The following is a 57,671-nucleotide window of genomic DNA, read 5'->3' on the forward strand; positions in this document are numbered from 1 at the left end:
TCACCCGTCCGCCGCTAGCTTCACTCCGAAGAGATCAACTCGCTCGACTTGCATGTGTTAGGCATGCCGCCAGCGTTCGTCCTGAGCCAGGATCAAACTCTCAATAAAAAGTTTAATCTGTTGCTCAAATTACTTTGAGTCTTTAAATATTTTAAAAACTCTCAAAAGAATTGCTGGATTTATTTTAACTATATTCTGTTCAATTTTCAAAGACCATATTTGTTTGCCGCATCAAGCGACTTCCTTATCTTATCACTAACTCAACCTTATGTCAACAACTTTTTTCAAAGTTTTTTTCACACAATTTCGTTAGCAACGACATTTATCTTATCACCCATATGAACAACTGTCAACACTTTGTTTTTGTGTTTTTGTTTGTTCGTCATCAGCGACGAGATTTATCTTACCATCTCATATATTACTTATTTAAGTTATTTAGCTTCATTTAATGAAATTATATTTAAATTACTTAGTTTTACTTTATATTTCTAACTATATCTATTATTGATACACCTGGATAAGAGTATTAGTTAGTATACCCTTATTATTCTAATTTCTTGCTAAATGCACTGTATCTCCTAAGATATATATAATATTGAGATCCTTTATTGCTTTATTACTTCAACGTATTTATATGATTATCTTATTAAAAAACAAAAATGGAATCCCGTATTTCATAGGATTCCACTTCTATTTATAATCTATTCTTCTTTTTCAGCTTCTTCTAATAATTTATCTAAACTATTATCTTTTACCTCTACAGCAACTTCACTTCCAGCAATAGCATCTATTGTAAGTTGTTCATCTTTTTCTTCTTCCCCAGTGCTAGAGATTTTTGCAATAGCAACTATTGTCTCTTCATCACCAGTTCTCATTAATCTTACTCCCATTGTAGCTCTGCTTGTTACTGATATATCTGATACATTAATTCTTATAGCAACACCACTTGTATTTATAAGCATTAATTCATCTTCTGCTTTACATACTGTTGCTCCGATAACTTTACCAGTCTTTTCGCTTATCTTATATGTTATAAGTCCAACTCCACCTCTATTTTGTCTCTTATACTCAGTTAATGGAGTTCTCTTACCATATCCATTTTCACTTATTACTAATAATTCTTCTTCATCAGAAGCTATATCCATACAAACTGCCACATCTTCATCTCTTAAGTTCATAGACTTAACACCTGATGCAGTTCTTCCCATTGGTCTTACATCTGTTTCATTAAACTTAATTGCATTACCATCTTGAGAAACTATTATTATATCTGCATCTCCTCTTGTTACCTTAACCTTAAGAAGTTCATCACCTTCTCTTAAGTTAATAGCTATAAGTCCACTTTTTCTTAAATTCTTAAATTCAGATAATGGAGTCTTCTTAACAAGACCTTTCTTAGTAGCCATGAATAGATATCCTTCAACTATATTATCTCTAACAGTTAATACAGTTTCGATTCTTTCATCTTGCTCAATTTGTATAAGATTTATTATGTTGGTACCCTTAGCAGTTCTTCCTGCATCAGGTATCTCATATGCTCTCTTCTTATATACTCTACCTCTATTAGTAAAGAATAGTACATCTGAGTGAGTTGATGTAACAAGTACATGTTCTACAAAGTCATCTTCTTTAGTAGACATTGCTTGTATTCCTCTTCCCCCTCTTCTTTGAGCTGAATAAGTATCAGCAGATATTCTCTTAATATATCCAGTGTGAGTTAGAGTAATAACTGTTTCTTCTTCTTGAATTAAGTCCTCAATATCAATGTCATTAACTACTTTTTCTATTTGAGTTCTTCTTTCATCACTATATCTAGCTTTGATTTCTAATAATTCATCTTTAATTACGCTTAGTAATTTTTCTTCACTAGCAAGGATTGAATTTAAGTAATCTATAAGCTCCATTAATTCAGCATACTCTTCTTCGATTTTATCTCTTTCTAAGCCAGTTAATCTTCTTAATCTCATTTCTAAGATTGCTAAAGCTTGCTTTTCTGATAATCCAAATCTTTCGATTAAAGTATTCTTAGCTATTTCACCAGTTTTAGATCCTCTTATTATGCTTATAACTTCGTCAATGTTATCTAATGCTATTCTTAAACCTTCAAGGATATGTGCTCTAGCTTCTGCTTTATTAAGTTCAAATATAGTTCTTCTTGTTACAACTTCTTTTTGGAAGTTTATATAATGACTTAATATTTGATGTAGGTTTAATACTTGTGGTTCATTATTAACTAATGCTAACATTATTACTCCAAAAGTATCTTGCATCTTAGTATGCTTGAATAATAGGTTTAGAACTACATTGGGATTTGCATCTTTCTTTAGTTCTATAACTATTCTCATACCTTCTCTATCAGATTCATCTCTTAAGTCAGATATTCCAACAATCTTTTTATCTTTAACTAAATCAGCAATACTTTCTATTAATCTAGCTTTGTTAACTTGGTATGGAAGTTCTGTAACTATTATTCTATGTCTTCCATTCTCTTCTTCAATATCAGTTTTAGATCTTACAATTACCTTACCTTTACCTGTTTCATAAGCGGCTCTTATTCCTGATTTACCCATGATTATTCCACCAGTTGGGAAATCAGGTCCTTTGATACATGTCATAAGTTCTAATCCAGTAGTTTCTGGATTATCTATTAGCATTATAGTTCCATCAATAATTTCTCCTAAGTTATGAGGAGGAATGTTAGTTGCCATACCAACAGCTATACCTGATGACCCATTAACTAAAAGGTTTGGGTATCTTGAAGGTAATACTACTGGCTCTTGTTCTTCACCATCAAAGTTTGGCATAAAATCTACAGTGTTCTTATTTATATCTCTAAGCATTTCCACTGCTATCTTATTCATCTTTGCTTCTGTATATCTCATCGCCGCCGCACTATCTCCATCTACAGAACCAAAGTTACCGTGTCCATCTACTAGCATATATCTCATTGAGAAATCTTGAGCCATTCTTACTAATGCATCGTATACTGATGTATCTCCATGTGGATGGTACTTTCCTAGAACTTCACCAACAATTCTGGCACATTTTCTGTATCCCTTTTGTGGTTCTAATCCTAATTCTTGCATTGAATATAGGATTCTTCTATGAACTGGCTTAAGACCATCTCTTACATCTGGAAGTGCACGACCAACGATTACGCTCATAGCATAATCGATGTAGCACTTTTTCATTTCTTTATTTATATCTACATGTATAAATTTTCCCTCGTTTAAGTTCATGTACTCACCTCATCATAGTACTAAATGTAGTACTAAACATCTAAATTGCTTACTTTCTTAGCATTTTTTTGTATAAACTCTCTTCTTGGCTCAACTTTATCACCCATTAAGATTGTAAATATCTCATCTGCTGCGATTGCATCTTCTACAGTAGCTTTTAAAAGTATTCTGTGTTCTGGATCCATAGTTGTTTCCCATAATTGGTTTGCATTCATTTCTCCAAGACCTTTATATCTTTGTATATTGGTTGAGTTATCTTTACCACCAACATCAGCTAATATACTTTCAAGCTCTTGGTCTGAATAAGCGTAAAATTCCTTTTTACCCTTACTAACCTTATAAAGTGGAGGTTGTGCTATATATACATGCCCGCCATCTATTAATGGTCTCATATATCTAAAGAAGAATGTTAATAATAACGTTCTTATATGAGCACCATCGACATCGGCATCGGTCATGATTATTATTCTATTATATCTTAACTTTTCTTCATCAAAGTCTTTCCCTATACCTGCACCAAATGCTGTAACCATAGATCTTATTGAATCAGCATTAAGTATTCTATCTAATCTTTGTTTTTCAACGTTTAGTATTTTACCTCTTAAAGGTAATATCGCTTGGAATCTTCTGTTTCTACCTTGTTTTGCAGATCCTCCCGCTGAATCCCCTTCGACTATATAGATTTCACACTCTGCAGGATCCTTAGATGAACAGTCTGCAAGTTTACCAGGAAGTGTTGATCTTTCAAGTACTGACTTTCTCGTAAGCTCTCTAGCCTTTCTTGCTGCATCTCTTGCTCTTGCAGCCATTAAAGCTTTATCTATTATAATCTTACCTACTCCTGGATTTTCTTCTAAGAATGTACTTACACCCTCTCCAACTATTGAATCAACAATTCCTCTTACTTCAGAATTTCCAAGTTTAGTTTTTGTTTGCCCTTCAAATTGTGGTTCAGATATCTTTACAGAAACAACTGCAGTAAGACCTTCTCTAGCATCATCTCCAGAAAGATTTTTATCATTTTCTTTTATATGTCCAAACTTCTTAGCATAATCATTTATAGCTCTAGTTAACGCTGTCTTAAATCCTGCTAAGTGAGTTCCACCTTCAATTGTATCTATATTATTGGCAAAAGAATATAAGTTTTCATTATATCCATCATTGTATTGAAGTGAAATTTCTGCAATAATACCATCTTTTTCGCCTTCAACATAAATAGGTTCTGGATGTAATACTTCTTTATTTCTGTTTAAGTAAGAAACAAATTCTTTAATACCACCTTCATAGTGATAGAATTCCTCTTGCCCATTTTCTCTTTTATCTATTAAACTTATAGCTATCCCTTTATTTAAAAATGCTAATTCTCTTAATCTATGTGCTAATATATCAAAATCATATTCTGTTTCTTCGAAGATTTCTCGATCTGGTTTAAAAATAACCTTTGTTCCATGCAATGATTCATCCGCTTCACCGATCTCCGTTAAATCACATAAAATATTTCCTCTAGAATATTTTTGTTGCCACACCTTACCTTCTCTAGTAACAGTAACCTCACAATACTCTGATAAAGCATTAACTACAGAAGCACCAACACCGTGAAGACCACCAGATACCTTGTATCCTCCACCTCCAAATTTACCACCTGCATGTAGTACTGTCATTATAACTTCTACTGTAGATTTACCCATCTTTGGATGTATTCCAACTGGCATACCTCTACCGTCATCTACTACAGTTATTGAATTATCTTCGTTTATAGTTACCTCTATGTTCTTACAAAAACCTGCTAAGGCTTCATCAATACTGTTATCTACTATTTCATATACTAAGTGATGAAGACCTCTAGAACTAGTACTTCCAATGTACATCCCAGGTCTTTTTCTAACAGCTTCTAAACCTTCTAAGACCTGTATCTGACTTTCATCATAACTTTGTTTATTTTCTTCCAACATAAACTCCTCCTAAAATACTATTTTTTATTACGTGCGAAGGCTAAATATTGGACCTAAGTATTATAATCAATATTTGTTCTCTTTGTTAAAGTAGAAGATGATATAGGTGATAAATACACCTTACTCATTTTATTAACTTCTGCGATCACAAAAGATTTTGGTGCATCTTTCGTGATTCTTTCAACAAATCCATCTTCTTCAGCCATTCTTAAAAAAGATATTGTATCTGAACTATACATAGATGTCTCGATATCAAAAATACCAATCACATCTTTTATTGGTACAACTACGTTTTCTCCTAAATGTAAAAACATAATAGTTCCTCCTCCTAGTTTAGGATTGCACCATCCTTTACTTTAAAAACTTTAGATTTATCATCTAAGTATTCATACAAGTCTTCTATCCCCGTGCAAGTAATTATGGTTTGAATTTCCCCAATGGTACTTAATATATATCTCTTTCTACTAAAATCTAGCTCAGATAGTACATCATCAAGTAATAAAACCGGATATTCACCTGTTAATTCTTTAATTATTTTTAAAGATGAAAATTTTATAGTTAATACAGCAGTTCTTTGCTGTCCTTGTGAACCATAGCTTTTAGTATCAATATCATTTATGAAAACCATAAAATCATCTCTATGTGGTCCAACTGATGTAAGTCCTTTATCTATATCTTTTTTTCTATTTCTCTCAAGCTGAGAATAAAAACTCTCTTTGATATCTTCTAAATTTCTAATAGTACTTACATACTTAAATTCTATATTTTCTTTCCCAGATGTTATATCATTATGTATCTGTTTTGAATATTGGTTCAATTTGTTTATATAATTAATTCTTTGTATAACTATATTATATCCAAATTCAACCAATTGCATATCATATATATCTAAAATATCTTTATTTATAGATCTATTTTTTAATACAGTGTTTCTTTCATTAAGAACTTTGTTATATTGAACTAGGTTATAATAATACTTAGAATCTAGCTGACATAACTCCATATCTATAAATTTTCTTCTAACTCCAGGAGAATCTTTAATTATTTTTAAGTCTTCTGGTGAAAACATAACAACATTAAAGCTTCCAAATAGTTCTCCTATTTTGCTTATTTTGATCTTATTTATCCTTATAGCCTTTTTTCCGTCTTTAAGGATGCTTATATCAATTCGCTTATCTAATCTCTCTTTTCCTACAGTTACGCTTAAAAATGCGTTTTCTGACTTCCAATTGATTAATTCCTTATCTCTAGATGTTCTATGAGACTTTGCAAAGGCGCAATAATAAATACCCTCAAGGATATTAGTTTTCCCTTGGGCATTATCTCCCATAAAAACATTGACATTAGGTCCTAAATCTATATTTAAAGCTTCATAATTTCTATAATTAAGCATTTGTAATTTTTTTATAAACATTTTTAAACACCCATAATTATAACATATTAGAGCTATAAAAGTGATAAAATAGGAATTTATTGATAATTAGACCACTTTATAGGCTTCTCCATTAAACTCTACTACGTCACCTACATATAATTTTTTTCCTCTTTGTGTACATACTTCTCCATTAACAGAAACCATTTCATCTAAAATATACATTTTAGCTTCTGATCCTAGTGATGCAGCTCCACAAAATTTTAAGAATGAATCTAATTTTATAAATTCTGTACTAATTTTGACTTCTACCATTTCCATTTCCCTGTATTAATATGCATTTTTTATACAGGTTCCTCCTATCTAACTAGTCTAACTGGTAAGACTAAATATTTAGCATTATTAGTTTCATTTCCTCTAATAACACATGGGCTAACTGCAGATGACATTTCTAAAATTACATTTTCATCTTCCATACTCTTTAATACATCTAAAATATATCTTGAGTTAAATGCAATTTCTATACCTTCACCTTGCAGATTTATTGCAACTTCCTCCCTAACTTTTCCCAATTGAGAATTAGAGCTGATAATAACACTTTCATCTTGTATGTCTAATTTTATTAAATTACTATTTCCATCCTTAGCCATTAAAGATGCTCTTTCTAATCCATTTTGGAATTCTTGTTTATTAATATTTACAAGTAATTTATATTCTGGTGGTAATAAAGATGCATAATTAACAAATTTACCATCTAATAATCTTGAAATTATCTTAGTATTGTTTAAATTAAATAATATATGATTATTAGTAAATGTTATTTGTACTATATCTTCATTATCTTCAAGTATTTTAGCAACTTCATTAAATGTTTTACCAGGAATAACTACTTCGATATTATCATCAATATCTAATAACTCAGTTCTTACTGCTAATCTATAACCATCTAAGGCAACTAAATTAAGATGTTTGTCTTTAACTTCGAAAAGTATACCTTGTAATATTGGTCTTGCTTCATCTTGAGCAATAGCAAATGATGTTCCTTTTATCATATTTTTTAATATATTTTGAGGAACTTCAACTGTTATCTCTTCGTTTATTGTTGGTAATGCTGGATAATCAGCTTGATTCATAAATACAACATTAAATAAAGACTTTTCACATGCTATTTGTATTCTATCATTTTCAACTACTTCAATTTTTACATCTGAATTAGGTAGTTTTCTAATAATTTCAGAAAAAATCTTAGCATCTATTACTATCTTTCCTTCTTGTAATACATCGGCTTCAACTTTAGTTTCTATACTTACATCCATATCAGATCCAATAAGTGTTAAACCAGCTTTAGTAGCTTCAATGTAAATACCTTCTAATACAGGCATAGTAGTTTTACCTGTTATAGCTTTAGTTACTATAGAAATACCTTCCTGTAATTTTTGTTTAGAACAGATGATGTTCATATATATACCTCCTTAGTTATTCACAAGCATTTATAGATAAATATATAGATAAATATAAAATTTATATAATAATAATAGTAGTAGGGGCTGTTGATATGTGGATAAGTACCTCAACCCTACATTTTTCAATAATTTTAAGAAAAAAAATACTGTGGATAAGTAATTAATTATTTTACTACGTTATCCACATTGTTAACATCCAAAAGTGCATTGGGATTTTATCCACAGCCTATTCACTAGTTGTTATGTACAGTTGTTAATTATTTTTGTGTTAGCTTCTTTGTTATATCATTTATAGTGTGTTGTAGGCTTTCATCATTATTCAAGCTTTCGGAGATTTTTTCATATGCATGAATAACTGTAGTATGGTCACGTCCTCCGAATTCTTCACCTATTTTAGGTAAAGACATGTCAGTTAATTTTCTACTTAAATACATTGCAATTTGTCTTGGGTATGCAACATTTCTAGTTCTTCTTTGAGATTTTAAATCCTCTACTCTAAGATTAAAATAAGCAGCAACTACATCTTGTATTATGTCGATTGTTATATTCTTATTTTGCTTATTAGATATAATATCTTTTAAAGCTTCACTTGCTAGATCTACAGTAATATCTCTATTAGTTAATGAAGAGTAAGCAACTATTCTTATTAGTGCTCCTTCTAATTCTCTAATATTAGATTTTATTTTAGTAGCTATATACACCATTACTTCATTAGGAACATCTAATTTTTCTACATCTGCTTTTTTCTTTAAGATAGCCATACGTGTTTCAAAATCTGGCGCTTGGATATCTGCTATTAGCCCCCATTCGAATCTAGATCTTAATCTATCTTCTAATGTAGGAATCTCTTTTGGTGGTCTATCAGATGATAGAATTATTTGTTTATTTGCTTCATGCAATGTGTTAAATGTATGGAAGAATTCCTCTTGAGTTCTTTCTTTACCTGCAATGAATTGAATATCATCTATTAAAAGTACATCTACATTTCTATATTTGTTTCTGAATTCCTCATTTTTATCATCTTTAATTGCATTGATAAGTTCGTTCGTAAATTTTTCAGATGATACGTAAACAACTTTTGCATTTGAGTTATTTTGAAGTATATAGTGTCCTATTGCGTGCATCAAGTGAGTTTTTCCAAGCCCAACTCCTCCATAAATAAATAAAGGGTTGTATGCTTTAGCTGGAGATTCAGCAACAGCTAATGATGCAGCATGAGCAAATCTATTACTATTACCAATGACAAAAGAATCAAAAGTATATTTTGGGTTTAAAGTACTAGACATTTCATCATTCACTGTAACAGACATAGTGTCTCTATTATTTGAAGCTTTTTTCTTTTCAGGAGTTTCTTCTACATCCTGAAGTTCAGAAGCAATTAAAAATTCAATTTTATATAGTTTTGAGCAAGCAGCTTCAATTGAATTTATAACTAAATCTTTATATCTTTTCTCTAATATATCCTGAGTGAAGGAATTAGGAACACTGATTTTTATAGTGTTTGAAGATATAGATATAGGCTCGCAACTTTTTATCCAAGTATTAAAGCTAACCTCAGACATTTCACTTTTTATTATATTTAAGGTTTTTTCCCATAATCCTTTTAACTCAGTCTCCATTTTCTTTCCTCCAAAAATAAATTTTAAAAAAGTTATTAACAATATAGTAACATAGTTATTAACACTAAAGTCATTATGTTAATAACTTGATAAAAAATATTAACATGTAGATAATTATGTATATAAGTATAACACAAAAAAATTATCCACAAGTATGTTATATGTAAATATAAACAATATTAACAATGAATAAATGGGATAAATATGATAATAATATATACGTAATGTGCGATTATTCAGAAAAAATGAACAAGTTATACACAAATTAATCCACAGCTGTGGATAAGTCGTGTTATTCACAAACTTATTCACACTTAATTCTATAATATCATATGTAAATGTAAATTATCAATAAGTTATCCACAAAAAATAAACTGTGAATAATTTTATTAACAGTTTTTACTCTTTAATTAGAATTTAATTCATATTGACAGTAAAAAGGTAAATCTATATAATATATTAAGTAAATCTCAAATTTTAAAAGTGGTAAAAAGTTTTTACTATATAAAATTTCACTCAAAGGGGGTGTATTTGAATGTTCATGACTTACCAACCAAAAAAGAGACAAAGAAAAAAAGAACATGGATTCAGAAAGAGAATGAGCACTGCTTCTGGTAGAACAGTTCTTAAGAGAAGAAGACAAAAAGGAAGAAAAAAATTAACAGCATAAGGGCCGCATTTAGTGGCCTTTTTTCTGCAAATAGCGGAAAATAAGGAGTTTTGTTATACCGATGATATATAAAATTAGAAAGAATGCAGAATTTAGACTTGTCTACAGAAGAGGTAAATCTTACGCTAACAATCTTCTAGTTCTATATGTTTTTAATAATAGAAAGAATTCGTCTAAAGATGGAGCCTTATATAATAAGGTAGGAATTTCTGTTAGTAAAAAAGTTGGAAATAGTGTTGTTAGAAGCAGAAGCAAAAGATTAATATACGAAAGCTATAGATTAAATTGTGATGATTTAAAACAAGGGTTTGATTTTGTATTTGTTGCTAGGACATCTATTAAAGATAAAAAATATAAAGATGTTGAAAATGCTATGATAAGCTTATTTAATAAGGCAGGACTACGTTAAAATGAAAAAATTAATTTTAAAGTTAATTTATTTATATAGAAAATATTATTCTCCAACTAGGCCGGCTTGTTGTATTTTTGTACCGACTTGTTCACAATATGCTGAGGAAGCTATAAAAAAGTACGGGGTAGGTAAGGGAGTGTATTTAAGTATAAAGAGGATTTTACGTTGTAATCCTTTTAACAAACATGGGGGATATGATCCAGTTAAATGAGGAGGTTATTAGAAAATGTGGGATGCGATAGTTAACGCAATGGTAAAACTATTTAATGGACTACATCAATTTATAGTAGGTTTAGGTGTACCAGCAGAAAGAGAAGGTCTTTCTTATATTTTAGCAATTTTAATTTTTACAGTAATAATTAGATTATTAATTTTACCGTTAAATATTAAGTCAACAAAATCGAATGCAAGAATGCAAGAGATTCAACCAGAAATGAAAAAGCTTCAAGCTAAGTATAAAAATGATCCACAAAAGTTACAATTAGAAACTTCAAAATTAATGAAAGAAAATAATGTAAGTATGTTTGGTGGTTGTTTACCAACATTATTACCACTACCAATATTATTTGCTTTATATCGTGTATTCTATAGTATTACACCAACACCAGGTGCAGATTTATCTTTCTTATGGATAAATAACGTATTCGCACCAAGTGGATTTAATATGACTGGTATAATATTAGCTATATTAGCAGCATTAAGCACATATATTCCATCTTTACTTTTAAGTAAATCAATGCCATCTCCTGAAGAAGGCGGAATGAATATGAGCACAATGAACATAATGATGTCTGGTATGATGGGATTCATGTCAATTAACTTCCAACCAATATTAGTTTTCTATTGGATAGCAGGTGGAGTAATTCAATTAATTCAAACTTATTTCTTAAATTACTTACCAGCTATGAAGAAGCAAAAAGCTAAAGAAGCAGCTGCTTTGGCATCAAAACCAAATAAAACTACAATAACAACAAAGAAAAAGAAAAAATAGTTTAATCTTATTAGGCGGGTGAATAGGGTATGAAAATTATAGAAATGACAGGTAAAACTGTTGATGAGGCTTTAAAAAATGCTTTAAAGGAATTAAATCTAACAGAAGATAAGGTTGAGTTCGAGGTACTTGAAGAAGGTAGCAAGGGACTATTTAATTTAATAGGAACTAAGCCTGCTAAAATTAGAGTTACAGTTAAAAGAGATCCGGCCTTAGAAGGGAAAAACTTCTTAACAAATGTTTTAAGTTCCATGGGAGTTTCAGCAGATATTGAAGTTAAGGAAGAAAAAGATACTATCTTCATTAATTTATCTGGATCTAAGATGGGATTAGTAATAGGGTATAGAGGAGAAACTTTAGATTCTTTACAATATCTAGTTTCTCTAGTAGTGAATAAAAGTCACGATGTTCCTTATAAGAAAGTTGTGCTTGATACTGAAAATTATAGAAGTAAAAGAGAAGAAACTTTAAAAAGAGTAGCACAAAAAACAGCATATAAAGTTAAAAAGACTGGTAGACCTTATAAGCTAGAACCAATGAATCCTTATGAAAGAAGAATTATTCACTCAGCCTTACAAAGCTATAATGATATAAACACATATAGCGAGGGAGAAGAACCTTTTAGAAGAATAGTTGTTAGTCTTAAAAGATAGAAAAAAAGTGTTGCAAAATCATATTTTGCAACACTTTTTTTAAGTTAATGGTTAAAAGTGAACAGTGAAAAGTTAAAGTAAAAACTGCTATGTAGTTTTTTATTATTTCACGGAAATTTTACCAATAATTATTAGCTCTTAATTATTAAGTATTAACTGTTAGAAGTTTTGACTTATATAAAATAGTCTTGTAAAATGAATATTATTGAAATTAGGGTATAATAATTATAAGAAATGACAAGTGACAACTTAATGATTAAAGTCAGATTTTGCTAACTTTATAGAATAAATATATTTTTAGGAATTGCGGAGCAGTTTTATCAATAACTTGACATTATTAATTTTTAACTTGTCACTATATAAAGCGGAGGATATTAAATGAAGGATTTTGATACAATTTGTGCCATTGCAACGGCATTAGGTGAAGGCGGAATTGCAATAATAAGAGTATCTGGTGATAAAGCTTTAGACATTGTTTCAAAGATTTTTAAAGCTCATAGCGGTCAAGATATTAAAAGTATGAAATCTTACACTATGAAATATGGACACATTTATGATATAGATAATGAAGAATTAATTGATGAAGTTATTATTAGCTTTATGAAGGGGCCTAAGAGTTTTACAGCTGAGGATACAGTAGAAATAAACTGTCACGGAGGAGTTGTTTCAACTAATAAGGTATTAGAATCTGTTATAAAGGCTGGAGCAAGATTAGCAGAACCTGGAGAATTCACAAAGAGAGCATTTTTAAATGGTAGAATAGATTTATCTCAAGCTGAGGCTGTTATGGATATTATAAAAGCTAAAACAGATCTTGCAATGAAATCAGCTTTAATGCAAAGTACAGGTCATCTATCAACTCAAATTAATAAGCAAAGAGAATATATGTTAAATATATTAGCTTTAGTTGAATTTGCTGTTGATTTTACTGAAGATGATGAAGATGTTGATCCAAGTATACCTATTAAAGTAGCAGAAAGCTTAGAGAAGAGCATAGGTGAAATGAATGTACTACTAAGAGGTGCTGATGAAGGAAAGCTTATAAGAGAAGGTTTAAGCCTTGCTATAGTAGGTAAACCTAACGTTGGTAAATCATCATTATTAAATGCCCTTTTAAGAGAGAAGAGAGCTATAGTAACTGATATAGCTGGTACAACTAGAGATGTAATTGAGGAATATATTAATTTAGATGGTATTCCTGTTAAGGTAATTGATACAGCTGGAATAAGGGAAACTGAAGATGTTGTTGAAAAAATCGGTGTAGAGAGATCTAAGGAGAAGCTTGAAGAAGCAGATTTAGTATTATTGGTGTTAGATACTTCAAGAGAGCTAGATCAAGAAGATAAAGACATAATTGAATCAGTAAAAGATAAAAAATGCATATTAATATTAAATAAAATAGATTTAGAGTGGAAAATTGAAGAGGATATTTTAGGTAGCTTTGAAAATGTAATTAAAATCTCTGCAAAAGAAGAAATTGGATTAGATGAATTAAAGCAGACTATAAAGGATTTATTCTTCAATGGAAAAATAGATACAGAAAGTTTAATAATTTCTAATTCACGTCATAAGCAGGCTTTATATAGAGCTTTAGAGAATGCTGAAAATGCTTTAGTTAGAGTTAAAAATAATGAGTACTTAGATTTAATATCTATTTATGTTACAGCATCATTAAGAGCTTTAGGTGAAATTACAGGTAGTGAATTAGAAGAAGATTTAGTAAATAAGATATTTAGTGATTTCTGCGTAGGAAAGTAGGGAAGTAAAGATGAGATATAGTGCAGGAGAATATGACGTAATAGTAGTTGGTGCAGGGCATGCAGGTTGTGAAGCAGGTCTTGCTTCAGCAAGAATGGGTTTAAAGACATTAGTATGTACTTTAAATTTAGATGCAGTTGGCTTAATGCCTTGTAATCCTAATATAGGTGGAACTGCAAAAGGGCACCTTGTAAGAGAAGTTGACGCTTTAGGTGGAGAAATGGGTGTTAACATAGATGAGACTTTTATTCAATCAAGAATGTTAAACACATCAAAGGGACCAGCAGTTCATTCACTTAGAGCTCAAGCTGATAGAAAAAAATATCAGGATAGAATGAAAAGAACTTTAGAAAATCAAGAGAACCTTGAATTAAGACAATTAGAGGTTCTAGACATAGAAGTTGAAGATGGGAAAGTAGTTGGAGTATTAACTAAGAATGGAGCTTTTTATAAATGTAAGGCTCTTATACTTACAACAGGTACATATTTAAGAGCAAGAATTATTATTGGAGACGTTTCTTATAATAGTGGGCCAAATGGATTAGCAGCAGCTAATGAATTAACAGCTGCATTAAATAGAATAGGTATAAAGACAAGAAGATTTAAAACTGGAACTCCTGCTAGAATTAATAGAAGATCTGTAGATTTTTCAAAAATGATAGAACAACCAGGAGATGAGAAGATAGTACCATTCTCATTTATGAATGACAAAATAGAAAAAGAGCAAATGTCTTGTTGGCTAACTTATACTAACGAAGAAACTCACAACATAATAAAAGAAAATATAGATAGATCTCCTATGTATAATGGTAGTATCGAGGGGGTAGGGCCTAGATATTGTCCATCTATAGAAGATAAGGTTATGAAGTTCCCAGACAAGAACAGACATCAAATATTCATTGAGCCAGAAGGTGAAGATACTCTTGAGATGTATGTTGGAGGAATGTCATCATCTTTACCAGAAGATGTTCAAATTAAAATGTATAGAACATTAGCTGGATTAGAAAATGTTGAGTTTTTAAGAACTGCTTATGCAATTGAATATGATTCAATAGATTCAACTGAGCTTAAGCCAACATTAGAGTTTAAAGAAATTGAAGGGCTTTATTCAGCAGGGCAGTTAAATGGAAGTTCAGGTTATGAAGAAGCTGCAGCACAAGGATTAGTTGCTGGTATAAATGCAGCATTAAAAGTTCAAGGTAAAGAGCCAATGATACTAACACGTTCAGATGCGTATGCAGGAGTTCTAATAGACGATTTAGTTACAAAGGGTACAAATGAGCCTTATAGAATGATGACTTCTAGAGCGGAATATAGACTACTTTTAAGACAGGATAATGCAGATTTTAGATTAACTGAGATTGGAAGAAAAGTTGGATTAGTTTCTGATGAAAGATATAATAGATTTTTAGATAGAAAAGCTAAAATTGAAAGTGAAGTTGAAAGATTAAAAAATCTTCAAATAACTAATAAGAGAGAAAACAATGAATTCTTAGTATCACTTAATACTGCAGAGCTTAAAAAGCCAATAAGTATGTATGAACTTATAAAGAGACCTGAAGTAGACTACTTTGTTTTAGCACCTTTAGATCCAGAAAGACCAGAATATACTGATGATATTGGGGAGCAAGTAAATATTATTGCAAAATATGAAGGATATATAACAAGTCAACTAGAGCAAGTAAATCAATTTAGAAAATTTGAAAAGAAGATATTACCTGAGGATATTGATTATACAGATGTAAAAGGATTAAGAATAGAAGCAATTCAGAAGTTAAGTGCTATAAGACCAATTAGCATAGGGCAAGCATCAAGAATTTCAGGTGTTTCTCCAGCGGATATATCAGTATTGTTAATATATTTAGAGAATCAAGCTAGAAGAGAGAAACAGGAGGGCTAAAATGGAATTTTTTGATTTAATGTCGACAGCTGCAAAAGATGTAGGAATAGAATTAACAGAAGAACAATATGAAAAGTTTATTAAGTATATGAGACTTGTACAGGAATGGAATGAGAAAATAAACCTAACAGCAATAACTGAAGATAATGAATTTGTTAAGAAGCATTTTATAGATTGTATAAAAGCATTTAAATCTAATGCCATAAAGGAAGCAAAGACTTTAATTGATGTTGGAACAGGGGCTGGGTTCCCTGGGCTTCCAATAGCAATATTAAGTCCAGATACTAAGGTAACATTATTAGATTCACTTAATAAGAGAATTAACTTTTTAAATACAGTAGTAAGAGAATTAGAATTAAAGAATGTAACTACAATTCATTCAAGAGCTGAAGATGGAGCTAGAAACCCTGGGTTAAGAGAACAATTCGATGTTGCCACATCTAGAGCTGTAGCTAATATGGCTGTATTATCTGAGTTTTGTATGCCTTTTGTTAAGAAAAATGGTTACTTTGTTGCTTTAAAAGGGCCATCTATAGAAGAAGAGCTAGAAGGTGGAGCTAATGCTATTAAAGTTTTAGGTGGAGAGCTAAAAAATATTATAGAGGTTGAAGTTGAAGGTACTGATTTAAATCATAATATAGTTGAAGTTTTTAAGATAAATAAGTGTCCTAAAACATACCCTAGAAAAGCTGGAACTATTAATAAAAAACCTATAAAATAGCAGAAAAGTATATATTTTTATTGGAATTTATGGCATAATTAAACTTTGTAGAGAGTAAATTGTATATTTATGTAGAAATATAGATTAATATAGTTTAATTTGTATTACGAAAATCTCATATATTAGAAGGAATTGATTAATAAATACAGAAATGTTAAAATATGGGATAAAATGTTGAGTAACTAAATATAAGGGATGGTCGCAAAAATGAGTAAACAGATAATAAATATAAATGTAGATGAGATATTTCCAAATACATATCAGCCAAGAAGATATTTCAATGAAGATGCTTTACAAGAATTATCTGCATCTATAAAGGAACATGGAATTATTCAGCCAATAACAGTTAGAAAAAGAGGAGAAAAATTCGAACTAGTTGCTGGTGAAAGAAGATGGAGAGCTGCAAGAATAGCAGAGTTAAGTCATGTTCCATGCAACATAATAGAAATTACTGATACTGAATCAGCTGAAATTGCTTTATTAGAAAACTTACAAAGAGAAGATTTAAACTTTATGGAGGTTGCTGAAGCTTATTATAATCTAATTAATGATCATAAATTTACTCAAGAAGAACTAGCAAAGAGAATGGGAAAAAACCAATCTACAATAGCTAATAAGTTAAGATTATTAAAATTAAGTCAAAAAGTTAGATTAATATGTTTAGAGAATAATTTAACTGAAAGACATGCTAGAGCATTACTAGCATTACCAAGTGAAGAATTGCAATTAAAAGTTTTAGATAAAGTAATAAAAAATGGTCTTAATGTTAAGAAGACTGAAGAGCTAATTAACTCCGAATTACTAGAAAAAGCAGCAGAAGAAAGAAAAAGCAAAAGAAGAGGAGTTATGCCTGGAAAACTATATGTAAATACTATAAAACAAGTATTTAATAAGTTTGATATACCAGCTGATTATAAGTTAAAAGAATTAGAGGATAGTATAGAGATTACAGTATCTATTCCTAAAAATAAATAGATTTTAAAAGCAGTACAAAAATTGTACTGCTTTTATTGTTTTTGCACAGATATGAATTTTATTTTTTATTACATAATTGAAAGATAAATGTAATGAACATAGATATGAGATAAATTTTTACTAGTTTATAATTAAGTCATACTTTGATAAGAGGAGTTGACTTTTATGAAGAAATTAATGGAAGTTATTAAGGTTATATTTTTAGTTACATTTGTAGGATATGATGAAGAAAAATTTCATTTAGCATAAGAAAAATGTTTCATGTGAAACATTTTTTTTATTTAACATAAATTTTTATTATGACTCCCTTTAATTATAGAAAAAAAGCAGATATAATAGAAAGAAAGGGAGGGGGTGGAGTCCTTAGGTGGACAAAACTTATGAAGAAAATATGTATATTTAACCAAAAAGGTGGAGTTGGTAAGACAACTACTAATATAAATTTATGTGCTTATTTAGCAATGGAAGGGTACAAAGTTTTAACAATAGATATAGATCCTCAAGGAAATACTACTAGTGGATTAGGATTAGATAAGAGAAATTTAGAGTTTTCAATGTACGATGTATTAACTGCTAATGTATCTTTAAATGATGTAATACTTAAAAGTGAATTAATACAGAATTTATATATCGCTCCAGCAACAATGGAATTAGCAGGTGCTGAAGTTGAGGTTATAAATAGAAGTGATAGAGAAACTATACTTTTAAATGAAATAACTAAAGTACAAGATGACTTCGATTTCATATTTATAGACTGTCCTCCATCATTAGGAGTATTAACTATTAATGCACTTACTGCAGTTGATTCTGTACTTATTCCAATCCAATGTGAATTCTATGCATTAGAAGGTGTTGGACAATTAATAAATACAATACAACTTGTGAAAAAGTCATTAAATAAGTCATTAGATATTGAAGGGGTAGTAATGACTATGTATGATTATAGAACGAATTTAAGTAATGAAGTCTATGATGAAGTTAAAAAATTCTTTAATGAAAAGGTATTTAAAACAACTATTTCAAGAAATATTAGATTAGCTGAGGCTCCAAGCTTTGGACTTCCGGTAATGTTATATGATGAAAAATGTAAGGGTGCAGACGCATATAAAGCTTTAACAAAAGAATTTTTAAGCAGACAATAGGAAGGTGAAATATCATGAGCAAAAAATTTGGATTAGGTAAGGGGTTAAATGCTCTTATTCCAGAAGATACAAATTTAGGTCCTTCAATTAGTAAAAATGAGAAAGAAACTTCAGATAAAAATTTAATTGATATAAATCTTATAAAGAGTAATTCAGATCAACCAAGAAAAAGTTTTGATGATGAAAAAATTATAGAGTTATCTGAGTCAATAAAGCATCATGGAATTGTTCAACCAATTATTCTAAGAAAAGAAGAAGAAAACTATGTTATTGTAGCAGGAGAACGTAGATGGAGAGCAGCTAAGATGGCTGGGCTTAAGAAAGTACCTTCTATAATAATGGACTTAACAGATAAACAAGTATTAGAAATATCTTTAATAGAAAACATACAAAGACAAGATTTAAATTCAATTGAAGAAGCGATGGCATATAAAAAGTTAATTGCAGATTTTGATTTAACACAGGAAGAATTAAGTAAGAGAATAGGAAAATCACGTGTTGCTATAACTAATACAATTAGATTATTAAACTTAGGTGAGGATGTTCAACAGTATTTAATTGAAGGTGTAATATCAGAAGGTCATGGTAGAGCTTTACTAGGTATTTCAGATAAAAAATTACAGTACGAATTAGCACAAAAAGTTATTGATGATAAATTATCTGTAAGAGAGTTAGAAAATCTTATAAAACGTATAAAGAAGGATGATGATAATTCTTCAAAAAAGAAGACAGAAGATGAATTAACAAATCCGTACTATAAAGATATAAAAGAAAGATTACAACATTATTTTGGAACAAAGGTTAATTTAACCAATAAAAACAATAAAGGAAAAATAGAAATAGAATATTATTCCGAAGAAGATTTACAAAGAATTTTAGAAATAATTAAATTATAATGTTTCACATGAAACATTGGAGGGACGGATTAAGGTGAGTAATATACTAAATATAATTAACGAGTACTCAGGAATTATAGTAATTGGGTTAGCTATTATTACATTACTATTATTGATAACTACAATAATATTATTAGTTTCAGTTAATAAGGTAGAGAAGAAATATAGAAAAATGATGAGAGGAATGAATAATAAAAACTTAGAAGAAGTTATAAATTCTAATTTAGATAATATTGATGTTGCTCTTAACAATTCTAAAGAAGCTCTTGCAAGTTGTGGAAAGATAGCTGAAGACTTAAAATTATGTGTAAATAAAGTTGCTATAATGAGATATAAGGCTTTTGCAGATGTAGGAAGTGATTTAAGCTTCTCTATAGCTATATTAGATTCTTATAATGATGGAGTTATTATAACTGGTATATATTCTAGACATGATAGTACTACATATGCAAAACCTATAGATAAGGGTATTTCTAGATATGACTTATCAGAAGAAGAATTACATGTATTAAATGAAGCAATAAATAAGTAGAAGTATAAAAGGATAGTAAAATTTAATTTACTATCCTTTTTTTATTTGCTTTTTATTTAAATTATTAGATGAGAATCTATCATTAGAAGAGAAATCTATTGATATCTTATCTAAACATTTTTTTATACCATCTGTAATACAGTCTGCTAATGACATAACAGTAAATAATCGAGTGTTTTGAAGAACTATAAATTCTAAGTTTCCTGATATATTAACAACTCCTGTAATACTAAGGTCTCCAACAGCTGGCAAGTCTTTATTAAGTGCTAATCCAGGAGTAATAGGTTTTTCTTCAATAAATATTTTACCAACATTTTGTATATTGCCTAAAGATGAATCTATAGCTATTATATAGGGATTGATAAAATATTTTTCTATTTTCTCTAAGACTGTAACTAAATTCTTTGAATGAACTGGAGTTTCTAAAGAACCGTATACATATATATTATTTTTATGTTCAAGTTTTAACTTGTAACCAATTAATGGACCAAGAGAATCACCAGTAGATCTATCGGTTCCAATACATAAAAAAATAATTGGACGTTTATCTGATAGAGGAGTCTTCAGTTTTGAATATAAGTAATCTCTAAACTTATTTACTGTAGTTGGGGACATTGAATCTTCACAAAAATACTTTTCCATAAAACACTCTCCTTAAGTGAGAATCAAAATTTAATATGTTACTATTCGAATTTACTCATTCCACAATAGGAGAAGGAGTTTCCTTATTAAGGAGTTTTGACACATTTTATAGAAAATATTCAAAGGTAAGCTAGCTTTTTGTGAAGAGTAGAGAGAAAGGAAGAAGGAATTGATTTAAAGTTCAATCACTTTGGTGAAAGGTTCGCTTGTGCAAAGGGGAAAGGTCAGCTGAAGCTGAAGGGAAAATGTCACTGACATGACGGGGAAAGTATTGCCTTTGGCAATAGTACAATATATCTACTTTAGTACTTTTCTCTTTAACTTTAGTTAATCTTTACCTGCTACGATAGTAGCATTTTCCCTTTGACGAAGTTAACCTTTCACCTGCGGGCCTTAGCTCGCACTTTATTTATAAAGTTTGTTTATTTTATTTAAAGAATCAACGGTATATTTTATTTCTTCTAAAGTATTAAAATATCCAAGGCTTAGTCTTACAGTTCCATTAGGATATGTTCCGATAGTTTTATGTGCTAATGGAGCACAGTGAAGTCCACTTCTATTACTAATTCCGTAGTCAGAATCTAGTATAAATGAAAGTTCGCTAACATCTAAGTTTGAATTTGTAATAGATACGCAAGATGTTCCGTTAGCAGGATTTAAGTCTCCATATATAGTAAAGTTATTCATATTAGAAATTTCATTAATTAAATAAGATCTTAAGTATGCGTTATGTTCATAAATAGTATTAAGACCTTCTTTTTCAATAAATTTTATACCTTCATATAAGCCTATTATACCTGGAATATTTAATGTACCAGATTCAAACTTATCAGGTAGGAAGTCAGGTTGAACTAATGAATGAGAAAGGCTACCTGTACCACCTAAGATATATGGATTACAAATTTCATTAAGTTTATCATCTATAATAAATCCACCAATACCTTGAGGGCCAAGTAAACTTTTATGGCCAGTAAAGGCTAAAGCATTAAGATTAAAATTTTTAAAATCTACTTCTATTACTCCTGCACTTTGAGCAGAATCTAATATAAAAAATATATTATGTTTTTTGCATAACTCTCCTATCTTTTGTATAGGTTGAATAGAGCCAGTAATATTAGAAGCATGAGTTAGTATTATTAACTTTGTATTATTTCTTATTGCTTTAGCAATTAAATCTACATCAATTATTCCGTTTGATTTTGCAGAAACTATTTCTAAGTCAATACCTATGGTTTCCTTTAAGTTATATAAAGGTCTTATAACAGAATTATGCTCCATGGAGGAAGTTATTACATGATCTCCTGGTTTCAATATTCCATTAATTAATGTATTAAGTGATGATGTTATATTGTTAGTGAAAATTACATTCTCAATCTTATGGAAATTAAAAAAATTAGCTATTGTTTCTCTAGCTAAAAATAAATATCTATTTGATTCTAATGCATTAGAGTGGTTAGCACGTCCAGGATTTCCACCTATGTTAGTTAAATAATTATAAATTGAATCAGAAACTGTTTTGGGTTTTGGAAATGATGTACTTGCATTATCTAAATATACATTCATAGTGCTTACTCCTTACTAAAATTAGTCTTATAAATATGATAAAATAAATAGGGAAAAATGCAAGGATATATTACAAGATTTTGAAATTAGCTAGATATTAAAGTAATATATTTATTATAACGACAAAGTAGGTATAATATAATTATTAAGATAATTTTAGGAGGACAAAATGAAGTATTACATAATAGTTTTTAAGAATACTCATACGGCTATGAGTGGAGAAAAAAAGTTAAAGGAAATAGGAATGAATTTTAGAATAATGCCAACTCCAACTACAATAACTCAAAGCTGTGGAATTTGTATAAGGTTAGAGGATGAAGATAGCATTAATAGGGTAATTAATGAGGAAGTTATAGAATTTAAAGCAATATATAAAAGAGATAGTAACGGATATGAATTAGTAAAGTAAATAGAGGAGGCGTAAAGGTTGAATAACATTTTATCTCTTGCTAAGATAGTTACAACTGAGGACGGTAAGCTTGCGTGGAATTGGGAAAATTTTACTAAGGATCCAGAGATTCTAAATGGTTGGCTAGAAACATCTTTCAATATGATTTTGAGAATTGTTATCATTCTTGTAGCTATAAATTTAATTATAAAAATAGGAAATAAAATAATTAATAAATTTGTAGATAAGCAAGTAAAAAGTAAATTGAGCTTTTCGTTAGATCCACAAAAGGCAATAACTATAGGTGAAGTATTAAAAAGTGTACTAAAGTATACTGTTTATTTAGTTGGTGTTGCACTTATGTTTTATGATGTGTTTGCAAAAATACCAGTTGCATTAGCGAGTGCTGGAGGTTTTGCTATAGGTCTTGGAGCTCAAAGTTTAGTTAAGGATTTAATTAATGGATTTTTTCTTTTATTTGAAGACCAATATGGGGTAGGGGATCATGTTACTATTTCTAATTTTAGTGGTATAGTTGAGAGTATGGGAATTAGGACAACAGTTTTAAGAGATTTTACAGGAGACTTACATCTTATTCCTAATGGATCTATTTTAGAGGTAACAAATCACTCAAGAGGTGATATAAGATTTATAGTTGATGTTGATATAGCTTATGAGGAAAACATAGACCAAGCTACTAATTTAATAAAGTCTGTCAATGAAGCTTTTGAAGAAAAGCATAAAGATAAGCTAAGAGGACATATTGAAGTGCTAGGAGTTATTTCATTAAACCCATCAGGAATAACTATTAGAGTTGTAGGAAGAGCGAAACCATTAAGTCAATGGGAAATGGAAAGAGAGTTAAGAAAAGAAATTAAAGAAGCATTAACTAGAGCAGGAATAGAAATTCCATATCCTAAGACTTATATTGTAAATAAATAATTTTATTTTTAGGAGGCGATTATAAATGATAGAAACTTTTGAACTAGGTGATGTAGTAGAAATGAAAAAAGAACATCCTTGTGGAAATAAGAACTTTGAGATTATAAGAGTCGGTGCTGACGTGAAAATTAAGTGTACTGAATGTGGTAGAATAATAATGCTTCCACGTCGTAAATTCCAGAAAGATGCAAAAAAGGTAGTAAAAACAAAAGAATAAAATAAAAAAAGCTTGAAATAGTCAACATAAAGTGATAAACTTTTAAATTGTAATCCTGCTGCATATGTAGCAGCCGTTAAGTCCAAAGGAGGTGAAAATGATGAGAAAGTACGAAACTATATTTATACTACACCCATCATTTGATGAAGAAGCTGTAAAAGCTAACATCGAAAAGTTTAAAGGTGTTATAGAAAACGGTGGAGGAACTATCGAAAACGTTGATTTCTGGGGTAAGAGAAAACTTGCTTACGAAATAAAGAAAGTTAACGAAGGTTTCTACACATTAATCAATTTCGAAGCTAACCCTGAGTTACCAAAAGAGTTAGACAGAATATTCAGAATCACTGATGGTGTTATAAGACATATCATTGTTAAACAAGAAAACTAGTAGGTGGTGTTAAAGAATGAATAAAGTAATTCTAATAGGTAGATTAACTAAAGATCCTGAGTTAAAGTATACTCCAGGAAACGGAACTGCCGTAACAACACTAACTTTAGCAGTTGATAATTATAACAGCAAATCTGGCGAAAGAACTGCTGATTTTATTCCTGTAGTAATATGGGGAAAGCAAGCTGAAAACACTGCTCAATATATGAGTAAGGGTAGTCAAATTGCTATAAGCGGTAGAATTTCAGTTAGATCATATGATGCAAAGGACGGCACTAAGAGATATGTAACAGAAGTTGTTGCTGACACATTTAATGGTGTAAGCTTCTTATCTAAGGGTAATGGAGCTGGTAATAATGGAAGTTCATTCGGTGGCGGATCTGATTATTCACATTCATCAAATAATGATGTATTTGGTGGAATGAATTTCGAAGAGGATATGACTCCAGTCGATGACGGAGATATGCCATTCTAGAAAGTCTAATTAATTTTACAAGGAGGGAAATAGCATGAGAGATATGAAAAGATCTGGAAAAATGAGAAGATCTAGAAAAAAAGTATGTGCTTTCTGTGTTGATAAAGCTGAATCAATAGATTACAAAGATGTAGCTAAGTTAAGAAAGTTCGTTACAGAAAGAGGTAAGATATTACCAAGAAGAATTTCTGGAACTTGCGCTAAGCACCAAAGACAATTAACAGATGCTATAAAGAGATCAAGAAATATAGCTTTATTACCATTTACAACAGAATAGTAATAAGATTATTAGCCCCTGAGAATCAGGGGCTTTTGTGTTATATAAAAATATAACTTATTTACATATTTTGTAATACATTCCCTTATATAGTTGCATTAATATAAAAATAACTTTAAAATATAAGTTACAGGGTAGTGGAATAGAGGTGAAATATGTGAGAAAAGAAGATTTTAATATAATGGCCAACATTAAGATGATAGAAGAATTAAAAGCAAACTTATTGTGTCTTATAGGTGATCTTTATACTCTTTTAACTAGGGGAACTAACATAGCTAGAGATTCAATATTAAATTGTATATCTGGTGCTATTTTAATTCTATATGTGTTAGCACAAAAATTAGGATATAGTTGTAATGAAGTTGATGATGATATGAAAAAAAAGCTAAAGATTGGTATTACAGAAGAGCATGAATATGAAAGAGAAGGAAAGAATTTAAGCAAACTTCAAAATCATATTAAACAACGTTAATAATATAAAGCTTAGGAGGCTTTCAATGAAGGAAAAACTTAAGGATTACCAACAGGTAATAATACCGGCTATTTTTGTATTTATAAGTATTATATTTTTTTATAATGATAAGTTTATAATAGGAAGTATTATATTATTGGCGTTTATTATATATTTTTATTACTTAAATAAGAATGAGCATTCTAAAGTTGAAAATGGAAAAAGAACAATATCTAAGCTAAAATTAAATATTAATGATAATATTTCAAATATGCTAGCTCCAATAGCTCTTATTAACGAAAATGGAGATATTATATGGGCAAATAAAAGGTTAACTCAGGAATTAGAGTTAAGTGATACTGAGGGGCAAAATATTATCAGTATTACAAGAAGTTTAGATTTACAAAAACTTTTAAAATGCGATAAGGATTTAAGTCAACGTATAAAGATAAAAAATTGCATTTATAGTATATATGCTAGCAAAATAACTGGTGAAGATGAACTTATTAATGATGTATATGCAGTATATTTTATTGAAGTTAGCAACTTAAGAGACCTAAATACAACTAAAGAAAGCGTAATGTTAATTGAAGTAGATAATTTATCAGAAGTGCTTGAGAGTACAGAGGAAAGTGAAAGACCTCTACTTGTAGCTGAAGTAGAAAGAACTATAAATCTATATGCTCAAAAGCTAAAAGCATTAATTGTTAAATATGATTCTAATAGATATGCATTATCTGTTATAGATAAGTATATTACTGAAGAAGTAAATAATAAGTTTGATATATTAGAAAAAATATCTGAAATTGAACGTGGTAATAAGTTTGAACTTACTTTAAGTATTGGAATAGGAAGAGGAGGAGCTACCCCTCAAGAAAACTATAATAATGCTGTTACAGCTAAGGAGCTTGCTCTAGGTAGAGGTGGAGATCAAGTTGCTATAAAAAATAATGAAAAGATAATTTTCTTTGGTGGAAACACTAGAGAGTTTGAAAAGAGAACAAGAGTAAGAGCCAGAGTTATTGCCCATGCATTAAAGGATCTTATCTATGAAAGTAGTAATATATTAATTATGGGACATAAGAATCCAGATATGGATTGCTTAGGTGCTGCAGTTGGTTTATGGTCTACAATTAGGCAAATGGGCAAGAATTGTAATATTATTTTAGATAATGATAGAAATGCTATTGAATATTACATGAATAAGTTGCAAGATGATAGTAAATATGACAATACATTTATTTCTAGAGATGATGCAGAAAAAAATATTAATGAGAAATCATTATTAATAGTAGTAGATGTTCATAATAAAGGGTATGTAAGTAATATTGATTTAGTTGAAAAAGTGTCTAGAAAGATAATTATAGACCATCATAGAAGAAGTCCAGATATAGTTGAAGGTACATTATTAAATTATATCGAGGTATATGCATCATCAACTTCAGAAATGGTGACAGAGTTAATTCAATATATGGTACAAAAGCCTAGAATATCAAAGGTTGAAGCTGAAGGGTTATTAGCAGGTATTGTTATGGATACCAAGGAGTTCCAGTTTAAAGCTGGAGTTAGAACTTTTGATGCAGCATCATTTTTAAGATCTATAGGTGCAGATACATTAGAAGTAAAAAAAATGTTTAATGATAGCTTAGAAGACTATTTAGTCATAGCAGATACTATTAAAAATGCAGAAGTAAAAGATAATGTAGCAATAGCTGTTTGTCCAAGTAATGTTGATAATACAGTTATAGTAGCTAGAGCTGCAGATGAGTTATTAACTATTTCAGGAATAGAGGTATGCTTTGTTTTAGCTGAAATAAATAATAATGTAATAATAAGTGGTCGTTCTCTTGGTGATGTTAATGTTCAAGTTATATTAGAAGAGCTTGGAGGCGGAGGTCATATGAATATGGCTGGAGCTAAATTAAAACTTCCTATTGGAGAATCTATAGAAGCTTTAAGAAGTTCTATAGATAAACATTTAAAGTAGAACGAATATGGCAAGAATAAAAGGTAAAGGATAGGTGTATAATATGAAAGTTATTTTATTACAAGACGTTAAGAAAATGGGTAAAAAAGGTGATGTTATAGAAGCATCAGATGGATATGCTAGAAATTATTTATTTCCTAGGAAATTAGCCGAAGAAGCTACAGCAAATGCTTTACATGTAGTTAATGCTAAGAAGGAAAATGAAAGAAGAAAGAAGCTTGCAGAATTAGAAGCTGCACAAAAATTAGCTGCTGAACTAAAAGGTAAAGAAGTTACAGTAAAAGCTAAGGCTGGTGAAAATGGAAGATTATTTGGAGCTATAACAAATAAGGATATAGCTGAAGTTATTAATACTACATTTAAATTATCAATAGACAAGAAAAAAGTAGTTATGGAAACAATAAAAATTGCAGGAACATACGATGTAGAAATTAAATTATATCCAGAAGTATCAACTAAGATAAAGGTTATAATTGTTCCTCAACAATAAGGAGGATTGAATTTGGAATTACAAAATATATTAGACAGTGATTTACCATTAGAGTCAAAAGTGAATGTATTATTTGAAATACTTAATAATGTACTTGATGAGGGTGCTGTAAGAGCTAGAACAGTTAGATTTAAGTTAAACAAATATGTGAATTCACCAAAAATAAATGAGAGAATATATGCACTTAATGTTATTGCATCAGATGGAAAAGGCGCAAAAGTAGTTCCAAGTGATGATGAAGCTAGAGAGATATTAGAGGATGTAGTTTATTGGATATCTGAAAATATAGCTAAAAAATATGTGCAAAGACAAATAGAAACTGAAGTAGAGAAAAGTTTAGTTGAGAGACAAGATAAATTCATGGATGAGCTTAGACTTTCTATAATAAGGAAGCAAAAGGGTTCTGAAAATAGCAAAACAGCACTTAAGCTTGAAAAGCTAGAAAAGTTAGATGCTAAAAAGATAAATAAAAATGTAATGAATCTTTTAAGACCTGAAACATTCGAAGAGATTGTTGGGCAAGAGAGAGCTGTTAAGTCATTAATATCAAAGATGGCATCTCCATACCCACAGCATATAATCCTTTACGGGCCACCAGGGGTAGGAAAGACATCAGCAGCAAGACTTGCGTTAGAAGAGGCTAAAAAGCTTAAATTTACGCCTTTTGATGATGATTCAAAGTTTGTTGAAGTTGATGGTACTACATTAAGATGGGACCCAAGAGAAATAACAAACCCTTTATTAGGTTCAGTACATGATCCAATATATCAAGGAAGTAAGAAAGATTTAGCTGAGATTGGGGTACCTGAACCAAAGCCAGGTTTAGTTACAGATGCTCATGGTGGAGTTTTATTTATCGATGAAATTGGTGAACTAGATGAAATACTTCAAAATAAGCTTTTAAAAGTTTTAGAAGATAAGAGAGTGGAGTTTTCATCATCTTATTATGACCCAGATGATGAGAATATACCAAAGTATATAAAATACTTATTTGATAATGGAGCACCAGCTGATTTTGTTTTAATAGGTGCAACTACTAAAGACCCAAGTGAAATTAATCCAGCTTTAAGATCTAGATGTACAGAGGTTTATTTTGAACCATTATCTGCTACAGATATAGAAGGTATAATTGAAAATGCAGCTAAGAAGTTAGAAGTAACTTTAGAAGATGGGGTTGCAAAGCTTATTAGCCAATATACTATTGAAGGTAGAAGGGCTGTAAATATATTATCAGATGCTTATGGATATTCTTTATATAACTCTGAGGGAGAAGATTTAAAAGAAATAATAAAAATAAGCGATGTAGAAGAAGTATTATCTATAGGTAGATACTTACCTTATGAAAGAATATCTAATTTAGAAAGTGCTGAAGTAGGGCATGTATATGGATTAGGGGTAAGTGGCTTTATAGGATCAACTATAGAAATTGAAGCAGCTGTGTTCCCAGCAAGAAAAAAAGGGGCAGGAACTATTAAATTTAACGATACGGCTGGTTCAATGGCAAAGGATTCTGTATTTAATGCGGCTTCAGTTATAAGAAAGATTACTGAAAAAGATATAAGAGATTATGATATACACGTTAACGTAATTGGTGGAGGTAAGATAGATGGCCCTTCAGCAGGAGCAGCTATAACAGTTTGTATAATTAGTGCTCTTACTAATAAACCAATACGTCAAGATATTGCTATCACAGGTGAGATTTCATTAAGAGGTACTGTAAAGCCAGTTGGTGGTATATTTGAAAAGATATATGGTGCTAGAAGAAAAGGAATTAAGCTCGTTGCTGTCCCTAAAGATAATGAAAAAGAAGTCCCTCTAGGACTTAGTGATATAGAAGTTAAATCTATAACTCGCATAGAGGAACTTATGGAGATAGTATTTGAGAAGTAATGTGGATTAAGCTTCCTTAGTAGGAAGCTTAATTTTATTGTGTGAAAAAAAGAAATTTAATATACATAATATAAATTTCTTTAGATTTTGTTATAATAAATTTAGAATACTTAGGAGGGAGGGTTACTTATATGGAAACACCAATGATGAGAAGTTTACCACAGAGTATTGAAGCAGAGCAGTCTGTTATAGGTGCAATGATAATAGATAAGAGCGCTATAGCAAAGGTTCTTGAAAAGCTTAAAGAAGATGACTTTTATAGAGATGGTCATAAGATAATATACAAGGCTATACAGCACATGTTTTCGCAAGATATGGCTGTAGACTTAGTAACATTATTAGAATACTTAAAGACTACTGATAACTTAGATAAGGCTGGTGGAGTTACTTACATATCAGAATTAAGTGCTTCTGTACCAACAACAGCCAACTTAAGTTCATATATAAAAATAGTTGAAGAAAAATCAACTTTGAGAAAATTAATTAAAGCATCTACAGCAATAATAGAGGAAAGTTATAATAGCGGTGATGATGTAGGGAAAGTAATTGATATAGCTCAAAAGAAGATGTTTGATATAGCAGAGAAGAAAGATTCTAAAGAGTATGAGCCTTTATCAAACGTTCTTGAAAGAGGATTTTTAGAGATAGAAAGGCTATTTAATAATAGGGGTGCCATAACAGGCGTAGGTTCAGGTATTAAAGCTTTAGATGAAAAAACATCTGGATTCCAAAAGGGGGATATGGTTCTTATAGCAGCCAGACCTTCAATGGGAAAAACAACATTCTCACTTAATATAGCTGAAAATGCAGCGTTAAAAGAAGGTAAGAGTGTAGTCATATTTTCTCTAGAAATGTCTAAGGAGCAGTTAGCTTATAAGTTACTATGCTCTCAAGCAAGTGTTGATATGCTAAAGCTTAGAACAGGTAATCTAGATGATGATGACTGGGAAAGAATAGCTAGAGCTACAGGACCATTATCTAAGGCAAGAGTGTATATAGATGATACAGCTGGTCTTAGTGTTATGGAAATGAGATCTAAGTGTAGAAAGATAAAAATGGAGTATGGTATTGATATGATACTTATAGACTACTTACAGCTTATGTCTGGTAGCTCCGGTAGTGATAATAGACAACAAGAGGTATCAGAAATATCAAGATCTATTAAGGCATTAGCTAAGGAGATGGAGTGTCCAGTTATAGCGTTATCGCAGTTATCACGTGCTCCAGAGCAAAGAGCTGACCATAGACCAATGCTATCTGACTTAAGAGAATCAGGATCAATTGAGCAGGATGCCGACGTAGTTATGTTCTTATATAGAGATGAATACTACAATAAGGAAAGTGAAGATAAGGGAATTGGTGAATGTATAATAGCTAAGCAAAGAAACGGCCCGGTTGGAACTGTTAGAATGGCTTGGATTGGAGCTCACTCTAAATTTGCTGATTTGGACTTAGTTCATAAGGAATAAAATATAATTTGTATAAAAAAGATGCTTTATTTATAAAAGGCATCTTTTTAATTAGAAATCACCTTGAAATATTGTAAAAACTTGTATAGAATATATTTAATTGTTATTAAAACACTATTAAAGGATAGGTGAATATATTGATTACTAAGGAAATGACTATTGGTGAGGTTATAAAGGCTAATGTTAATAAAGCTGATGTACTTATGCAATTTGGTATGGGATGCGTAGGGTGTCCATCTGCACAAGCAGAAACTGTAGAAGAGGCTGCAAAGGTTCATGGAATAGAATTAAGTGAATTATTAGAGGCCTTAAATAAATAGTTATATACGGTAGATTTTAAAGTCAGCATTGCTGACTTTTTTTATATTTATAATATTTATGTGGTAAAATATGTGTAATAATAAGATTAGAGAAAGTGGGAGTGTTAAATGGGAAAAAGATTTGAAAGAGAATATGAAGTTCATTATTATGACGTTGATGTAAAGCTTCAATGCAAGATTGAATCTATAATTAATTATTTTACCGATATAGGTACGAAGCAATCTGAAAAAATCGGAGTTGGAATAGAATATATGTCAGAAAGAAATTTGGCATGGGTATTCTGCAAATATGATATAAAGATAAATAGATATCCTAAGTATGGGGAAAAGATTAGAGTAGCTACAAATGCTTTAGGTTTTAAGAGATTTTATGCATCAAGATTATATGAAATATTTGATGAAGAGGGAAATAAAATCGTTGAAGCTATTGGAGTATTTTTATTAATTGATATTAATAAGAGGAGAGCAGTAAGAATACCTTTAGAGCAATATGAGTTTTATGGAGTTAGTGAAGATGAAGAATGTAATATAAATGTTTCTAAGCCAGAAAAACTAAAAGAAGAAATGCACTCAAAAGAGTTTAAAGTAAGATATAGTGATATAGACTCAAATACACACGTTAATAATGTTAAATATATAGAATGGGCATTAGAGTCAGTGCCAGTAGAGATATTATATAATAATAATTTAGTTGAATTAAGTGTAGTTTTTGAAAAAGAATGCTCTTATGGGGATGAAATAAAATCAATATGCGAAGTTAAAGAAAATGATGAAGAGTATATTATCCTACACAAGATAGAAAACAATGAGGGAAAAGAATTAACAACATTAATATCAAAGTGGGTTAAGTAAACAATTAAAAACTAATAATGGAAAATGATAAATTAACGAACTTAATTTATCATTTTCCATTTATCATTTCTAATTATTTATTAGCTATTGATTTGGCAGCTACGTATCCAGAGCTCCAAGCCCATTGCAGGTTAAATCCACCACAATCACCGTGGACATCCATGATTTCACCAGCAAAGTGAAGGTTAGGAACAATTTTAGATTCTAACGTATCTGGATTTATTTCTGAAGCGGTAACTCCACCTATAGTTACTTGCGCTTGATTAAAGTCATTTGTTCCAGTACAAGTAAACTTCCAACTTTTAAGAGTTTGGATTAACTTGTTTTTTTCTTTCCAAGAAAGCTCATAGCATGGCATATGTAAATCTGTAATACCACATTCTTTTAATAGAACAGGTATTATTTTTTTATTAATAACACCTATAAAAGCATTTAATATAGGTCTATGAGAAAGAATAGCAAAATGGCATTCTAAGAAATCTATTAACTCATCTTTTGTATAGTTTGGCATAAGATCAACAACAACTTCAGTTTTTTTACCAGTGCTAGTAGCTTGGGAGGCTAAAGCTGATATTTGAAGTATTGGAGGACCAGAAATACCGTAATCAGTAAATAATATTTCACCGAAATCTTCTTTTACTTCTTCATCATTTACAAATAATTTTGCATAACCATCAAATTTGACTCCTGAAAGTGCTTTGAGATGATTATAGTCTAACTTTAATTGAACTATTCCAGGTAAAAGCTTTGTTATAGAATGACCTAAATTTTTTGCCAAATTATATGCTGAACCATCTGATCCTGTTTTTGGAGCAGATTTTCCTCCACAGGCTAAAATTAAATTTTCACATGTGAATAATTTATACTCATCGTTATTTGTGGATAATTTAAAAATTTTATCCTTGTGGATATCTTTTATTTTACAGCCCGTGTATAAAGGTATATTTCTATCTTCAAGTGACATTTTTAAAATATCCACAACAGAAGATGCTTGTAGTGATTGTGGATATAATTTTCCGCCTTTTAAAGGTACTATTGGAAGACCTAAAGATAAGAAATAATTTAATGTATCATCTACACCAAATTGACTTAAAACAGATGAAAAGAAATTATCACAATTACTATGATAATTAATAAAAGGTTCAGCTACACATCTATTGGATATATTACATCTACCATTTCCAGTAGTTAATATTTTTTTACCAACTCTATCGGTTCCTTCAACTATGGCTACATCTAGCCCAAAGTCTTTAGCAACTATAGCTGCTGTCATACCAGAAGCTCCACCACCAACGATTATTAAATCATGATATATCAATAAGAACACTCCTTTTTAATTCAAAGTTATAAATTAAAGAAATCATTTCAATGTAATTTAGAATTTATAATTGAACTTAATTTGCACTTTTATTCTATCACAGTAATATTAGTAAAAAAACTATGGAATACTAATTGATGAGGTGAGACTATTGCTAGTTAAAATTATTGACAAAACTTTAGATGATTATGATAAAGAGTTTAAGGTTAGAAGAATGAACTATGATCAAGTAGTAGTAAATTATCCTAGTAGCAAGGGGATTAAAGTATTTAATAATAGTGAAATAGACTTTATAACTGAAAGTGAAGTAGATGAATTTTTAATAAAGTATAATGATTTTTTAAAGATAAAATTAAACAGAGGAATTTCAGTAGGTTTATATAAAGCTCTTTTAGAAATTATAGAATCACAATTAAATATTAAATTTGAAAATTTAAATTTATTAAGAGATAAACATGTTGTAAATAAAAGAGGAATTTGGGAAAAAGAAATAATAGCTGTAATAAATAAGTCTATTCCGGTTAAAATATTAGCTGTAGGACAAAATTTTAAAAAGGTTGGATTTAATATAAATTTAGATCAGATTGATGAAAATGAATTTTTCGATATGTGTTGTTTTGAGATCGAAAAGATAGAAAATGAAATAAAATTAAAAGAAGATTCATTAGCAAGATACGGTATGGCAATAGAAAATTTAAAAAAGGCAGAAAAAAATAAAAGTGGGGAAAAACCAGTAAAAATGCTGACCTAGAGGAGATTAAATATGAGTTGAAAATAAAAAAATAAAAAAAGTTGTTTAAAAGTGTTGACACCATATTTAATTTTATGTATTATAGTTAATGTGCTCGGCAGAGAACGAGCAAGAAACCTAGGCCCCTTGGTCAAGCGGTCAAGACACCACCCTTTCACGGTGGTAACAGGGGTTCGATTCCCCTAGGGGTCACCATTTTATACGGAAGCATAGCTCAGCTGGGAGAGCATCTGCCTTACAAGCAGAGGGTCACAGGTTCGATCCCTGTTGTTTCCACCATAATGGCTCAGTAGCTCAGTTGGTTAGAGTGCCGGCCTGTCACGCCGGAGGTCGAGGGTTCGAGCCCCTTCTGAGTCGCCAATTTTTTTAAAAAGTGGTACAAAAGATAATATGTGATAAACAAAAGCCTAGGCCCCTTGGTCAAGCGGTCAAGACACCACCCTTTCACGGTGGTAACAGGGGTTCGATTCCCCTAGGGGTCACCATTTTATATGGAAGCATAGCTCAGCTGGGAGAGCATCTGCCTTACAAGCAGAGGGTCACAGGTTCGATCCCTGTTGTTTCCACCATAAATGGCTCAGTAGCTCAGTTGGTTAGAGTGCCGGCCTGTCACGCCGGAGGTCGAGGGTTCGAGCCCCTTCTGAGTCGCCACTTTTTTAAAAAACTATATAATATACGCTGGTGTGGCTCAATGGCAGAGCAGCTGACTTGTAATCAGCAGGTTGTTGGTTCGACTCCGATCACCAGCTCCATTATATGGCCCCTTGGTCAAGCGGTCAAGACACCACCCTTTCACGGTGGTAACAGGGGTTCGATTCCCCTAGGGGTCACCATTTTATACGGAAGCATAGCTCAGCTGGGAGAGCATCTGCCTTACAAGCAGAGGGTCACAGGTTCGATCCCTGTTGTTTCCACCATAATGGCTCAGTAGCTCAGTTGGTTAGAGTGCCGGCCTGTCACGCCGGAGGTCGAGGGTTCGAGCCCCTTCTGAGTCGCCAATTTTTTTTGGCGTTAAAATATAAAATATTTATGCTGGTGTGGCTCAATGGCAGAGCAGCTGACTTGTAATCAGCAGGTTGTTGGTTCGACTCCGATCACCAGCTCCATGAAACTCTAGATTATTCTAGAGTTTTTTTTGTGTAATTAATATTATGTAGTAAAAATATTTGATTATAAAAAATACACTTTACTTCAATTAATAATAGAAATTTTATTATTAATATCAAGAAGTAAAGTGTATTTTTATATTAAATTAATTTATTGTTGTTGAGATCTCATTCTTGCAAGATTAAGTTTTATTCTAACATCATTACCGTAAAACTTAAAGAACGTAAAATTACCAACTAAACGAGAATAGACTCTAGTTGTATAACTCTTTTCTATATCAGGAAGATTTAAATTCGTTGATATAATCATCTTCTTATTATTTAATAGCTTCTTATTGATTAAATTAAATAATTCATTAGTAGAAAAGTCGGTTACTTGTTCTGCGCCTAAGTCATCTATTATTAATAAGTCGCAGTTTATTAATAAATCTTCAAGCATATAGTTATTATTAAATGTTATTTCTCTTAAATCTCTTATTAAATCATTAGAAGTTTTATATATAACTAAATATCCTTTATCTAATAATTCTTTAGCTATACACCAAGATAAGAATGTCTTACCATTGCCTGACTCTCCATAAAATAATAAATTAGTATTATCATTATCGAAATTAGGTAAATAACCACCTCTTACGAATTCGTAAATCTTCTCCATGTTTTTACGTTGAGAATTTTTATAATTCCCATCATTTTCAGGAGAAAACAGTCTTATATCAAAATTATTAAAATTGCAAGTAGCTAAGTTATTTGATAGTTTAGAAGTTTCGTAATATAAGTTTACTAGCTTATTCTTAAAGCACTTACATCTTTGAGTTCCTATATATCCAGTATCTTGACATTTAGCGCACTGATAATGAAGATTTAGGTAATCAACAGGATATCCATAAGAGGTTAATAGCTCATATTTTTGCTTTCTAAGCTCTTGTATATCTGCTTTAATATTATCTAGGTCAGCTTCAGAGCCACCTTTTAATATTGCCATAGGCAAAGCTAATGAAAGTTTTTGAATAGTATTATCTAATTCAATTATCTCAGGAGCTTTTTGAAGAATTTCTTTTTTTCTATTTTTTAAATTACGATTTTCATTTTCTCGTATTTTTTCATAAATATTCATTAATTTTTCTTGATATCCCTTAATCATTGTTATACCATCCTAAAAGTTCTTTTTCTAAATCATCATAATCTTTAGATGATTTGTTATTAATATTTTGACCAGTAAATCTTTTACTATTATTACTAGTATAATTTCCTTTTCCTTGAATAGCAGTAGAAGGTTTTGAATCTTTTTCTTCAATAGCAGCAATTGTTTTTAGGTTATTTTTATTCCAATTAGATAAGATTCCATCGATATATTTAAAATCAGCCCTATTTAGACGTTGAAAGCATATATTACAAGCCTTTTCTATAACGTCTAGAGGGAAATTAAAATCATTTATCCATTTATCTAGCATATCTTCTTGAGGCTTCATTAATTCAGGGTTTTTAATGCCTAAGTAATTTAATATATGTCTAATTTTTATCCATTTATCTTCAGTTCTCTTTATATAATTTTGAGCTTCTTCAATAGTAGAAATATTCATATCTTTCCAAGCTATTGCTACTTTTTCTATATATCTATAATCGCTTTTTCCACGAGATACGCAATATTCAAAAAGAATTAGTATTAATTCTGATGAAAAGTTGAAATCATCTTGCCAACTTAAATAAGTAGTCATTTCTTTAGGGGATAGAGGTCTTCCCAAAAGTCTTTCGATATCATTTAACATATCTTTAGTTGAGTTCTTATTTAAGGCTTGAAGTAAGTTTATTTCTTTGCTTTGAGATTTTGATTCTTTAACTAAATCAACAAATTCAATATTGAAATTTCCCATTTTATCAATAGGAATTAGTTTTATTAATCCTTCATCGTTCCAATAGTTTAAGGCGTTTAACACATCAGATTCAAGCAAATTTAATGAAGTAGCTAATATTGATGATGTTACACCCATTTCGCCACAAGTATTATATTTAAGCATTAATAGATACACCTTAATAAATTCTCCACGAGCTTTAGGCATATATTTTTCTATAAATATATTACTAACAGGAGTAAAGTCTAATTGTTTATTTTTTAGCATAAATGTGCTCATAAATATTCTCTACCTTTCTTGGTTCTATTACCTTTAAGCTAATTATAACAAAGGTGATATCAACCCTCAACATAACAATTGAAGAAATGATGTGTATATTATTTTAGTTCTTGGGAAAATTAAAAAATGTTGTAAATAAAACTAGAAAAAAGAGGAGTGGTAAAAAAAATGTACTCGCAGAAGAAGGATGAGAAGTGTGTTATAATAAAAAACACTTTATCCTTAATACTATTAACAATATTGTTATTTCTTATAGGAGGAATTACTAAAGGTTATAAGATATACGGAAATACTAAAACAATTCAATGCATAAATGTTATTGATGATTCAAGTGAGCTCTCACAAGAAGTATCTAAAGATGTATATCTTGCAAATTCAATAAGTGTTTCTAACACTTATAATAATATTGTTAATTTAAATAGCAAAAACTCAAATGTAAATATAGAGAATATAAATAGAAATGTTAATGGCTTTGCTATAACAGTAGATAATAATGTTTTTGGATATGTGCTAAGTGCACAAGAAAAGGATACTATAATTAAAAGTGTATGTGAAAGTTATATAAGAGAATTAGGAGTAAATATTGAAGATATATCTTATATGAAGATAAATGGAAATATAAAAACAACTCCTACTGAACTAAAACTATGCCAACTGAGTGAGAGTAGTGAAATATCTAAAGAAATTTATGAAGCATCTATAGTAAATAAAAATTTATTAGATCTAGAATTAAGTTTGAGAACATTTGAAGAAGAGGTTATAGAGTCGCCAGTTAGGGTAGAAGAAGATAGTAGTATATATATGGGTGAAGAAGTAGTTATGCAAGGGGAAGATGGTAAAAAGGAAGTATATAAGGAAGTTATATACGAAGGTCTTACGAAGACTGAAGAAACAGTATTAAACGAAAATATATTAGTAGAGCCTGTAACTACAGTAGTACATAAAGGAAGTAAGAATCCATATTATGATGGAGTAACATTTTTGACTAGACCTGTAGAAGGTGGATATATATCATCATATTATGGAGAAGAGAGAGTTAATTCATATCATAAGGGACTAGATATAGCTGAAAATCAAGGAGAAGATATAATTGCTTCTTTTGACGGAGAGGTAATCTTTGCTGGATATAATGATGGGGGATATGGAAATTTAGTTATAGTTCAGCATAGTGATGATATGAAAACATATTATGCCCATTTGAGTGAGATATACGTATCGCCAAATAAAGAAGTGAAAAAAGGAGAGATAATAGGTGCTGTAGGAAGTACTGGATATAGTACTGGACCTCATTTACATTTTGAATTAAGAATAGACGATGCACCTGTAAACCCTCTTAATTATATAGTCCAAAAGTAAAAGTGCTTTATAGCACTTTTACTTTTTAAATAATTTATTTAAATTTACACATCCCTCGCCTTGGACATTAATCGGTAAATCTAAGCTATCTGACGATGCTATTAGCATAGATACTATATCATCAAAGGATAGTGTTGGATTAAGTTCGTATAATAAGGCACATATACCAGCAATATATGCTGCAGATATAGAAGTTCCGCTAAAACTTGTATAAGAAGATGAAAGTTTTGGGGCATATATTTTGGTATTATTTTTTTCAGATATATATGAAGTATTACAATTTAGAGAGACAACATCAACACAGGCAGCACAAAAGTTAGGTTTAGAGTCTTTTTTAGGAGCACCTGTAGATGAATACTCATAAGGAGCTGTTCTGGAAGTTGTATCTAATCCACTTACAGTAATAGCATTTTTACTTAAAGCTATTCCCATAATAGATCCTTCAATAATATTACTTCCACTAGGAAGAATAGGAGTTATCCCAGAATCAACAGCTCGTTTTAACATCTTATCAAAAAGTGAAAATATAAACTTATCATGACTTAAGCTTTCAAAGGGTAAACATAAAATTTTTATATTATACTTAGTACTTATAGTAATCAGTTCATTTATAGCATATAGCACATCGGATACATAGCCTTTTCCTAATCTATCAAATGCTTTTATAACATGAAGATCTGAGTATGGAGCAATACCTTTATATATTCCATTAGAGGATTCACCATTTCCAGCTATAACTCCACAAGTACATGTGCCATGTCCATTATCATCGTATGGATATGTTAGACCATTAATTAAGTCAGAAAAGGTCGATATTCTATTAAATGGTGTAGTTAAGTCACGGTGAGGGTATACTCCTGAGTCAATTACTCCGATCCCTACCCCTCTACCAGAAGCATTTATAGTATTAGCCAATCTAACCCTGTTAGCAGCTTGCACACTTATTCCACAAAGATTAACAAATTGATCTAAACATATATATTCAACTTCTGGATATTCCAATAACCTATTTATAGATTTTGAGTTTAAAAGAGCGCAGACAATGTTATCAATATTAATATTTCTTATTACAGTTCCTTTATATGATGAGATTCTTTTTTCAATAGAATCTTGAAAGTTTCTACATTTAATTAAAACCCTATAACTCCTAGAAGAATTAAATTTCATATAATTTTTCAGGTTAGAGTCTAGTTTTTTATTTAAAGAGAACATAAAAAACTCCTTAAAATTAATCCACATTATATAGTATAAAAAGGAAGCTGTTTTTGTTAATTAAGAAAAGAAAAAAGTGCGAAGCAAACTTCGCACTTTTTTAATGTTTCCATTTAAAGATTACAATACCTGCAATCATAACTACTACTCCTATTATTTGGCTTAATCCGAAACTACTTTTTTCTGAACCAAATAGGCCAAAGTAGTCTATAAGTCCAGCAGAAGCTAATTGAGCAACTAAAATAGTTCCAATACCAAGAGTAGTTCCTAATGAACCTATACTAACCATAACAGTATAGGTAATAACTACGCCTATAAACCCACCTAAAAGATAGAGCTTATTAACATCTTTTATAGCGCCAAAATCACCTTTTCTGCAGAAACATAAAATTATTAGTGCTAGAGCTAAGCCAGTTGCTTGAACTAATGTAGTTGTTTCCCACGAACCTATCTTTTCATTTAGCCTAGTATTAAATACTCCTTGAATAGTCATTGATATGCCAGAAATAATAGCACATATAAATCCAATCATTAATAATCACCTCAAAGATATTATGTGAAATTAATGGGAAAATTATATAATTATATAAAAAAAAGAAACTCTTATGAGTTTCTTAATACTAATCTCTATAAATAAATGAATTTTTTACATCTTCCTCAGAATAACCAAGTGTTACTCCTAAGCTTAAAGTATCTTCTAATAAAGTTAAGAAGTGATCAGAAGATGTTGATACTATTAAATCATTTATATCTATATATAAATTTAAGAATTGATCACTTAAGCAGTAATCATTTGGTTTTAGTTGTACTTCATAATCTGTTATATATTCTCTATATAATCCTAAGCTAATTATATGAGCAAGAAAATCAATATATTTTTTAAAGATAATGTCTTTATTTAAGCTTGAAGAAGAGTTTTCTAAGTAAGTATAACACTTAGTTTCTTCAGCAATTGAACCTAGCTTTACATGTAGTTCAAGATGTTTCCTAACCCAAAGCTTATATTCAGGAAGCTCATGGTTTATTAAAATTTGCTTATTTTTTTCTAGTTGTGATTCAACTAAAGATGAAATATTCATAAATAACCTCCCAATTAGGATTATAATATAATATATTTTACAGAAAGAATTGATTCTTGAAAAGGTTGGTAAACGAATACAAAAAATAAATTTTTATAAAAAAAGCATTGACTATTTTTATAAGTCAATGCTTAAAAGCTAATAAAGAAAATTAAAAGTCTTTTAAAGGATATGTTTGAATTAATGTTTCTCTTCTAGTATTAGATATTTTCCATAACTCTAATCTATTTACCTTTAGCGTTGAAAGGTTAAATCTTGAATCTAATGGATTAATAACTCTTTTATTGTCTTTGTTATTATAATTTACATTAGCTAAAGTAAGCTGTAAATTTTCATCAGTTTCAATTCCTTTAACATTAAATCCATGTAATTGAAGGTTATCAGATAATAGTCTATTTAATCTTTTAATATATCCAACATCTTCGATCTTTAAGTTTAATGTCTTATTAGAATCACAAATACTAACTTTTGAAGAAACCTCTACTTTGAAATGCTTATAAGGCTTAATTATTTTATCAATAACTACATTAAGCTTATCTACATTCGGATTCTCTAAAACCTCTAATGGAATATATGGAATTGGAGAGTTCCTATTAGCTCTGTATTTTTTTGATAAATTTCTTTGTACAGGGCTTAAGTTTTTGTATGATTCATCATCGAATAATGCAACAAGATAATATTTCATATTATAACCTCGCAAGTAAAAATTTGTATATACTTTCTAAAAATTATATCATATTAGTATATAAGTTTTCAAACAATATATTCATTAATATGTGAGATAAGGTGAAAATAAAGGATTTTGGAAGAAAAAAACCTATTAACACCTTATTACTTTATGATATAATAAATGAGGTCAACTTAAAAGAGGGGTAGTTAAAAAATTGCCTCTAAAGAGATTTTTTGGATAATTTTATGAAAAATAGGATAGATTAATGTATATAAAGATAGATAAGGGTGAATAGGATGGAAACTTTAATTATAAATGGAGGCAATGCCTTAAGAGGATCTGTTGAAATAAATGGTGCTAAAAATGCAGCAGTTGCCATTTTACCAGCAGCAGTTTTAGCCAGTAATCAAAAGTGTATTATTGATAATATACCAGATATAGAAGACGTACATTGTTTAGAAAGAATATTAGCAGGTCTAGGGTGTACTGTAAACAAAATCAATAATAATACTTTAGAAATAGATGCTACTGATATAACAACTGTAAATGCATGCACAGAAGATGTGAGAAGAATGAGAGCATCTTATTATTTTATAGGATCCCTATTAGCTAGATTTAAAAAAGCTAGGGTTGAACTTCCAGGTGGATGTCCTATAGGGGTTAGACCAATAGATCAACATATCAAAGGATTTGAAGCTTTAGGTGCTAAAGTAACTATAGAGCATGGAGCAGTTTCAGTAGAAGCTGATGAGTTACATGGTGCAAGTATTTTCTTTGACGTTGTTTCAGTAGGAGCTACTATAAACGTAATGATAGCAGCTACTATGGCTGAAGGAACAACCACATTAGAAAATGTAGCAAAAGAACCTCACGTAGTAGATGTAGCTAATTTCTTAAACACAATGGGTGCTGATATAAAAGGTGCTGGAACAGATGTTATAAGAATTAAAGGTGTTGAATCTTTAACTGGATGTAATTACAGTGTAATCCCAGACCAAATAGAAGCAGGAACATTTATGATAGCTGCAGCAGCAACAAAAGGTGATGTAACTATAACTAATGTTATTCCAAAACACTTAGAGTCAATTTCTGCAAAGCTTATTGAAGTTGGAGCTATAGTTGAAGAGGGAGACGATAGTATCAGAGTTACAGTTGATAAGCCTTTAAAAGGTGTAAATGTAAAGACAGCTCCATATCCAGGATTCCCAACAGATGTACAACAACCTATGTCAACTTTATTAAGTATAACAGAAGGTAGAAGTTTAATAGTAGAAAGCATATGGGAAAATAGACATAAGCACACAGATGAGTTAAAGAAGATGGGTGCTGTAATTAAGGTTGAAGGAAGAACCGCTATAATAGATGGTGTTGAATCTTTAACTGGATGTAGAGTTAGAGCTACTGACTTAAGAGCAGGAGCTGCAATGGTAATAGCTGGATTAATAGCTAATGGAGAAACTGAAATAGTTGATATAGAACATATAGATAGAGGATATCCTCATATTGAAAATAAATTTAGAGCTTTAGGAGCTGACATAAGAAGAGAAGATAGATAATTGGGGGAAAACAAATGATATTTTGCTCATTATATAGTGGAAGTAGTGGAAACAGTATTTTTGTGGGATCTGATAAGGCTAAAATATTAATAGATGCTGGGCTACCAGGAAAAAAGATAGATGATGCCTTAAAGAGTATTGGGCAAAAGGCAGATGAACTCGATGGAATATTCATAACACATGAACATAGTGACCATATTAAGGGGGTAGGTATTTTATCTAGAAAATATGATATACCGATATATGCCCCGGGAAATACATGGCAGGCTATGGAGAAAAGTATTGGAAAGATAAAAGAGCACAATATAAAGGTTATGGATAAAAGATCTGTAGTATCAATAAAGGATTTAGACATTAAATCTTTCAACATCCCACACGATGCAGCAGCTCCCGTGGGATATACGGTAAACCTAGGTAATAAACAAGCTAGCGTAGCTACTGATTTTGGAATATTTACTAAAGAAATATGGGATAATATTAAGGACTCAGAAGTTATGCTTTTAGAAAGCAATCATGATGTAAGTATGGTTGAATATGGACCATATCCATATAACTTAAAAAGAAGAATTTTAAGTGAAATAGGACATTTATCTAATGAAGATTGTGGAAAAGCGATAGTTAATATATTAAAAGGTGGACTAGGTAAGAAAATAATATTAGGCCACTTAAGTAATACTAATAATCATCCAGATTTAGCTTATCAAACAGTTGTTGATGTATTAACGACTAATGGAGTTAATATAGGGACTGATATTATTTTAAGTATGGCTAATAGACATAATCCAAGCGAAATAGTAAGGCTGTAGGTGAAAATTGTGGTAAAGTATGTATGTGGAGAACATATAGATGATATTATGGATGACTTAATTAACGAGTATGAAACATTCCCTATCATGGAAGAATGTGAAGACAAGCAATGTGAATATTGTAATAATAAAAGTAAGTATTTAGTTAAAATAACGGATGATTAAGTATTGATAAATATAGTAAATATTTAGTATAATTATGTAATAAAATTACATCTAATATAACATCTTAAGAAGAGGAGAAATTACAATGAGTTTATATAAGCAATGGACAGATATGGTCGTAGAATACGTTAAGACAAAAGGTGAAAATGCTTTCTGGGCAGAGTACACTAAAATTGAAAGCAGAATATATAAAGATTTATTAGCAAAACATACTGAAGCTCAAAAGACAACAGTTGCTGAATTTGCTAAGAAATATGATACAACAGAAGAGTTTATTATGGGATTCGTTGACGGAATAAATGAAAGCTTAAAGAATACATATGACTTAGAAACTTTAACAGCTAACGATGAAATAACTTTAGATATCGATTTAGAAAAGTTATACTTCAATATGTTAGAAGCTAAAGCTGAGTACTTATACAACTTACCACAATGGGAAGCTATATTCTCAGAAGAAAAGAGAAAAGAAATTCAAAAAGCATACAGAGAATCAACTATGGTTAGAAATGAAAACAAAGTTGGTAGAAATGATGCATGTCCATGTGGAAGCGGAAAAAAATATAAAAAATGTTGTGGAAAATAATATAGTTTACAAAAGAGCTTTGAGTATCAAGGCTCTTTTTTTATAAAGAATATTAAATAAAAGGAGAGAGAGTATGGATAGTAATGTTAAATGGGTGAATGAAGAAAAGATATTAAGAACGATTGCTTCATTAGAAAAGAATAATATGAATGGATACATTGTAAGCAATAAAGAAGAATTAATAAGTCAAATAATAAGTTTGACTAATGAAGGTGAGAAAGTAAGTTGTGGAGGATCGATGTCATTAGCAGAAACTGGAGTCATGGACTTATTAAGAAGTGGGCGTTATAATTTCTTAGATAGAGCTAAAGAAGGGTTATCGGTAGAAGATATAGATAGAATATATAGAGAATGCTTTTTTGCAGATACTTATTTTTCAAGTTCAAATGCAATTACTGAAGATGGAGAGCTGTATAATGTAGATGGGAATGGTAATAGAGTTGCAGCACTTTTATTTGGCCCAAAGAAGGTCATAATAGTTGCAGGAGTAAATAAGATAGTTAAGAACTTAGATGAGGCTATAAAAAGAAACAGAGAGATTGCAGCACCTGCAAATGCAAAGAGATTAAATAAAAGTACTCCATGTACTAAAATAGGGTACTGTATGGATTGTAAAAGCCCAGAAAAGATATGCAGAGAATATACTGTTATAAAGAGTCAGAAAGATAAAAATAGAATACATGTAATATTTTTAAATGACAATATAGGATATTAATATATAAAATGAAGTAATGCGTATGTTTTTGTATCAATATATACTCCAATTAAATAAATTATATTAAGTTATAATTATTATGATGGAGGATACTATGTTTGATGTATTTTCATACGTATTTTCTAATGTATTTGACTCTGTAATAAACAACAGTCAATTAATAGATAATATAGTAGATAGTGTGTTAAATAGCGATATTGTAAATGATATGGTTAATACTCTAGAGAATATGGTAAACTTAAATATAAATTGCAAAGAATATAAGCAAAAATATTTAATAGAGGCAGATTTACCAGGCACTTCAAAAGAGGATATAGATATAGATTATACTAACAACTATATATCTATAAATATAAAGAGGAATCAAGTTTTTTCTAATGGTAAAAATGTAGCAATAGCTGTAATTCAAGGTGGAAATGATGTATCAGAGGATTTTTATGTTGAAAATATAGATCCATACAATATTAAAGCAGTTTTTAAAGATGGACAATTAAAAGTATATATACCTAAAAAAAATAGGCTAAAGGAAATAAGCCCTATAGTAGAAGTTAGTGATTATACTTATGAATAATATTTAATGGATAACATAGGAGGAAAAATAGATGAACATAACTGTAATTTCAGTTGGAAAGTTAAAAGAAAAATACTTAAAGCAAGCAATAGATGAATATGCAAAGAGATTAGGAAGATACTGCAAACTGGATATAATAGAATTACCAGATGAAAAAACTCCAGATAATGCATCTGAAAAAGAAGAGTTAATTATAAAAGATAAAGAAGGACAATTAATATTGTCAAAGATAAAAGATAATATGTTTGTTATAGCTATGGATTTAAATGCTAAGCAAATGACCTCAGAGGAGTTCTCAAGATTCATTGAGACTCAAGGGGTTATGGGTAACTCTAACATAACTTTTGTTATAGGAGGAAGTTTAGGGCTATCGCAAGATGTAATTAAAAGAGCCAATCATAAAGTATGCTTTTCAAAGATGACTTTTCCACATCAATTATTTAGAGTGATGTTATTGGAACAAATATATAGAGCATTTAGAATAATGAAGAATGAACCGTACCATAAATAAATGAGGTTTTTACTAAAATTGTAAATGTAAAAGGTATATGATATTTAAAACTCTTACTTGTATTTAAATATACAGGTAAGAGTTTTTTATGTAAGAAATTAAGCTATTGTAAAATAATAACTTGATATATTTATTTAAAATAGAATAATATGGTATAATAAAAATATAAAGTAATGAATAAATGTATATTATGCGAGTTAGTTGTTTATTAAGTTCATAGATAAATAATAAATTTGAATTTAGATATGATTAATAAATATAAAAATATGAATATAGAGGGAAATAATTATGAACATAACTTATCATACAATGCTAGGAGTTGCGTCTGATTCTGTAATGGCAAAAATAATACCAGAGGAAGATAATATAAAAATATATAAAACAGGTACTATAGGCGTAGGAATAAATATATTGTTACATGGTATTTTAGATATATTGCTACATAACTACTCACTAACAATGATAAAAGATGGAATTATTACATTATTTTTAATTGCGATAGCTATGTTTTTTGTAAATAATAAGTATAGATTATTAACATTATGTTGCGTAGGTGGTGCAATATTGCCAGATGTGATTGATAAAATTATAATTAGAAATATTTCAACTGTAAATTTTTATGTATTTCCATGGCATAATGCTGAAATTATTAATAAATTTTATTTAGTTTATCTTAAAGTAATACCTATTCAATATTTTTGGATTACTGATATAGTTGTAGTAGGAGTTTCATTATTATTTTTAATATTATATAGAGATAAATTTATAAAAAGTTTTTAAGTTTAAATATTAATATTTAAGAGTTAAATTTCAAAATGGTTCATAACAGGTATTAAAATTAGTATATTTATATAAGTAATTAGGTATTAAGTGAGAAGGAGGTAATTATGAGAATATTTATTTTGTTTTCTAACATTATTGTTCCAATAATTATGATTTGTATAGGAGTATTATACAATAGGAGTTCTAATAAAAAGGTAAATAGAATATTAGGTTTATTTATGCCTATTGCAGTAATAGGTAGTGGATTAGGAGAGGAAAATAATAATGATTTTTTGAATGGAATAAATCCAATAAAATCTTCTAATAAAAAATGTGGTATGATTTGGTTTATATCAGGATTAGCTACATTTATAATTACTATTATTGTATTAATGATAAATAAATCAGATATTTTAAGTACTACAAGTTTTTTAGACAATAATAATGTTAGTGTTATTATGTTAGAAGTTGAATTTGCAATAGCAGTTATGATTTTTATAAGTACAAAATTTATTTTAAAGAAGGATTTTTATAAAAAAAGTGATTCACCTAAAATATAAATATATATTATAGTTAAGAATAATATATTGAATAAAAGATATTACTTACAAAAAACTTCTATGTGTAATTAGATTACATATAGAAGTTTTTATATTTTAGGGAGGATTAATGATGAAGAAAATTTATAAAGAAAATCAATTACTAGAGGTAAATAATATACCACCAGAAGTAATTGAAAGTATAAAAGTAACAATAGATATACTAAATGAAAATTATGGAGTTGATAGAAATATAGAATCTGACTTAGGTGGATATGCAGTTATAGCAGAAAATATCGTAGATATAGAAATACTGAAACAAGATAAGTTACAAGGTTTAGTACCAGAATATACTGATGTAATTAAATGTAGTGAAGGAGTTAATTGGACTTCTTCAATATTTTTGCTTTCAAGTGATTATGCAATTGTAGTAATAACAACAGAAGAACTTTCTAAGTTCCTACTAGAATAAGATAAGGAGGTAGAATTAATGTGAGTAAGAAGAGTGAAGAAAAGATAATCAAGGAAACTAAGTACTGCAAGATAAAAAGCCAAGGAAAAGTTGGAGAAGGAGAGTACACATACTCAATAGAGAAAATCTACATCAAAGAGCTAAAGCGAGATGAAGTAAGGTTCTGCGTCTACAAAGCTACTAGAAGAGGTGATGAAACATATATTCCAAGAAGTCTTGATGTAACAGAGCTAGAACTAATAGAGCTAATAAAAGAATCAATAAGTAGAAAAGTATTTTCAGAAGGATTCATTGAAATGTTAAAACAAGAAATAAATAAAATCTAAAAGTCTTAATTGTTGTATAGTTAAGTTTATAGATAATTGAATTATTTAAGTATACATAGTAAAATTTACATAATAAGTTAATTAAAAGGAGCTAAGTAATGATATATAGTAGGTTATTATACTTGTTAAAAAGAATGGAAATAATAATAAAACACCATTAGAAGACTATACAACAGAGATTCTAGTAGGAATCCTAGAGAACAATCAGGAATTGTTAGACAAGTTCGTTAATAATATATTAAAAATAGAAGGTAAAAAATTCACAGTAGATTCTCAGGAAAAATATACATTACATGGAGATACTGATTGCATAATAGATATAGTTATAAAGAATGAAGATACTACTTGTTTTATTGAAAATAAAGTTAATGCATGTGAAGGATATAGACAACTTGAAAGATATAGTACAGTATTAAAAGCTATAAAGGAAAAGCAGAATAAGAATGTATTTTTAAGATATTGTACAAAGTATTACGATTCAAAGGTAGTAAAAGGAATAGATTTTTTACAATATAGATGGTGTGATATATATAGGTTTTTAGAAGAATATAAAGAAAATAATTTGATAAATGAATACATATGTTTTTTAGAGGAGGAAGGTATGTCAAGTGCAGGAAATTTTAATTATGAAGATTTAATAGTTATGAGTAGAATTAATTCCACTATAGCAAAGATGGATGAATGCTTAGATAGTATAAAAGAAACATTAAGCATTAAATTTAATAATCCTAATGAAAGAGATTACAAAAGATTAAAACAAATAGTAAGAGAGGAGAATTATGTAGTTTGGTGTGATAATATAATTTCAAATTCAAAATCATACATATCAGTAGGATTTACTTTCCAAGAAGAATTAAAAACAAAAGCACCGTTTTTAAATGTTGATTTAAGCATTCATGAAACAAATATAAAATATAATGATGTAAAGAAAATAAAAGAGGAATTAGAGAATATATTTGATAGCAATTATAGTGATGATGAAGAGTTATTATTTTCATTTGAAAAGCCGTTATCAGATTTTATGAAAAGTCATAATCAATTTGAAGATATATGTGATTGGTTTAATAGTAAAATTTGTGCTGTAAAAAGTTTAATAGAGAAAATAGAATAATATATTATAAACAACCCTTACTTAATATTAAATTAGGTAAGGGTTGTTTATATTTAGTTAAAGTATATAGAATAGATTCTTTGAAATAGATAACATTTTTCTATTGTAGGGAGGTAAAAGGGAATGAAGAGAATTCTATGTGTAGGTGTAATAAGAGGTGGAAAGATGACTATAAAAACTTGTAATGAAAAGGAGAGAAAGCAATATGTTTAAGAAAGGTAATAGATATGTAACTAGAGGTGTAAATGAGGAAGTAGATGTAAGATTACAACTTATAATGTGGAGTATGATTGATAAATTGAAGGATGAAGGAAATGTTGAACTGGATTACTTACAGGTTTTTAAGATAAGAAAAGAAGGAAAGAAAATTGTAATAAATCAAAGCCAAGAACTTCCTGAATACTCATGCACATATGAGGTAGAGTTAGAAGATATTCAGATAGATGATGAGATTAAAGTATATGTAATAGATAGTGGAGAATATTCTACAATGCTTTTTCCATCAGAATACTAATTGAAGGAGGTTCAAGTAAATGATAAATAAGCTAAGTAAAGAAAAGTATTTCAAGTATGATAGCAAAGAACTTCTTGGAGTAATGAGGTTTGACTTCTATGATGGAAGATTATCTAATCAATGGAATCCTAGAGAGTTAATAATTGAAATGAATGATAGGAAATTAATAGACCTAAAGAAGTTACAACAAGAGCTGAATTACATTCAATTCAGATTGATAGAAGAATTCAGTAAAGTTGTAGATCTATGTAATGGTACAGGTTATGATAAAGAAACTCTAGTATACATAGAGCTTGAAGAAGGTAAGTATGTAATAAAGTTAATACCTGTAAAAGATAGTTACTCATACATATACACGTATAAGAGATAGGAGGAGAAAGTTATGGATATTATAACAGTAATAAAAGTAGTTGGGACAATACTAACAGTTGTAGCTACTTCAATAGAATCAACAACTAAGAAGTAGTATGAAATAAGGTATCATCACAATTAATAAGAATAGTAAATTAATTGTGATGATATTATAATAATCAGCTAATTTTTTTTATAACAATAGGCTCTGTTAGATTAAATTGTTGATATGCTACATAAAATAAGGTTGTCCATTTGGCAACCTTATTTTGATAATGTAACAACTATAAGTTCTGGTCTATTAAGTATTCTCACTGGAATAATACTATTTCCTAAACCCCGACTAATAATCATAGACGTATCGTTACTTGTGTGAATACCTTCTGTTAATTTTGGAAAAAAGCCTTGGTCTGGAGCAATTAATCCTCCTATAAACGGAAGTCTAAATTGACCGCCATGAGCATGTCCAGAGAAAATTAAATTTAAATTACTATTTGAATATATATCAAATAGTTCTGGTCTATGAGAAAGTAATATTTTAAAGTTAGTGCTTCCTTCGGTTAATGTATTTAATAAGTTCTTAGTTTCAGCATTGCCTCCATATTCTAACCAATCAGATTCTATAAATGCGGTGTCAGCCAATCCTATTATATCTATAGAATCACTATCATTAAAGACCTCAATTTTTTGATTATCTAAAACTACAACTCCACTATTTTCTAAATTAGATTTAAGGTCATCATATGAACCCGACCAAGCCTCATGATTTCCAGAGACATAATAGATAGGTGCAATATTAATTGCTCCATTTATTAATTCCATTGCAATATCAATATTTGTGTTGTTTGAATCAATTAAATCTCCTGTAATAACTATTATATCTGGATTTATCTTTTCTATCTTTGCTAATATTTTATTTTGTTTACTTCCAAATTCTTTGTTATGAAGGTCTGATATTTGTAAAATTTTATATCCATTAAATGATTCTGGAATAGTATCATTTTTAAATACCATTTCACTTATAATTATGGAATTATTTTGCCAATTAAAAAAAGCAAATAATATAATACTAACAATAACTATAAACAATAAAACCTTTTTTTGTTTTGCTTTAAACCTCATATTTTCTCCCCCTTATTTATAGTAATTTCAATACTCTTTCCTTATATCCTTTAATCTTTGTGTCAACAAAAGGTATTACGCTATGAATAAGCATATTCTTTGTCTTTATAACCTCTTTATCACTACTAAAACTTTGTAACCATTTATACCAACTCATGTAATTGGGTAAGAACTTAGTGGACACCCCTTTAAATCTATACATCCAAATTTTTAGGTTGCTATGCAAGGAATTAACATGATTTATATGGTATATATCATTTTTATAATGTCCTCTCGCTATCTTCTTATGGTTTAATTCAAGGTCTTTAGCGAATTGTATATATGATTTATGACTATCTGTGCAAATTATTGAGTTAGTGTCTATGAGTCCTTCATAAAGTCTTTCGAGAGCATTATAAGTAACCCTTCCTTTGCATAAGGGTTCTAATATTATATTTCCATTTCTATCAATTGCTGTTGCTATACAAATCTGCTCATTACTTATACCACGTTTCTTAACTTGTTTACCTCTTTTTCGAGCAGATCTCGGCATTTTAAAACCACTCTTTTTATGATTCCCCTTGAAGGATTCGGCAACGAATGTTTCGTCCATTTCTACTCTACCATCAACATCACCAACACCCATAAACGCTCGTATACAATCAAGAATTTTATGTCTCATATAAAACGATGTTTTAACACCTATACCTACATTTTCTGCGTTCTTTCTTATAGAAAGTCCTATAACCATTCCTTTAACATATTCAATCCATGTTTGTAAAGGTAACTTAGTACAAGATAATGCAGATTTAGTTAAATCGTTAAAGGATTTTTTGCAGGAGCGACACACATAACGTTGTTTGCCTTTAAGTTTTCCATTATTTACTACAGAAGTAGATTCACAATGGGGGCAACATTGACCTTTGCTAAACCTTGATTCTCTAAATTCTTTGTTAAGATTTCCATTAGAAGAACCAAGTGTTAGCATTTCACCTATATAGTTAAATAATTCTCTTAGTTGGTATTCATTTAATGATGTTATATCTGACTTTATATTAGAAACAGTTGCTATAAATGCTACCTCCATTAAATTTAATACTTATATTATAACACTATTTATGGCTTATATGCACATATCAATATTATTGTCTAACAGAGCCTAACAATAATAAACTACTAGAAAATATCGTTGTAATAGTAGTACCGATGTAACGATAGTGACGATATTTTCAGTAAGAATAAGATTGAGGAGAAAGAATAGAAGAAGTCTAAGTAAAGATGTAATTTATCTTGAACGTAGGGTAAATAGAAAAACTGTAACTACAATCAATCTAAGTACATCTAAAAAGCAACGTTAACATATCAGAAAACAGAGATTTTAGAAAATGTGAAGAAATGTAGCCATAGGAATAAAAAACTGCGAAGAGAGGATAAATCGAATGTTTTCTAAATAAGATGGTAAGCAATAAAGATAAATCAGTAAATAATAGCTTCATAACTATACAAGCTAGGATAACAAGGCATGAAAGACTATGAGATGTTGAAGTCATAGGAAATCCTAGGCTCAATAATTCCACTTGAAATTAAGGATAAGTCATAACAAATAATATGTACAGTGAAAATCTAAATTCACTCAAAAATAAAAAGAATTGAAATGATAAAACATAAAAATAATGAAACTTGGAACTAGGGAATAGGAACTAAGGAGTTGGAACTCGGAAAGAGTAACGGGGGGATAGGGGGGCTAAAGCCTTATAATAAAAATAATAATTGAAATAGATTAATAAAAATCTATTTCAATAAAAAATAAAATAAATAATAAAAGATAAATATAATCAGAATAAGTAAATACAATAATAAAATAATTATAAATAAAAATAAATGATTAATAAATTTCAATAATAATAAGTAATAAATAAAATAGAATCAATATATAACGATATAATCAAGAAGATATAATAACTGTATCAATTAATGCAAATAGAATTAATAAAATCCAATAAATCAATAATAGATAATAAAATCATAATAGAAGTAGATATAAATATAATCTATAAATAAGAGAAATACATAGAAAAACAAATATGTAAGAATGTAAAAATCAAGAAAGTAAGAATCAATAATAAGAGTAAAAATAAAAGCATGAAAAAAGAATAGAGAATAGATTAATAAGAAATTATAATAACTATACCAATTGACATCAATAGAGTTAAGAAAGTTTAATAAATTACAATATATAATAAAATCACTCAAAGAGAAGTAGATAAAAAATTAAATCTGCCAATAAAGAGAAATACATCAGAAAGCAACAATAACATACTAGAAAACGGAAATTTCAGAAAGTGAGAATAAATAATAACACTCAAAATAAAAACAACGAATGAATAGTAAATCAACCGTTTTAACTGATGTAGTCAAATATATATTATAAATCTGATTAAAGAGTTAATGTTTCTAATAAAAGAAGCATTAACTCTTTTTATGTTAAATAGGTGATTTTACAAGGAAAAATCACTTGTATTTTCAATCTTATGAAAACTTTTTAAAGGAGGTAATATTTAATGTGAAAGAAAAGGAGATGATTGAAAAAGAATATATGAGTAGAAAAAGTGAAAATTATAGGGGTATCTATAAAGATATGGTTGAAGTTTTAGGACATGATATAACTCTAAAAGTATATGAAAATTATAAAGGGCAACAGATAACATTTCCAATGAGATTATATTCAGATAAATATGTAATTGATTATTTAAATAAGCACTATGATGGAAAGAACTTAAAACAGATATCAAGAAAGTTAGGATACACGTGTAATTGGTTACAAAAAGTAATAAATAAAAATGGAATAAACAAAAATGTGAGAGGAGATAAGGAATAATGAATATTTTTGATGCAGGGGGAATAACTACAGCTATTGCAGTAATAGCAACAATAATAATAGGAACAGGAATATTTGCATTAATAAATACGATATTTGAAATATGGTATCTAGGATTTGGTGCAATGATTGGAGAATGGTTAGTATGTTGTGTAATAAGTGCATTTATAGTTAACTGGTTTTCAGGAATAATACTAGGATTCTTTTCAGTCTTATGGTTCTTAATAAAAGTAGGAGCAGTAATTGCTGCTGTGATATTTATTTATCAGAAATTTAAAGCTAAAAAGGGTGAAGGAGATAGAAAAGTTGAAGAAGGGAAATAAGATAATAATAGTAATAGTAGCAATATTAGCTTTCATAGTAATTGGGTCAATAGGTAAATCTAATAATGAAGTAAAAGTTATTATAAATAAAGCTAAGGAGTATTTAAATAATGGAGAGATAAGCGAAGCTGAATATGTGCTTAGAGATAAAGCTGGAGAAACTAATAATAGAGAGTTTAAAAAATTATGGAGTATAGCTTATGGATATGAGCAAGTTTCTAATAAGTTTAATCTATATGATCATATAGATTGGGCAGAAGAAATGTTAGATAAAATTGATAAGAGTTATAAAGACTATGAGCCAACAAGAGAAAAAATAGATAATTTAAAAAAAGAATTATCAGATGTAAAAAATACTAGAGAAGAATTTAAAGAAAAAATAGAGGAAGTACAAGGACTAATTGATGAAGGTAGATATGAGGAAGCTATGGAGTTAAGTAAGGAGACTCGAGATTGGCAAAAACTAAGCCAAGAAGATAAGAATACTATGATGGATTTAGAGAATCAAGCTAGAGATTTATACTATGAACAAAAAACGAGTGAAAAGGAAGAAGAGAGAAAGAAACAAGATGAGGAGTTTACTGTAGAAAAAGCAATTGAGTATGCAGAAGACTACAGTCTTAAAACTGGTCTAGATACACTTAGAGTAGAAGTTGATGAAACACCACAATATGATGAAGATGGAAGAAAATATTATAATGTAGGAGTTTACATAATAGAATTAGATGAATTAAATGAGGCCTATAGAGTATATTCAGATGGCAAAATAAAACGCTTAAATTAAAAAAGAGGGAAACCTCTTTTTTTATTATATGTTTAAACAGAAAAAAGTTTAAAAATGGTAATGTTTAATATTTTAAATAATTTATATGTGAAAAATATTTAAAATTTTATTGTAATTTAGTTATAATTAAAAAGTATATAATAATTTATAACTAAAGGAGAAATTTATTTTGGCTACAAGAGGAAATAAACTTAGAGATATTGATTACACACTAAATGATTTAGAGAATGATGTCGATTTTTCTAGGAAAACGTTAAGTGGTAAGATTAGTTCAATTTGCGAAGAGGCAGGTATAGAACAATATAAAATAAGAAGTAATGAATCAGAAAAAGGGGATTATCTTCTTTTATTTGAATGGTATGAATTATTAAAACTATTAATAGAGTTTGAAAAAGAAAATCCTTTTGGAAGGAAAAATCCAGCTAAAAATAAAAAACTAGAAGATATAGAAACATATTATGAAAGAATATTCTCAAGGATAGACCAGTTACCACAATATATGAAATGTGAGTTAGAAGAGAGTAACTATTACAAAGATAATAAAAAACTACCAAGTTCTATGAAAACGTTGATAGATAAAATATCAGAGTTAGTATCAGCAATTTTTTTAATAGCCAGCGATGAGCAAGTTGAATTTATGGATTATATATCAAAATCTATAGATGGATGGATTAATAATTTATATGTAAATAGAACTGCTTTAAATTTAGCAATCAAAGATTATGCTAGAGTTTCAGAATGTAAATATACAGATTTAAAGTTTTACTCTATTGTTGATTTATTAATGGAAATGCTAAAGCTATTGGTAGACAAGTTTAATTGTCTAACAATAGAAAATAAACAAGAGTTATATGAATATGTATTGGATGAGAGCCTTTCAAAAAATAGTAGTATAGAAGATAAAAGAATGTTTTTTAGGAATATACTTGAAAGTGATTATAACAATGATTTTAAATTAGAGAATGATGAGGAAGAGATTTTAATAGATGTTATAAGAGAAATAGAAAGAGATAAAAGAGATAAAGATTTTATTTCTATGAAAAAAGAGATGATGATTAAAACTAAAAAAGAGATTGATATATTAAAAAGAAAGTTAGAATTAATTGAGGAATCAAGGGATATTGATGAATTAGTAGAGGCTACAACATTAGAGTATTATATGGAAAGTAAGAATCTTGAAGAGTTTAAAAAGCAAGTTAAGGAGAACACATATAAATATAGTGAGGATGTAAATAGATTTATAGTTAGTATAGTAACTAATAATTATATCAAATAATAAGAAATTATTATAAAAAGGGAAGTAAGTAATTTAACTTACTTCCCTTTTTAACTTTAA

Annotated in this window: 63 protein-coding genes, 11 tRNA genes and 1 rRNA gene; 56 read left to right on the forward strand and 19 right to left on the reverse strand. The window is 29.4% G+C overall.

The features are described 5' to 3' along the window. The 8 genes from H8S20_RS06785 to dnaA form a co-directional block, all read right to left on the reverse strand. Positions 1 to 108, reverse strand: a 16S ribosomal RNA gene (locus tag H8S20_RS06785); the annotation flags it as partial. Between the two features lie 593 nt (positions 109 to 701). Continuing rightward, positions 702 to 3,239, reverse strand: a complete 2,538-nt coding sequence (gyrA, locus tag H8S20_RS06790) for a DNA gyrase subunit A (protein ID WP_032116819.1) — start codon at positions 3,237 to 3,239, stop codon at positions 702 to 704. A gap of 32 nt (positions 3,240 to 3,271) precedes the next feature. Next, entirely contained in the window at positions 3,272 to 5,191 is a 1,920-nt protein-coding gene (gene gyrB, locus H8S20_RS06795; protein WP_279288166.1) for a DNA topoisomerase (ATP-hydrolyzing) subunit B, read from the reverse strand. Positions 5,192 to 5,244: 53 nt separating this feature from the next. Continuing rightward, the gene (gene remB, locus H8S20_RS06800) at positions 5,245 to 5,505 is read right to left on the reverse strand and encodes an extracellular matrix regulator RemB (protein WP_032116818.1); all 261 of its coding nucleotides are present in this window, start codon (positions 5,503 to 5,505) and stop codon (positions 5,245 to 5,247) included. A gap of 14 nt (positions 5,506 to 5,519) precedes the next feature. After that, the gene (recF, locus tag H8S20_RS06805) at positions 5,520 to 6,605 is read right to left on the reverse strand and encodes a DNA replication/repair protein RecF (RefSeq protein WP_032116817.1); all 1,086 of its coding nucleotides are present in this window, start codon (positions 6,603 to 6,605) and stop codon (positions 5,520 to 5,522) included. A gap of 66 nt (positions 6,606 to 6,671) precedes the next feature. After that, complete coding sequence (yaaA, locus tag H8S20_RS06810) at positions 6,672 to 6,878, reverse strand: S4 domain-containing protein YaaA (protein ID WP_032116828.1); 207 nt, start codon at positions 6,876 to 6,878, stop codon at positions 6,672 to 6,674. Positions 6,879 to 6,922: 44 nt separating this feature from the next. Then, positions 6,923 to 8,023, reverse strand: coding sequence for a DNA polymerase III subunit beta (dnaN, locus tag H8S20_RS06815; RefSeq protein WP_032116816.1), 1,101 nt, complete (start codon positions 8,021 to 8,023; stop codon positions 6,923 to 6,925). A 260-nt stretch (positions 8,024 to 8,283) separates the two neighbouring features. Beyond that, positions 8,284 to 9,645, reverse strand: a complete 1,362-nt coding sequence (dnaA, locus tag H8S20_RS06820; protein ID WP_032116815.1) for a chromosomal replication initiator protein DnaA — start codon at positions 9,643 to 9,645, stop codon at positions 8,284 to 8,286. A gap of 535 nt (positions 9,646 to 10,180) precedes the next feature. Between dnaA and rpmH the strand changes: the two genes are divergently transcribed. From rpmH to H8S20_RS06880, 12 genes are all read left to right on the forward strand, one after another. After that, positions 10,181 to 10,315 (forward strand): 50S ribosomal protein L34, encoded by a 135-nt coding sequence (rpmH, locus tag H8S20_RS06825; protein WP_032116814.1) that lies wholly within the window; start codon positions 10,181 to 10,183, stop codon positions 10,313 to 10,315. 61 nt (positions 10,316 to 10,376) lie between these two features. Next, the gene (gene rnpA / locus H8S20_RS06830; protein WP_032116813.1) at positions 10,377 to 10,724 is read left to right on the forward strand and encodes a ribonuclease P protein component; all 348 of its coding nucleotides are present in this window, start codon (positions 10,377 to 10,379) and stop codon (positions 10,722 to 10,724) included. Between the two features lies 1 nt (position 10,725). Next, positions 10,726 to 10,938 (forward strand): membrane protein insertion efficiency factor YidD, encoded by a 213-nt coding sequence (gene yidD, locus H8S20_RS06835; protein WP_032116812.1) that lies wholly within the window; start codon positions 10,726 to 10,728, stop codon positions 10,936 to 10,938. A gap of 15 nt (positions 10,939 to 10,953) precedes the next feature. After that, positions 10,954 to 11,718: a membrane protein insertase YidC gene (gene yidC, locus H8S20_RS06840; protein ID WP_032116811.1), complete on the forward strand. Its 765-nt coding sequence runs from the start codon at positions 10,954 to 10,956 to the stop codon at positions 11,716 to 11,718. 29 nt (positions 11,719 to 11,747) lie between these two features. Further along, positions 11,748 to 12,371, forward strand: a complete 624-nt coding sequence (jag, locus tag H8S20_RS06845; RefSeq protein ID WP_032116810.1) for an RNA-binding cell elongation regulator Jag/EloR — start codon at positions 11,748 to 11,750, stop codon at positions 12,369 to 12,371. Between the two features lie 378 nt (positions 12,372 to 12,749). Continuing rightward, positions 12,750 to 14,129, forward strand: a complete 1,380-nt coding sequence (gene mnmE / locus H8S20_RS06850; protein WP_032116809.1) for a tRNA uridine-5-carboxymethylaminomethyl(34) synthesis GTPase MnmE — start codon at positions 12,750 to 12,752, stop codon at positions 14,127 to 14,129. Between the two features lie 10 nt (positions 14,130 to 14,139). Then, the gene (gene mnmG / locus H8S20_RS06855) at positions 14,140 to 16,029 is read left to right on the forward strand and encodes a tRNA uridine-5-carboxymethylaminomethyl(34) synthesis enzyme MnmG (RefSeq protein WP_186859637.1); all 1,890 of its coding nucleotides are present in this window, start codon (positions 14,140 to 14,142) and stop codon (positions 16,027 to 16,029) included. A 1-nt stretch (position 16,030) separates the two neighbouring features. Beyond that, entirely contained in the window at positions 16,031 to 16,750 is a 720-nt protein-coding gene (gene rsmG, locus H8S20_RS06860) for a 16S rRNA (guanine(527)-N(7))-methyltransferase RsmG (protein ID WP_186859638.1), read from the forward strand. Positions 16,751 to 16,957: 207 nt separating this feature from the next. Further along, positions 16,958 to 17,725 (forward strand): nucleoid occlusion protein, encoded by a 768-nt coding sequence (gene noc, locus H8S20_RS06865; RefSeq protein WP_032116806.1) that lies wholly within the window; start codon positions 16,958 to 16,960, stop codon positions 17,723 to 17,725. 380 nt (positions 17,726 to 18,105) lie between these two features. Beyond that, positions 18,106 to 18,867 carry a ParA family protein gene (locus tag H8S20_RS06870; RefSeq protein WP_186859639.1) on the forward strand — a complete coding sequence of 254 codons (762 nt, stop codon included), beginning with the start codon at positions 18,106 to 18,108 and terminating at the stop codon, positions 18,865 to 18,867. Between the two features lie 14 nt (positions 18,868 to 18,881). Next, positions 18,882 to 19,763, forward strand: a complete 882-nt coding sequence (locus H8S20_RS06875; RefSeq protein ID WP_032116804.1) for a ParB/RepB/Spo0J family partition protein — start codon at positions 18,882 to 18,884, stop codon at positions 19,761 to 19,763. Positions 19,764 to 19,797: 34 nt separating this feature from the next. Further along, entirely contained in the window at positions 19,798 to 20,295 is a 498-nt protein-coding gene (locus H8S20_RS06880; RefSeq protein WP_032116803.1) for a DUF4446 family protein, read from the forward strand. A gap of 30 nt (positions 20,296 to 20,325) precedes the next feature. Here H8S20_RS06880 and yyaC read toward each other — a convergent pair whose 3' ends face one another. Then, positions 20,326 to 20,937, reverse strand: a complete 612-nt coding sequence (gene yyaC / locus H8S20_RS06885; RefSeq protein ID WP_186859640.1) for a spore protease YyaC — start codon at positions 20,935 to 20,937, stop codon at positions 20,326 to 20,328. Positions 20,938 to 21,342: 405 nt separating this feature from the next. After that, a complete protein-coding gene (locus H8S20_RS06890) occupies positions 21,343 to 22,500 on the reverse strand; it encodes an aminotransferase class V-fold PLP-dependent enzyme (RefSeq protein WP_186859641.1) in 1,158 nt (385 codons plus the stop codon). A gap of 169 nt (positions 22,501 to 22,669) precedes the next feature. Between H8S20_RS06890 and H8S20_RS06895 the strand changes: the two genes are divergently transcribed. The 13 genes from H8S20_RS06895 to H8S20_RS06955 all read left to right on the forward strand — a co-directional run bounded on the left by H8S20_RS06895 (position 22,670) and on the right by H8S20_RS06955 (position 32,646). Then, the gene (locus H8S20_RS06895; protein WP_186859642.1) at positions 22,670 to 22,909 is read left to right on the forward strand and encodes a putative Se/S carrier protein; all 240 of its coding nucleotides are present in this window, start codon (positions 22,670 to 22,672) and stop codon (positions 22,907 to 22,909) included. 18 nt (positions 22,910 to 22,927) lie between these two features. Beyond that, positions 22,928 to 23,830: a mechanosensitive ion channel family protein gene (locus H8S20_RS06900; RefSeq protein WP_243177550.1), complete on the forward strand. Its 903-nt coding sequence runs from the start codon at positions 22,928 to 22,930 to the stop codon at positions 23,828 to 23,830. Between the two features lie 25 nt (positions 23,831 to 23,855). Further along, a complete protein-coding gene (locus H8S20_RS06905) occupies positions 23,856 to 24,047 on the forward strand; it encodes a DUF951 domain-containing protein (protein ID WP_032116799.1) in 192 nt (63 codons plus the stop codon). A 100-nt stretch (positions 24,048 to 24,147) separates the two neighbouring features. After that, positions 24,148 to 24,435: a 30S ribosomal protein S6 gene (gene rpsF / locus H8S20_RS06910; RefSeq protein ID WP_032116798.1), complete on the forward strand. Its 288-nt coding sequence runs from the start codon at positions 24,148 to 24,150 to the stop codon at positions 24,433 to 24,435. Positions 24,436 to 24,451: 16 nt separating this feature from the next. Further along, on the forward strand, positions 24,452 to 24,910 hold the full coding sequence (locus tag H8S20_RS06915) for a single-stranded DNA-binding protein (protein WP_032116797.1): 459 nt from the start codon (positions 24,452 to 24,454) through the stop codon (positions 24,908 to 24,910). 34 nt (positions 24,911 to 24,944) lie between these two features. Next, entirely contained in the window at positions 24,945 to 25,187 is a 243-nt protein-coding gene (gene rpsR / locus H8S20_RS06920; RefSeq protein WP_032116796.1) for a 30S ribosomal protein S18, read from the forward strand. A gap of 157 nt (positions 25,188 to 25,344) precedes the next feature. Next, positions 25,345 to 25,659, forward strand: coding sequence for a MazG-like family protein (locus tag H8S20_RS06925; RefSeq protein ID WP_032116795.1), 315 nt, complete (start codon positions 25,345 to 25,347; stop codon positions 25,657 to 25,659). 25 nt (positions 25,660 to 25,684) lie between these two features. Then, positions 25,685 to 27,625, forward strand: a complete 1,941-nt coding sequence (locus H8S20_RS06930) for a DHH family phosphoesterase (RefSeq protein WP_032116794.1) — start codon at positions 25,685 to 25,687, stop codon at positions 27,623 to 27,625. 43 nt (positions 27,626 to 27,668) lie between these two features. After that, positions 27,669 to 28,115 carry a 50S ribosomal protein L9 gene (rplI, locus tag H8S20_RS06935; protein ID WP_032116793.1) on the forward strand — a complete coding sequence of 149 codons (447 nt, stop codon included), beginning with the start codon at positions 27,669 to 27,671 and terminating at the stop codon, positions 28,113 to 28,115. Positions 28,116 to 28,127: 12 nt separating this feature from the next. After that, positions 28,128 to 30,005 carry a Lon family ATP-dependent protease gene (gene lonC, locus H8S20_RS06940; protein ID WP_243177551.1) on the forward strand — a complete coding sequence of 626 codons (1,878 nt, stop codon included), beginning with the start codon at positions 28,128 to 28,130 and terminating at the stop codon, positions 30,003 to 30,005. Between the two features lie 131 nt (positions 30,006 to 30,136). Next, positions 30,137 to 31,474 carry a replicative DNA helicase gene (locus H8S20_RS06945; RefSeq protein ID WP_032116790.1) on the forward strand — a complete coding sequence of 446 codons (1,338 nt, stop codon included), beginning with the start codon at positions 30,137 to 30,139 and terminating at the stop codon, positions 31,472 to 31,474. Positions 31,475 to 31,611: 137 nt separating this feature from the next. Next, the gene (locus H8S20_RS06950) at positions 31,612 to 31,794 is read left to right on the forward strand and encodes a DUF1858 domain-containing protein (RefSeq protein WP_032116789.1); all 183 of its coding nucleotides are present in this window, start codon (positions 31,612 to 31,614) and stop codon (positions 31,792 to 31,794) included. A 108-nt stretch (positions 31,795 to 31,902) separates the two neighbouring features. Next, positions 31,903 to 32,646 carry an acyl-[acyl-carrier-protein] thioesterase gene (locus H8S20_RS06955; RefSeq protein WP_032116788.1) on the forward strand — a complete coding sequence of 248 codons (744 nt, stop codon included), beginning with the start codon at positions 31,903 to 31,905 and terminating at the stop codon, positions 32,644 to 32,646. Positions 32,647 to 32,719: 73 nt separating this feature from the next. Here the strand turns inward: H8S20_RS06955 and H8S20_RS06960 are convergent, their stop codons facing one another. Beyond that, entirely contained in the window at positions 32,720 to 33,964 is a 1,245-nt protein-coding gene (locus H8S20_RS06960; protein WP_032116787.1) for a BaiN/RdsA family NAD(P)/FAD-dependent oxidoreductase, read from the reverse strand. Between the two features lie 151 nt (positions 33,965 to 34,115). Between H8S20_RS06960 and H8S20_RS06965 the strand changes: the two genes are divergently transcribed. The 12 genes from H8S20_RS06965 to H8S20_RS07020 all read left to right on the forward strand — a co-directional run bounded on the left by H8S20_RS06965 (position 34,116) and on the right by H8S20_RS07020 (position 35,821). Next, positions 34,116 to 34,715 carry a hypothetical protein gene (locus tag H8S20_RS06965; protein ID WP_032116785.1) on the forward strand — a complete coding sequence of 200 codons (600 nt, stop codon included), beginning with the start codon at positions 34,116 to 34,118 and terminating at the stop codon, positions 34,713 to 34,715. Between the two features lie 120 nt (positions 34,716 to 34,835). Next, positions 34,836 to 34,910 (forward strand) — tRNA-Glu (locus H8S20_RS06970). Between the two features lie 8 nt (positions 34,911 to 34,918). Next, a tRNA-Val gene (locus H8S20_RS06975) sits at positions 34,919 to 34,994 on the forward strand. 4 nt (positions 34,995 to 34,998) lie between these two features. Next, positions 34,999 to 35,075, forward strand: a tRNA-Asp gene (locus H8S20_RS06980). A gap of 50 nt (positions 35,076 to 35,125) precedes the next feature. Then, positions 35,126 to 35,200: transfer RNA gene (locus H8S20_RS06985), tRNA-Glu, on the forward strand. 8 nt (positions 35,201 to 35,208) lie between these two features. Then, positions 35,209 to 35,284, forward strand: a tRNA-Val gene (locus tag H8S20_RS06990). Positions 35,285 to 35,289: 5 nt separating this feature from the next. Beyond that, positions 35,290 to 35,366: transfer RNA gene (locus H8S20_RS06995), tRNA-Asp, on the forward strand. A 26-nt stretch (positions 35,367 to 35,392) separates the two neighbouring features. Then, positions 35,393 to 35,467, forward strand: a tRNA-Thr gene (locus H8S20_RS07000). Positions 35,468 to 35,473: 6 nt separating this feature from the next. After that, positions 35,474 to 35,548 (forward strand) — tRNA-Glu (locus tag H8S20_RS07005). 8 nt (positions 35,549 to 35,556) lie between these two features. Beyond that, a tRNA-Val gene (locus H8S20_RS07010) sits at positions 35,557 to 35,632 on the forward strand. A gap of 4 nt (positions 35,633 to 35,636) precedes the next feature. Beyond that, positions 35,637 to 35,713, forward strand: a tRNA-Asp gene (locus H8S20_RS07015). Between the two features lie 33 nt (positions 35,714 to 35,746). Continuing rightward, positions 35,747 to 35,821: transfer RNA gene (locus H8S20_RS07020), tRNA-Thr, on the forward strand. Between the two features lie 151 nt (positions 35,822 to 35,972). On the opposite strand, the gene H8S20_RS07025 is transcribed toward H8S20_RS07020, so the two are convergent. Together H8S20_RS07025 and H8S20_RS07030 are read right to left on the reverse strand one after the other, a co-directional pair. After that, positions 35,973 to 36,962, reverse strand: coding sequence for an ATP-binding protein (locus H8S20_RS07025; protein ID WP_032116784.1), 990 nt, complete (start codon positions 36,960 to 36,962; stop codon positions 35,973 to 35,975). Beyond that, a complete protein-coding gene (locus tag H8S20_RS07030; protein WP_032116783.1) occupies positions 36,955 to 37,950 on the reverse strand; it encodes a DnaD domain protein in 996 nt (331 codons plus the stop codon). Before H8S20_RS07030 ends, H8S20_RS07025 begins: the two co-directional genes overlap by 8 nt. 168 nt (positions 37,951 to 38,118) lie before the next feature. On the opposite strand from H8S20_RS07030, the gene H8S20_RS07035 reads away from it, so the two are divergent. After that, positions 38,119 to 39,306, forward strand: coding sequence for a peptidoglycan DD-metalloendopeptidase family protein (locus tag H8S20_RS07035; RefSeq protein ID WP_186859644.1), 1,188 nt, complete (start codon positions 38,119 to 38,121; stop codon positions 39,304 to 39,306). Between the two features lie 18 nt (positions 39,307 to 39,324). On the opposite strand, the gene H8S20_RS07040 is transcribed toward H8S20_RS07035, so the two are convergent. The 4 genes from H8S20_RS07040 to H8S20_RS07055 all read right to left on the reverse strand — a co-directional run bounded on the left by H8S20_RS07040 (position 39,325) and on the right by H8S20_RS07055 (position 42,282). Then, positions 39,325 to 40,518 (reverse strand): S8 family serine peptidase, encoded by a 1,194-nt coding sequence (locus tag H8S20_RS07040; RefSeq protein ID WP_032116782.1) that lies wholly within the window; start codon positions 40,516 to 40,518, stop codon positions 39,325 to 39,327. Positions 40,519 to 40,618: 100 nt separating this feature from the next. Next, a complete protein-coding gene (locus H8S20_RS07045; RefSeq protein ID WP_032116781.1) occupies positions 40,619 to 41,050 on the reverse strand; it encodes a DMT family transporter in 432 nt (143 codons plus the stop codon). An 88-nt stretch (positions 41,051 to 41,138) separates the two neighbouring features. Next, complete coding sequence (locus tag H8S20_RS07050) at positions 41,139 to 41,597, reverse strand: dUTP diphosphatase (RefSeq protein ID WP_032116780.1); 459 nt, start codon at positions 41,595 to 41,597, stop codon at positions 41,139 to 41,141. A 151-nt stretch (positions 41,598 to 41,748) separates the two neighbouring features. Continuing rightward, positions 41,749 to 42,282, reverse strand: a complete 534-nt coding sequence (locus H8S20_RS07055; protein WP_032116779.1) for a YggN family protein — start codon at positions 42,280 to 42,282, stop codon at positions 41,749 to 41,751. 281 nt (positions 42,283 to 42,563) lie between these two features. On the opposite strand from H8S20_RS07055, the gene murA reads away from it, so the two are divergent. The 14 genes from murA (at position 42,564) to H8S20_RS07125 (ending at position 51,268) form a co-directional block, all read left to right on the forward strand. After that, positions 42,564 to 43,823 (forward strand): UDP-N-acetylglucosamine 1-carboxyvinyltransferase, encoded by a 1,260-nt coding sequence (gene murA / locus H8S20_RS07060; RefSeq protein WP_032116778.1) that lies wholly within the window; start codon positions 42,564 to 42,566, stop codon positions 43,821 to 43,823. A 14-nt stretch (positions 43,824 to 43,837) separates the two neighbouring features. Then, on the forward strand, positions 43,838 to 44,629 hold the full coding sequence (locus H8S20_RS07065; protein WP_186859645.1) for an MBL fold metallo-hydrolase: 792 nt from the start codon (positions 43,838 to 43,840) through the stop codon (positions 44,627 to 44,629). A 9-nt stretch (positions 44,630 to 44,638) separates the two neighbouring features. Then, on the forward strand, positions 44,639 to 44,794 hold the full coding sequence (locus tag H8S20_RS07070; RefSeq protein WP_081921650.1) for a CxxH/CxxC protein: 156 nt from the start codon (positions 44,639 to 44,641) through the stop codon (positions 44,792 to 44,794). An 85-nt stretch (positions 44,795 to 44,879) separates the two neighbouring features. Beyond that, a complete protein-coding gene (locus H8S20_RS07075; protein ID WP_032116776.1) occupies positions 44,880 to 45,377 on the forward strand; it encodes an SEC-C metal-binding domain-containing protein in 498 nt (165 codons plus the stop codon). A gap of 73 nt (positions 45,378 to 45,450) precedes the next feature. Further along, the gene (locus H8S20_RS07080) at positions 45,451 to 46,092 is read left to right on the forward strand and encodes a lactate utilization protein (protein WP_186859646.1); all 642 of its coding nucleotides are present in this window, start codon (positions 45,451 to 45,453) and stop codon (positions 46,090 to 46,092) included. 94 nt (positions 46,093 to 46,186) lie between these two features. Then, complete coding sequence (locus H8S20_RS07085) at positions 46,187 to 46,663, forward strand: Hsp20 family protein (RefSeq protein ID WP_051986713.1); 477 nt, start codon at positions 46,187 to 46,189, stop codon at positions 46,661 to 46,663. A 31-nt stretch (positions 46,664 to 46,694) separates the two neighbouring features. Next, positions 46,695 to 47,174 (forward strand): 23S rRNA (pseudouridine(1915)-N(3))-methyltransferase RlmH, encoded by a 480-nt coding sequence (gene rlmH, locus H8S20_RS07090; protein ID WP_032116774.1) that lies wholly within the window; start codon positions 46,695 to 46,697, stop codon positions 47,172 to 47,174. A gap of 288 nt (positions 47,175 to 47,462) precedes the next feature. Then, positions 47,463 to 47,954 (forward strand): hypothetical protein, encoded by a 492-nt coding sequence (locus H8S20_RS07095; protein ID WP_186859647.1) that lies wholly within the window; start codon positions 47,463 to 47,465, stop codon positions 47,952 to 47,954. Positions 47,955 to 48,061: 107 nt separating this feature from the next. Beyond that, complete coding sequence (locus H8S20_RS07100; RefSeq protein WP_186859648.1) at positions 48,062 to 48,496, forward strand: hypothetical protein; 435 nt, start codon at positions 48,062 to 48,064, stop codon at positions 48,494 to 48,496. A gap of 112 nt (positions 48,497 to 48,608) precedes the next feature. Then, the gene (locus H8S20_RS07105) at positions 48,609 to 48,947 is read left to right on the forward strand and encodes a hypothetical protein (RefSeq protein WP_186859649.1); all 339 of its coding nucleotides are present in this window, start codon (positions 48,609 to 48,611) and stop codon (positions 48,945 to 48,947) included. 20 nt (positions 48,948 to 48,967) lie between these two features. Beyond that, positions 48,968 to 49,273, forward strand: coding sequence for a hypothetical protein (locus H8S20_RS07110; RefSeq protein WP_032116769.1), 306 nt, complete (start codon positions 48,968 to 48,970; stop codon positions 49,271 to 49,273). 211 nt (positions 49,274 to 49,484) lie between these two features. Next, the gene (locus H8S20_RS07115) at positions 49,485 to 50,384 is read left to right on the forward strand and encodes a PD-(D/E)XK nuclease family protein (protein ID WP_243177554.1); all 900 of its coding nucleotides are present in this window, start codon (positions 49,485 to 49,487) and stop codon (positions 50,382 to 50,384) included. 205 nt (positions 50,385 to 50,589) lie between these two features. Next, positions 50,590 to 50,898 (forward strand): DUF960 family protein, encoded by a 309-nt coding sequence (locus H8S20_RS07120; protein ID WP_186859650.1) that lies wholly within the window; start codon positions 50,590 to 50,592, stop codon positions 50,896 to 50,898. Between the two features lie 19 nt (positions 50,899 to 50,917). Next, positions 50,918 to 51,268, forward strand: a complete 351-nt coding sequence (locus H8S20_RS07125; RefSeq protein WP_032116766.1) for a hypothetical protein — start codon at positions 50,918 to 50,920, stop codon at positions 51,266 to 51,268. A gap of 245 nt (positions 51,269 to 51,513) precedes the next feature. On the opposite strand, the gene H8S20_RS07130 is transcribed toward H8S20_RS07125, so the two are convergent. Both H8S20_RS07130 and H8S20_RS07135 read right to left on the reverse strand, forming a co-directional pair. Beyond that, positions 51,514 to 52,371, reverse strand: coding sequence for a metallophosphoesterase (locus tag H8S20_RS07130; RefSeq protein ID WP_186859651.1), 858 nt, complete (start codon positions 52,369 to 52,371; stop codon positions 51,514 to 51,516). Between the two features lie 16 nt (positions 52,372 to 52,387). Beyond that, positions 52,388 to 53,422 carry an IS1595 family transposase gene (locus H8S20_RS07135; protein WP_186859712.1) on the reverse strand — a complete coding sequence of 345 codons (1,035 nt, stop codon included), beginning with the start codon at positions 53,420 to 53,422 and terminating at the stop codon, positions 52,388 to 52,390. A gap of 1,491 nt (positions 53,423 to 54,913) precedes the next feature. Between H8S20_RS07135 and H8S20_RS07140 the strand changes: the two genes are divergently transcribed. From H8S20_RS07140 to H8S20_RS07155, 4 genes are all read left to right on the forward strand, one after another. Then, positions 54,914 to 55,228: a Mor transcription activator family protein gene (locus H8S20_RS07140; RefSeq protein WP_366455793.1), complete on the forward strand. Its 315-nt coding sequence runs from the start codon at positions 54,914 to 54,916 to the stop codon at positions 55,226 to 55,228. Then, positions 55,228 to 55,551: a hypothetical protein gene (locus H8S20_RS07145; RefSeq protein WP_186859652.1), complete on the forward strand. Its 324-nt coding sequence runs from the start codon at positions 55,228 to 55,230 to the stop codon at positions 55,549 to 55,551. The genes H8S20_RS07140 and H8S20_RS07145 overlap by 1 nt, the downstream gene beginning before the upstream one ends. Beyond that, the gene (locus H8S20_RS07150; RefSeq protein ID WP_186859653.1) at positions 55,535 to 56,335 is read left to right on the forward strand and encodes a hypothetical protein; all 801 of its coding nucleotides are present in this window, start codon (positions 55,535 to 55,537) and stop codon (positions 56,333 to 56,335) included. Before H8S20_RS07145 ends, H8S20_RS07150 begins: the two co-directional genes overlap by 17 nt. A gap of 169 nt (positions 56,336 to 56,504) precedes the next feature. Further along, entirely contained in the window at positions 56,505 to 57,611 is a 1,107-nt protein-coding gene (locus tag H8S20_RS07155) for a hypothetical protein (protein ID WP_186859654.1), read from the forward strand. The last annotated feature ends 60 nt before the right edge of the window (positions 57,612 to 57,671 follow it).

Source organism: Clostridium hominis (genome assembly GCF_014287825.1).
GTDB lineage: Bacteria > Bacillota > Clostridia > Clostridiales > Clostridiaceae > Clostridium > Clostridium hominis.

Excerpts from the sequence above, each read along its gene's own strand:
- H8S20_RS06915 (WP_032116797.1), top strand. The coding sequence starts at position 24,452 with ATGAATAAAGTAATTCTAATAGGTAGATTAACTAAAGATCCTGAGTTA.
- yidC (WP_032116811.1), top strand. The coding sequence starts at position 10,954 with ATGTGGGATGCGATAGTTAACGCAATGGTAAAACTATTTAATGGACTA.
- yaaA (WP_032116828.1), bottom strand. The coding sequence starts at position 6,878 with ATGGTAGAAGTCAAAATTAGTACAGAATTTATAAAATTAGATTCATTC.
- rlmH (WP_032116774.1), top strand. The coding sequence starts at position 46,695 with ATGAACATAACTGTAATTTCAGTTGGAAAGTTAAAAGAAAAATACTTA.
- H8S20_RS07040 (WP_032116782.1), bottom strand. The coding sequence starts at position 40,518 with ATGTTCTCTTTAAATAAAAAACTAGACTCTAACCTGAAAAATTATATG.
- recF (WP_032116817.1), bottom strand. The coding sequence starts at position 6,605 with ATGTTTATAAAAAAATTACAAATGCTTAATTATAGAAATTATGAAGCT.
- H8S20_RS07045 (WP_032116781.1), bottom strand. The coding sequence starts at position 41,050 with ATGATTGGATTTATATGTGCTATTATTTCTGGCATATCAATGACTATT.
- H8S20_RS07095 (WP_186859647.1), top strand. The coding sequence starts at position 47,463 with ATGAACATAACTTATCATACAATGCTAGGAGTTGCGTCTGATTCTGTA.
- H8S20_RS06905 (WP_032116799.1), top strand. The coding sequence starts at position 23,856 with ATGATAGAAACTTTTGAACTAGGTGATGTAGTAGAAATGAAAAAAGAA.
- murA (WP_032116778.1), top strand. The coding sequence starts at position 42,564 with ATGGAAACTTTAATTATAAATGGAGGCAATGCCTTAAGAGGATCTGTT.
- yyaC (WP_186859640.1), bottom strand. The coding sequence starts at position 20,937 with ATGGAAAAGTATTTTTGTGAAGATTCAATGTCCCCAACTACAGTAAAT.
- H8S20_RS07035 (WP_186859644.1), top strand. The coding sequence starts at position 38,119 with ATGTACTCGCAGAAGAAGGATGAGAAGTGTGTTATAATAAAAAACACT.
- rpsR (WP_032116796.1), top strand. The coding sequence starts at position 24,945 with ATGAGAGATATGAAAAGATCTGGAAAAATGAGAAGATCTAGAAAAAAA.
- H8S20_RS07125 (WP_032116766.1), top strand. The coding sequence starts at position 50,918 with ATGATAAATAAGCTAAGTAAAGAAAAGTATTTCAAGTATGATAGCAAA.
- H8S20_RS07085 (WP_051986713.1), top strand. The coding sequence starts at position 46,187 with ATGTTTGATGTATTTTCATACGTATTTTCTAATGTATTTGACTCTGTA.
- dnaN (WP_032116816.1), bottom strand. The coding sequence starts at position 8,023 with ATGAACATCATCTGTTCTAAACAAAAATTACAGGAAGGTATTTCTATA.
- jag (WP_032116810.1), top strand. The coding sequence starts at position 11,748 with ATGAAAATTATAGAAATGACAGGTAAAACTGTTGATGAGGCTTTAAAA.
- H8S20_RS06870 (WP_186859639.1), top strand. The coding sequence starts at position 18,106 with ATGAAGAAAATATGTATATTTAACCAAAAAGGTGGAGTTGGTAAGACA.
- H8S20_RS07065 (WP_186859645.1), top strand. The coding sequence starts at position 43,838 with ATGATATTTTGCTCATTATATAGTGGAAGTAGTGGAAACAGTATTTTT.
- rnpA (WP_032116813.1), top strand. The coding sequence starts at position 10,377 with ATGATATATAAAATTAGAAAGAATGCAGAATTTAGACTTGTCTACAGA.
- mnmE (WP_032116809.1), top strand. The coding sequence starts at position 12,750 with ATGAAGGATTTTGATACAATTTGTGCCATTGCAACGGCATTAGGTGAA.
- rsmG (WP_186859638.1), top strand. The coding sequence starts at position 16,031 with ATGGAATTTTTTGATTTAATGTCGACAGCTGCAAAAGATGTAGGAATA.
- rpmH (WP_032116814.1), top strand. The coding sequence starts at position 10,181 with ATGTTCATGACTTACCAACCAAAAAAGAGACAAAGAAAAAAAGAACAT.
- gyrB (WP_279288166.1), bottom strand. The coding sequence starts at position 5,191 with ATGTTGGAAGAAAATAAACAAAGTTATGATGAAAGTCAGATACAGGTC.
- H8S20_RS06930 (WP_032116794.1), top strand. The coding sequence starts at position 25,685 with ATGAAGGAAAAACTTAAGGATTACCAACAGGTAATAATACCGGCTATT.
- H8S20_RS07100 (WP_186859648.1), top strand. The coding sequence starts at position 48,062 with ATGAGAATATTTATTTTGTTTTCTAACATTATTGTTCCAATAATTATG.
- H8S20_RS07050 (WP_032116780.1), bottom strand. The coding sequence starts at position 41,597 with ATGAATATTTCATCTTTAGTTGAATCACAACTAGAAAAAAATAAGCAA.
- H8S20_RS07075 (WP_032116776.1), top strand. The coding sequence starts at position 44,880 with ATGAGTTTATATAAGCAATGGACAGATATGGTCGTAGAATACGTTAAG.
- H8S20_RS07025 (WP_032116784.1), bottom strand. The coding sequence starts at position 36,962 with ATGATTAAGGGATATCAAGAAAAATTAATGAATATTTATGAAAAAATA.
- H8S20_RS06945 (WP_032116790.1), top strand. The coding sequence starts at position 30,137 with ATGGAAACACCAATGATGAGAAGTTTACCACAGAGTATTGAAGCAGAG.
- H8S20_RS07145 (WP_186859652.1), top strand. The coding sequence starts at position 55,228 with ATGAATATTTTTGATGCAGGGGGAATAACTACAGCTATTGCAGTAATA.
- H8S20_RS06955 (WP_032116788.1), top strand. The coding sequence starts at position 31,903 with ATGGGAAAAAGATTTGAAAGAGAATATGAAGTTCATTATTATGACGTT.
- H8S20_RS07055 (WP_032116779.1), bottom strand. The coding sequence starts at position 42,282 with ATGAAATATTATCTTGTTGCATTATTCGATGATGAATCATACAAAAAC.
- H8S20_RS06890 (WP_186859641.1), bottom strand. The coding sequence starts at position 22,500 with ATGAATGTATATTTAGATAATGCAAGTACATCATTTCCAAAACCCAAA.
- H8S20_RS07105 (WP_186859649.1), top strand. The coding sequence starts at position 48,609 with ATGAAGAAAATTTATAAAGAAAATCAATTACTAGAGGTAAATAATATA.
- dnaA (WP_032116815.1), bottom strand. The coding sequence starts at position 9,645 with ATGGAGACTGAGTTAAAAGGATTATGGGAAAAAACCTTAAATATAATA.
- remB (WP_032116818.1), bottom strand. The coding sequence starts at position 5,505 with ATGTTTTTACATTTAGGAGAAAACGTAGTTGTACCAATAAAAGATGTG.
- H8S20_RS07120 (WP_186859650.1), top strand. The coding sequence starts at position 50,590 with ATGTTTAAGAAAGGTAATAGATATGTAACTAGAGGTGTAAATGAGGAA.
- rplI (WP_032116793.1), top strand. The coding sequence starts at position 27,669 with ATGAAAGTTATTTTATTACAAGACGTTAAGAAAATGGGTAAAAAAGGT.
- H8S20_RS07080 (WP_186859646.1), top strand. The coding sequence starts at position 45,451 with ATGGATAGTAATGTTAAATGGGTGAATGAAGAAAAGATATTAAGAACG.
- mnmG (WP_186859637.1), top strand. The coding sequence starts at position 14,140 with ATGAGATATAGTGCAGGAGAATATGACGTAATAGTAGTTGGTGCAGGG.
- H8S20_RS07030 (WP_032116783.1), bottom strand. The coding sequence starts at position 37,950 with ATGAGCACATTTATGCTAAAAAATAAACAATTAGACTTTACTCCTGTT.
- noc (WP_032116806.1), top strand. The coding sequence starts at position 16,958 with ATGAGTAAACAGATAATAAATATAAATGTAGATGAGATATTTCCAAAT.
- yidD (WP_032116812.1), top strand. The coding sequence starts at position 10,726 with ATGAAAAAATTAATTTTAAAGTTAATTTATTTATATAGAAAATATTAT.
- H8S20_RS06895 (WP_186859642.1), top strand. The coding sequence starts at position 22,670 with ATGAAGTATTACATAATAGTTTTTAAGAATACTCATACGGCTATGAGT.
- rpsF (WP_032116798.1), top strand. The coding sequence starts at position 24,148 with ATGAGAAAGTACGAAACTATATTTATACTACACCCATCATTTGATGAA.
- H8S20_RS06875 (WP_032116804.1), top strand. The coding sequence starts at position 18,882 with ATGAGCAAAAAATTTGGATTAGGTAAGGGGTTAAATGCTCTTATTCCA.
- H8S20_RS07130 (WP_186859651.1), bottom strand. The coding sequence starts at position 52,371 with ATGAGGTTTAAAGCAAAACAAAAAAAGGTTTTATTGTTTATAGTTATT.
- gyrA (WP_032116819.1), bottom strand. The coding sequence starts at position 3,239 with ATGAACTTAAACGAGGGAAAATTTATACATGTAGATATAAATAAAGAA.